56 protein-coding genes and 1 tRNA gene (2 of these 57 running past the window's edge) are annotated in these 55,908 nt (G+C 71.8%); 34 read left to right on the top strand and 23 right to left on the bottom strand.

The features are described 5' to 3' along the window. From lysS to mshA, 5 genes are all read left to right on the top strand, one after another. A protein-coding gene (gene lysS, locus BLU20_RS04610) for a lysine--tRNA ligase (protein ID WP_083371765.1) crosses the window boundary here: on the top strand, positions 1-958 show its 3' portion. Its footprint begins 581 nt before the window's first position; 958 of the gene's 1,539 nt are visible here — the last part of the coding sequence; its start codon lies off the left edge, out of view; it ends in the stop codon at positions 956-958. A 17-nt stretch (positions 959-975) separates the two neighbouring features. Beyond that, a complete protein-coding gene (locus BLU20_RS13905) occupies positions 976-1,152 on the top strand; it encodes a hypothetical protein (protein WP_172829014.1) in 177 nt (58 codons plus the stop codon). A gap of 87 nt (positions 1,153-1,239) precedes the next feature. Further along, entirely contained in the window at positions 1,240-1,572 is a 333-nt protein-coding gene (locus BLU20_RS04615; protein WP_029252900.1) for a histone-like nucleoid-structuring protein Lsr2, read from the top strand. A gap of 91 nt (positions 1,573-1,663) precedes the next feature. Next, positions 1,664-2,779: a lactonase family protein gene (locus BLU20_RS04620; protein WP_083371766.1), complete on the top strand. Its 1,116-nt coding sequence runs from the start codon at positions 1,664-1,666 to the stop codon at positions 2,777-2,779. Positions 2,780-2,789: 10 nt separating this feature from the next. Further along, positions 2,790-4,079 carry a D-inositol-3-phosphate glycosyltransferase gene (mshA, locus tag BLU20_RS04625; RefSeq protein WP_083371767.1) on the top strand — a complete coding sequence of 430 codons (1,290 nt, stop codon included), beginning with the start codon at positions 2,790-2,792 and terminating at the stop codon, positions 4,077-4,079. A 134-nt stretch (positions 4,080-4,213) separates the two neighbouring features. Here mshA and BLU20_RS04630 read toward each other — a convergent pair whose 3' ends face one another. Beyond that, positions 4,214-4,648, bottom strand: coding sequence for a nitroreductase family deazaflavin-dependent oxidoreductase (locus BLU20_RS04630; RefSeq protein ID WP_083371768.1), 435 nt, complete (start codon positions 4,646-4,648; stop codon positions 4,214-4,216). Positions 4,649-4,785: 137 nt separating this feature from the next. On the opposite strand from BLU20_RS04630, the gene BLU20_RS04635 reads away from it, so the two are divergent. Continuing rightward, positions 4,786-5,523, top strand: coding sequence for a phosphoglyceromutase (locus BLU20_RS04635; protein WP_083371769.1), 738 nt, complete (start codon positions 4,786-4,788; stop codon positions 5,521-5,523). A gap of 82 nt (positions 5,524-5,605) precedes the next feature. On the opposite strand, the gene phoU is transcribed toward BLU20_RS04635, so the two are convergent. Further along, positions 5,606-6,271, bottom strand: a complete 666-nt coding sequence (gene phoU, locus BLU20_RS04640; RefSeq protein WP_029252905.1) for a phosphate signaling complex protein PhoU — start codon at positions 6,269-6,271, stop codon at positions 5,606-5,608. Positions 6,272-6,485: 214 nt separating this feature from the next. Between phoU and BLU20_RS04645 the strand changes: the two genes are divergently transcribed. The 6 genes from BLU20_RS04645 to pstB all read left to right on the top strand — a co-directional run bounded on the left by BLU20_RS04645 (position 6,486) and on the right by pstB (position 12,564). Next, on the top strand, positions 6,486-7,673 hold the full coding sequence (locus tag BLU20_RS04645; RefSeq protein ID WP_083371770.1) for a sensor histidine kinase: 1,188 nt from the start codon (positions 6,486-6,488) through the stop codon (positions 7,671-7,673). Continuing rightward, the gene (locus BLU20_RS04650; RefSeq protein WP_083371771.1) at positions 7,670-8,374 is read left to right on the top strand and encodes a response regulator transcription factor; all 705 of its coding nucleotides are present in this window, start codon (positions 7,670-7,672) and stop codon (positions 8,372-8,374) included. The genes BLU20_RS04645 and BLU20_RS04650 overlap by 4 nt, the downstream gene beginning before the upstream one ends. Positions 8,375-8,545: 171 nt before the next feature. Continuing rightward, positions 8,546-9,673: a phosphate ABC transporter substrate-binding protein PstS gene (pstS, locus tag BLU20_RS04655; RefSeq protein WP_083371772.1), complete on the top strand. Its 1,128-nt coding sequence runs from the start codon at positions 8,546-8,548 to the stop codon at positions 9,671-9,673. 123 nt (positions 9,674-9,796) lie between these two features. After that, positions 9,797-10,795: a phosphate ABC transporter permease subunit PstC gene (pstC, locus tag BLU20_RS04660; protein ID WP_083371773.1), complete on the top strand. Its 999-nt coding sequence runs from the start codon at positions 9,797-9,799 to the stop codon at positions 10,793-10,795. 1 nt (position 10,796) lies between these two features. Continuing rightward, positions 10,797-11,756 carry a phosphate ABC transporter permease PstA gene (gene pstA, locus BLU20_RS04665; protein WP_029252910.1) on the top strand — a complete coding sequence of 320 codons (960 nt, stop codon included), beginning with the start codon at positions 10,797-10,799 and terminating at the stop codon, positions 11,754-11,756. A gap of 28 nt (positions 11,757-11,784) precedes the next feature. Beyond that, positions 11,785-12,564 (top strand): phosphate ABC transporter ATP-binding protein PstB, encoded by a 780-nt coding sequence (pstB, locus tag BLU20_RS04670; RefSeq protein WP_029252911.1) that lies wholly within the window; start codon positions 11,785-11,787, stop codon positions 12,562-12,564. A gap of 293 nt (positions 12,565-12,857) precedes the next feature. Here the strand turns inward: pstB and BLU20_RS04675 are convergent, their stop codons facing one another. Beyond that, positions 12,858-13,334, bottom strand: a complete 477-nt coding sequence (locus tag BLU20_RS04675) for a hypothetical protein (RefSeq protein WP_029252912.1) — start codon at positions 13,332-13,334, stop codon at positions 12,858-12,860. 231 nt (positions 13,335-13,565) lie between these two features. Here BLU20_RS04675 and BLU20_RS04680 point away from each other — a divergent pair, with 231 nt between their 5' ends. From BLU20_RS04680 to ispF, 3 genes are all read left to right on the top strand, one after another. Next, a complete protein-coding gene (locus tag BLU20_RS04680) occupies positions 13,566-14,048 on the top strand; it encodes a CarD family transcriptional regulator (RefSeq protein ID WP_029252913.1) in 483 nt (160 codons plus the stop codon). Positions 14,049-14,152: 104 nt separating this feature from the next. Beyond that, on the top strand, positions 14,153-14,881 hold the full coding sequence (gene ispD, locus BLU20_RS04685; protein ID WP_083371774.1) for a 2-C-methyl-D-erythritol 4-phosphate cytidylyltransferase: 729 nt from the start codon (positions 14,153-14,155) through the stop codon (positions 14,879-14,881). Continuing rightward, entirely contained in the window at positions 14,878-15,363 is a 486-nt protein-coding gene (gene ispF / locus BLU20_RS04690) for a 2-C-methyl-D-erythritol 2,4-cyclodiphosphate synthase (protein WP_083371775.1), read from the top strand. Before ispD ends, ispF begins: the two co-directional genes overlap by 4 nt. Here the strand turns inward: ispF and BLU20_RS04695 are convergent. Further along, complete coding sequence (locus BLU20_RS04695; protein ID WP_083371776.1) at positions 15,350-15,874, bottom strand: LpqN/LpqT family lipoprotein; 525 nt, start codon at positions 15,872-15,874, stop codon at positions 15,350-15,352. The two genes, ispF and BLU20_RS04695, sit on opposite strands and share 14 nt — an antisense overlap. 104 nt (positions 15,875-15,978) lie before the next feature. Between BLU20_RS04695 and BLU20_RS04700 the strand changes: the two genes are divergently transcribed. Next, a complete protein-coding gene (locus BLU20_RS04700) occupies positions 15,979-16,575 on the top strand; it encodes a TetR/AcrR family transcriptional regulator (protein ID WP_083371777.1) in 597 nt (198 codons plus the stop codon). A 123-nt stretch (positions 16,576-16,698) separates the two neighbouring features. On the opposite strand, the gene BLU20_RS04705 is transcribed toward BLU20_RS04700, so the two are convergent. Further along, positions 16,699-18,216 (bottom strand): D-arabinono-1,4-lactone oxidase, encoded by a 1,518-nt coding sequence (locus BLU20_RS04705; protein ID WP_083371778.1) that lies wholly within the window; start codon positions 18,214-18,216, stop codon positions 16,699-16,701. Positions 18,217-18,270: 54 nt separating this feature from the next. Between BLU20_RS04705 and BLU20_RS04710 the strand changes: the two genes are divergently transcribed. The 3 genes from BLU20_RS04710 to rlmB all read left to right on the top strand — a co-directional run bounded on the left by BLU20_RS04710 (position 18,271) and on the right by rlmB (position 21,969). Further along, positions 18,271-19,446 carry an alanine racemase gene (locus tag BLU20_RS04710; RefSeq protein WP_083371779.1) on the top strand — a complete coding sequence of 392 codons (1,176 nt, stop codon included), beginning with the start codon at positions 18,271-18,273 and terminating at the stop codon, positions 19,444-19,446. A gap of 88 nt (positions 19,447-19,534) precedes the next feature. Beyond that, positions 19,535-20,959 carry a cysteine--tRNA ligase gene (gene cysS / locus BLU20_RS04715; protein WP_083371780.1) on the top strand — a complete coding sequence of 475 codons (1,425 nt, stop codon included), beginning with the start codon at positions 19,535-19,537 and terminating at the stop codon, positions 20,957-20,959. Positions 20,960-21,000: 41 nt separating this feature from the next. Then, entirely contained in the window at positions 21,001-21,969 is a 969-nt protein-coding gene (gene rlmB, locus BLU20_RS04720; RefSeq protein WP_029252921.1) for a 23S rRNA (guanosine(2251)-2'-O)-methyltransferase RlmB, read from the top strand. Positions 21,970-21,972: 3 nt separating this feature from the next. On the opposite strand, the gene BLU20_RS04725 is transcribed toward rlmB, so the two are convergent. The 4 genes from BLU20_RS04725 to BLU20_RS04740 form a co-directional block, all read right to left on the bottom strand. Further along, positions 21,973-23,229 carry a DUF4032 domain-containing protein gene (locus BLU20_RS04725; protein ID WP_029252922.1) on the bottom strand — a complete coding sequence of 419 codons (1,257 nt, stop codon included), beginning with the start codon at positions 23,227-23,229 and terminating at the stop codon, positions 21,973-21,975. A 109-nt stretch (positions 23,230-23,338) separates the two neighbouring features. Further along, positions 23,339-24,460, bottom strand: coding sequence for an ABC transporter ATP-binding protein (locus BLU20_RS04730; protein ID WP_029252923.1), 1,122 nt, complete (start codon positions 24,458-24,460; stop codon positions 23,339-23,341). A 180-nt stretch (positions 24,461-24,640) separates the two neighbouring features. Then, on the bottom strand, positions 24,641-25,450 hold the full coding sequence (gene otsB, locus BLU20_RS04735; protein WP_083371781.1) for a trehalose-phosphatase: 810 nt from the start codon (positions 25,448-25,450) through the stop codon (positions 24,641-24,643). Further along, the gene (locus BLU20_RS04740) at positions 25,447-26,883 is read right to left on the bottom strand and encodes an alpha,alpha-trehalose-phosphate synthase (UDP-forming) (RefSeq protein ID WP_029252925.1); all 1,437 of its coding nucleotides are present in this window, start codon (positions 26,881-26,883) and stop codon (positions 25,447-25,449) included. The genes otsB and BLU20_RS04740 overlap by 4 nt, the downstream gene beginning before the upstream one ends. A 141-nt stretch (positions 26,884-27,024) precedes the next feature. On the opposite strand from BLU20_RS04740, the gene BLU20_RS04745 reads away from it, so the two are divergent. The 4 genes from BLU20_RS04745 to BLU20_RS04760 all read left to right on the top strand — a co-directional run bounded on the left by BLU20_RS04745 (position 27,025) and on the right by BLU20_RS04760 (position 30,240). Beyond that, positions 27,025-28,620, top strand: a complete 1,596-nt coding sequence (locus BLU20_RS04745; protein ID WP_029252926.1) for a serine/threonine-protein kinase — start codon at positions 27,025-27,027, stop codon at positions 28,618-28,620. Between the two features lie 43 nt (positions 28,621-28,663). After that, positions 28,664-29,197, top strand: a complete 534-nt coding sequence (locus tag BLU20_RS04750) for a hypothetical protein (RefSeq protein WP_083371782.1) — start codon at positions 28,664-28,666, stop codon at positions 29,195-29,197. Positions 29,198-29,233: 36 nt separating this feature from the next. Beyond that, positions 29,234-30,100 carry a DsbA family protein gene (locus BLU20_RS04755; RefSeq protein ID WP_083371783.1) on the top strand — a complete coding sequence of 289 codons (867 nt, stop codon included), beginning with the start codon at positions 29,234-29,236 and terminating at the stop codon, positions 30,098-30,100. A gap of 64 nt (positions 30,101-30,164) precedes the next feature. Continuing rightward, positions 30,165-30,240: transfer RNA gene (locus tag BLU20_RS04760), tRNA-Thr, on the top strand. A gap of 60 nt (positions 30,241-30,300) precedes the next feature. On the opposite strand, the gene BLU20_RS04765 is transcribed toward BLU20_RS04760, so the two are convergent. Both BLU20_RS04765 and BLU20_RS04770 read right to left on the bottom strand, forming a co-directional pair. Further along, a complete protein-coding gene (locus BLU20_RS04765; RefSeq protein ID WP_083371784.1) occupies positions 30,301-31,143 on the bottom strand; it encodes an SGNH/GDSL hydrolase family protein in 843 nt (280 codons plus the stop codon). A gap of 37 nt (positions 31,144-31,180) precedes the next feature. After that, positions 31,181-31,855, bottom strand: coding sequence for a uracil-DNA glycosylase (locus BLU20_RS04770; RefSeq protein ID WP_083372913.1), 675 nt, complete (start codon positions 31,853-31,855; stop codon positions 31,181-31,183). A gap of 137 nt (positions 31,856-31,992) precedes the next feature. Between BLU20_RS04770 and BLU20_RS04775 the strand changes: the two genes are divergently transcribed. The 3 genes from BLU20_RS04775 to BLU20_RS04785 are packed head-to-tail and all read left to right on the top strand — an operon-like array spanning position 31,993 to position 34,537. Then, a complete protein-coding gene (locus BLU20_RS04775; RefSeq protein ID WP_083371785.1) occupies positions 31,993-32,298 on the top strand; it encodes a DUF3263 domain-containing protein in 306 nt (101 codons plus the stop codon). Between the two features lie 45 nt (positions 32,299-32,343). Next, complete coding sequence (locus BLU20_RS04780) at positions 32,344-33,012, top strand: LytR C-terminal domain-containing protein (RefSeq protein ID WP_052366981.1); 669 nt, start codon at positions 32,344-32,346, stop codon at positions 33,010-33,012. Position 33,013: 1 nt separating this feature from the next. Next, the gene (locus tag BLU20_RS04785) at positions 33,014-34,537 is read left to right on the top strand and encodes a phytoene desaturase family protein (protein ID WP_083371786.1); all 1,524 of its coding nucleotides are present in this window, start codon (positions 33,014-33,016) and stop codon (positions 34,535-34,537) included. A gap of 10 nt (positions 34,538-34,547) precedes the next feature. On the opposite strand, the gene BLU20_RS04790 is transcribed toward BLU20_RS04785, so the two are convergent. Both BLU20_RS04790 and BLU20_RS04795 read right to left on the bottom strand, forming a co-directional pair. Beyond that, positions 34,548-35,534, bottom strand: coding sequence for an LCP family protein (locus BLU20_RS04790; protein ID WP_231959345.1), 987 nt, complete (start codon positions 35,532-35,534; stop codon positions 34,548-34,550). A gap of 5 nt (positions 35,535-35,539) precedes the next feature. Next, entirely contained in the window at positions 35,540-37,003 is a 1,464-nt protein-coding gene (locus BLU20_RS04795; RefSeq protein WP_157270310.1) for a glycoside hydrolase family 15 protein, read from the bottom strand. Positions 37,004-37,265: 262 nt separating this feature from the next. Here BLU20_RS04795 and groL point away from each other — a divergent pair, with 262 nt between their 5' ends. Next, the gene (gene groL, locus BLU20_RS04800) at positions 37,266-38,891 is read left to right on the top strand and encodes a chaperonin GroEL (protein WP_029252936.1); all 1,626 of its coding nucleotides are present in this window, start codon (positions 37,266-37,268) and stop codon (positions 38,889-38,891) included. 280 nt (positions 38,892-39,171) lie between these two features. On the opposite strand, the gene BLU20_RS04805 is transcribed toward groL, so the two are convergent. Then, positions 39,172-39,444 (bottom strand): DUF4031 domain-containing protein, encoded by a 273-nt coding sequence (locus BLU20_RS04805; RefSeq protein ID WP_083371788.1) that lies wholly within the window; start codon positions 39,442-39,444, stop codon positions 39,172-39,174. A gap of 106 nt (positions 39,445-39,550) precedes the next feature. On the opposite strand from BLU20_RS04805, the gene BLU20_RS04810 reads away from it, so the two are divergent. Next, positions 39,551-39,805 carry a response regulator transcription factor gene (locus BLU20_RS04810; RefSeq protein ID WP_331713072.1) on the top strand — a complete coding sequence of 85 codons (255 nt, stop codon included), beginning with the start codon at positions 39,551-39,553 and terminating at the stop codon, positions 39,803-39,805. Here BLU20_RS04810 and BLU20_RS04815 read toward each other — a convergent pair whose 3' ends face one another. From BLU20_RS04815 to BLU20_RS04825, 3 genes are all read right to left on the bottom strand, one after another. Then, a complete protein-coding gene (locus BLU20_RS04815; RefSeq protein WP_029252939.1) occupies positions 39,806-40,561 on the bottom strand; it encodes an HD domain-containing protein in 756 nt (251 codons plus the stop codon). A 68-nt stretch (positions 40,562-40,629) separates the two neighbouring features. Then, entirely contained in the window at positions 40,630-42,159 is a 1,530-nt protein-coding gene (locus tag BLU20_RS04820; protein ID WP_083371789.1) for a sensor histidine kinase, read from the bottom strand. 1 nt (position 42,160) lies between these two features. Then, a complete protein-coding gene (locus tag BLU20_RS04825) occupies positions 42,161-42,892 on the bottom strand; it encodes a response regulator transcription factor (RefSeq protein ID WP_029252941.1) in 732 nt (243 codons plus the stop codon). Between the two features lie 141 nt (positions 42,893-43,033). Here BLU20_RS04825 and BLU20_RS04830 point away from each other — a divergent pair, with 141 nt between their 5' ends. Then, positions 43,034-43,582, top strand: coding sequence for an HPP family protein (locus BLU20_RS04830; RefSeq protein WP_197675420.1), 549 nt, complete (start codon positions 43,034-43,036; stop codon positions 43,580-43,582). Positions 43,583-43,586: 4 nt separating this feature from the next. After that, the gene (locus tag BLU20_RS04835) at positions 43,587-44,126 is read left to right on the top strand and encodes a TetR/AcrR family transcriptional regulator (protein ID WP_172829016.1); all 540 of its coding nucleotides are present in this window, start codon (positions 43,587-43,589) and stop codon (positions 44,124-44,126) included. A gap of 41 nt (positions 44,127-44,167) precedes the next feature. On the opposite strand, the gene BLU20_RS04840 is transcribed toward BLU20_RS04835, so the two are convergent. Next, positions 44,168-44,770 (bottom strand): NYN domain-containing protein, encoded by a 603-nt coding sequence (locus tag BLU20_RS04840; RefSeq protein ID WP_052366983.1) that lies wholly within the window; start codon positions 44,768-44,770, stop codon positions 44,168-44,170. A gap of 62 nt (positions 44,771-44,832) precedes the next feature. On the opposite strand from BLU20_RS04840, the gene BLU20_RS04845 reads away from it, so the two are divergent. Next, on the top strand, positions 44,833-45,543 hold the full coding sequence (locus BLU20_RS04845) for a type 1 glutamine amidotransferase (protein WP_157270312.1): 711 nt from the start codon (positions 44,833-44,835) through the stop codon (positions 45,541-45,543). Positions 45,544-45,612: 69 nt separating this feature from the next. Here the strand turns inward: BLU20_RS04845 and BLU20_RS04850 are convergent, their stop codons facing one another. The 4 genes from BLU20_RS04850 to BLU20_RS04865 all read right to left on the bottom strand — a co-directional run bounded on the left by BLU20_RS04850 (position 45,613) and on the right by BLU20_RS04865 (position 51,492). Then, complete coding sequence (locus BLU20_RS04850) at positions 45,613-46,329, bottom strand: PspA/IM30 family protein (protein WP_029252944.1); 717 nt, start codon at positions 46,327-46,329, stop codon at positions 45,613-45,615. Positions 46,330-46,342: 13 nt separating this feature from the next. Beyond that, complete coding sequence (locus tag BLU20_RS04855) at positions 46,343-48,322, bottom strand: TPM domain-containing protein (protein WP_172829017.1); 1,980 nt, start codon at positions 48,320-48,322, stop codon at positions 46,343-46,345. A gap of 110 nt (positions 48,323-48,432) precedes the next feature. Beyond that, complete coding sequence (locus tag BLU20_RS04860; protein ID WP_029252945.1) at positions 48,433-49,203, bottom strand: polysaccharide lyase family 7 protein; 771 nt, start codon at positions 49,201-49,203, stop codon at positions 48,433-48,435. A 591-nt stretch (positions 49,204-49,794) separates the two neighbouring features. Further along, entirely contained in the window at positions 49,795-51,492 is a 1,698-nt protein-coding gene (locus BLU20_RS04865; RefSeq protein WP_083371794.1) for a DNA repair helicase XPB, read from the bottom strand. Between the two features lie 155 nt (positions 51,493-51,647). On the opposite strand from BLU20_RS04865, the gene BLU20_RS13695 reads away from it, so the two are divergent. Then, positions 51,648-52,541, top strand: a complete 894-nt coding sequence (locus tag BLU20_RS13695) for a DUF4333 domain-containing protein (RefSeq protein ID WP_157270316.1) — start codon at positions 51,648-51,650, stop codon at positions 52,539-52,541. A gap of 48 nt (positions 52,542-52,589) precedes the next feature. On the opposite strand, the gene BLU20_RS04875 is transcribed toward BLU20_RS13695, so the two are convergent. Continuing rightward, complete coding sequence (locus BLU20_RS04875; protein WP_083371796.1) at positions 52,590-54,944, bottom strand: helicase-associated domain-containing protein; 2,355 nt, start codon at positions 54,942-54,944, stop codon at positions 52,590-52,592. A 131-nt stretch (positions 54,945-55,075) separates the two neighbouring features. Here BLU20_RS04875 and BLU20_RS04880 point away from each other — a divergent pair, with 131 nt between their 5' ends. Together BLU20_RS04880 and BLU20_RS04885 are read left to right on the top strand one after the other, a co-directional pair. Beyond that, positions 55,076-55,459, top strand: a complete 384-nt coding sequence (locus tag BLU20_RS04880) for a cold-shock protein (RefSeq protein WP_029252950.1) — start codon at positions 55,076-55,078, stop codon at positions 55,457-55,459. 1 nt (position 55,460) lies between these two features. After that, a protein-coding gene (locus BLU20_RS04885) for a DUF3027 domain-containing protein (protein WP_231959300.1) crosses the window boundary here: on the top strand, positions 55,461-55,908 show its beginning. It continues 515 nt past the right edge of the window; 448 of the gene's 963 nt are visible here — the first part of the coding sequence; it begins with the start codon at positions 55,461-55,463; the stop codon falls past the right edge of the window.

Genomic DNA, 55,908 nt, shown 5'->3' on the forward strand with positions numbered 1-55,908 from the left:
TTCCGGCGTGATGCGCTCGCTGCGCGACAACTTTCACGGGCGCGAGTTCATCGAGGTCGAGACCCCGATGCTGCAGACGATCCACGGCGGTGCGGCGGCGCGGCCCTTCATGACGCACATGAACGCCTACGACATCGACCTGTATCTGCGCATCGCCCCGGAGCTCTTCCTCAAGCGCGCCGTCGTCGGCGGTGTCGAGCGGGTCTTCGAGATCAACCGCAACTTCCGCAACGAGGGTGCGGATTCCACGCATTCGCCGGAGTTTGCGATGGTCGAGGCGTATGAGGCCTATGGTGACTACAACACCATGGCCGAACTGACGAAGAACCTCGTGCAGAAGTCCGCCGAAGATGTGTTCGGGACCACAAAGGTCACGCTTCCCGGTGGTGAGGAATACGACCTCGGTGGTGACTGGGCCGACCTTTCGCTCTACCACTCCCTTTCCGAAGCCTTGGGCGAAGAAATTACGCCCGAGACCTCGGTGGACCACCTCATGCAGAAGATCGACCGTTTCGAGCTCTCGGTCGACCCGAAGTCGGCGAATCACGGAAAGCTGGTCGAAGAGCTCTGGGAGCACCTGGTCGGCGACCACCTCTACGCGCCGACGTTCGTCCGGGACTTCCCGGTCGAGACCTCCCCGCTCACGCGCGCGCACCGCAGCCGCGACGGCGTCGTCGAGAAGTGGGACCTCTACGTCCGCGGCTTCGAGCTCGGCACGGCGTACTCGGAGCTGGTCGACCCTGTCGTGCAGCGCGAGCGCTTCGAGGCGCAGGCGCTGCTTGCCGCCGCGGGCGACGCCGAGGCGATGCGCCTGGACGAGGACTTCCTCACGGCGATGGAGTACGCCATGCCACCGTCGGGCGGCATGGGGATGGGCATCGACCGCCTGCTGATGGCGCTGACCGGCTACGGCGTCCGGGAGACCATCCTCTTCCCGCTCGTCAAGCCGATCGCCTGAGCGCGTAGGATTGCGTCGTGGATTCCCTCTGGCCGGCACTCGCCGCACTCGTCCCGTCGATCGGCGTCGGGCTCCTCTTCTGGTTCGCAATGCGTGCCGTTATTCGCGCGGACCGCAATGAGCGGCTCGCGGTCGCGCGAATGGAAGCAGAAGAGGACGCGCGTGACGCAGCCGTCTCGAAAGATGCGAGCTGAATACCCCTTTCCATATTGACGGGAAAGCCGATCCGTGCGATTCTCGGGTTGAAATTGCACTTCAATCCTGACGTGAGGTAGGCACCCGTGGCCCAGAAGGTCCAAGTCATTTTGATCGACGACATCGATTCCGGTAATGCAGACGAGACCGTCACGTTCGCGCTTGACGGCGTCTCGTACGAGATCGACCTCAGCACGGAGCATGCGGCCGAGCTTCGTGACTCCTTCGCGCAGTGGATCGCCAACGGCCGAAAGGTCGGGGGCCGTACGGCAAAGCAGGGGCGCCGTTCTTCACGTCCTGCTGGACGCTCGTCCAACGCGACGCAGGTCCGTGAGTGGGCTCGCGAGAACGGCCACACGGTCAGCGACCGTGGGCGCATCTCGGCCGAGCTGCAGGAGGCGTACGACGCCGCGCACTGATCGCACCGACCACAGGCCCCGCACCCGTCACGGGTGCGGGGCCTGCGGCGTGCGGGCGCACGAGGGCGGCCCGCCTCGGTAGGGTCGGCAGATGACCTCTGAGACGACCCCGCGCATCCCGTCCGTCCCGTTGTGGGTCGGCACCGTCCCGTTGTGGATCGGCACGTTCCCTGCCGCAGGGCTGGGCACCGAGCCCGACCGGGGCGAGGGTGTCTGGCGTGTCGACGTCGACGCCGCCACGGGTGCGTTCACCGCTCCCGTCCAGGTGGTCACGGCGCCGTCGCCCTCGTTCCTCGCGCTCCACCCCTCCGGGCGGACGCTCTATGCCGCGTCCGAGACCGACACGGGAGTCGCGGTCGTCCTCGCCGTCGACGCCGCGCGGGAGTCGCTCGAGCCCGTCACCTCCGTCCCGACCGGTGGCCCCTCGCCGTGCCACGTCTCGGCGACGCCCGACACGGTCTGGCTGGCCAACTACGGTGGCGGCTCGGTCGCCCGCTTCCCGGTGGACGAGGACGGGCTCCCGCTCGCGACGTCGTCGGTCGACCAGCACGAGGGCAGCGGCCCGGACGCCGACCGGCAGGAGGGCCCACATGCGCACTTCGTGGCCCCGGTCAGGGACGAGGTGTGGTCCGCGGACCTCGGCACGGACCAGCTCGTGCGCTACACGCCCGACGGTGCCGTGATCGGTGCGGTGCAGATGCTCGCCGGGACGGGGCCACGTCACTTCGTCCACGTCCCCGGCGCGGTCCTCGTCGTCGGCGAGCTCGACCCGGCCGTGTTCGTCGTCTCCCTGGGTGACGAGGAGACCGCCGAGCCCACCGTCACGCACACCTACCCTTTGGGGTCGGCCACCTCGGAGCCCCGCCCGTACCCCTCGCACGTCGCACTGTCTCAGGACGGCTCGCGCCTGTACGTCGCGGTGCGCGGCGCCGACACGATCGTGGCCTACGCGGTCGAGACGTCCGGCACCGAGGTCTCGCTGCGTGCGCTCGCCGAGAGCCCGATCGGCGGGGCATGGCCGCGCCACTTCGCCGTCGTCGCCGGGCCGACGGCGGACGACGACGGCGACCTCGTCGTCGTCGCGCAGCAGAACGGCGACGAGCTGACCAGCCTGCGCGTCGACCGCGTCACCGGCCGGGCACGCGTCCTCGGCAGTGTGAGCCTTCCCGCCCCCGGATGCGTACTCGTCGACTCCGTCGAGGGCTGATACTGGTCGCATGGACCTTGCCGCACCCGGGCGCCCCGTGCGCGTCGCGATGATCTGCGTGCACACGTCCCCCCTGGACCGGCCCGGGAGCGGGGACGCGGGCGGTATGAACGTCTACGTGCTCGAGCTCGCCCGCGCGCTGGCTGCGCGCGGGGCCGCCGTCGAGATCTTCACCCGGGCCACCTCGTCGAGCCAGCCGCCGTGCGTCGAGGTCGAGCCCGGCGTCGTCGTGCGCCACGTCCCGGCCGGCCCGTTCGAGGGACTCGACAAGAACGACCTGCCCGGCCAGCTCTGCGCCTTCGCAGCCGGGCTCCTGCGCGCCGAGGCGGGGCGCGAACGCGGGTGGTACGACGTCGTGCACAGCCACTACTGGCTGTCCGGGGAGGTCGGATGGCTCGTCGCGGACCGGTGGGACGTCCCGCTGGTGCACACCATGCACACGATGGCCCGGGTCAAGAACGCCGCCCTCGCTCCCGGCGACGTGCCGGAGCCGGCCGGCCGCATCATCGGCGAGGAGCAGGTGACCGCCGAGGCCGACGCCCTGATCGCCTCGACGGCCGCCGAGGCCGACGACCTCGTGCGGGAGTACGACGCCGACCCGGCCCAGGTGCACGTGGTTCCGCCGGGAGTGGACCTGCAGACATTCGCCCCGGTCGGGCCGGGCCGCGAGGCTGTCCGGGCCCACCTCGGCGCGTGCGGTGCCGAGGTGGACGACGCGGGGCTCGTGGTCTTCGCCGGTCGCGTCCAGGCGCTCAAGGCGCCCGACGTCCTCGTCCGCGCGCTCGGCGTCATGCGGGCGGCGGGGGAGCCGGTCCCCGTCCTCGCCATCCTCGGCGGGGCGTCGGGACGTCCGACGGCGGTGCGAGAGCTCGAGGCGCTGGCCGCGGTCGAGGGGGTGGCCGACCGCGTCGTGGTGCTGCCGCCCGTGGACCGGGCCGAGCTCGCCACGTGGTTCCGTGCGGCCGACATCGTCGCCGTGCCGTCGCACAACGAGTCGTTCGGCCTCGTCGCCGCCGAGGCGTCGGCCTGTGGCACCCCCGTGGTCGCGGCGTCCGTCGGCGGGCTGCGGACGATCGTCGTCGACGACGTCTCCGGTGTCCTCGTCCCCGACCACGAACCCGTCACGTGGGCGGCCGAGATCGGCGCGCTGCTCGGTGACCCCGAGCGGCGGGCCCGTCTCGGGGCCGGAGCCGTGCAGGTCGCCCAGCAGTTCGGGTGGGACCGGACCGCGCAGGGCGTGCTCGACGCCTACTCCGCGGCCCTCGACGCGCGCGCCTCGTTCAAGCTCGTCCGGGGCTGACCCGCCGGTCGAGCGGCACCCCGTCGGTCGAGCCTGTCGAGACCGGGTGTGTCGTCTCGACGGGCTCGACGAGCGCTGCCTCCGCCGGTCGAGCGTCCCCGTCGGTCGAGCCTGTCGAGACCGGGTGTGTCGGGCTACACGGCCTCGAGCACGATCACGGGGATCTCGCGCTCGGTGCGCGTCTGGTACTCGGCGTAGTCGGGCCAGACCGCGACGGCGCGGTCCCACCACAGCGCCTTCTCCTCGCCCGTGACCTCGCGGGCGCGGTAGTCGCGCCGCTCGGCACCGTCCTGGAGTTCGACGAGGTCGTGGGCGCAGATGTTCCGGTACCAGACCGGATGCTTCGGCCCGCCGCCCTGGGAGGCGACGACGGCGTAGCTGCCGTCGTGCTCGACCCGCATCAGCGGCGTCTTGCGGAGTGCTCCCGAGCGGGCACCCAGGGTCCAGAGCACGATGATCGGCACGTCGCGCATCGTGTTGCCCTGTGTCCCGCCGGAAGACTCGAAGAACTCCACCTGGTTGCGGACGAACTCGTCGGGACTGGGGGAGTACGGTGCGTCCAGAGGCATGGCTCCAGTCAACGCTCCCGCGCTGCAGAACGCCAGCCATGCCTGCTCCGGCCGTGTCGAGGCCAAGAGTTGACCCTCGACGGACCGCCAGACGGGACGATCGTGTCATCGCCGTGACCGTAGGGCACGATAGACCCATGACTTACACACTCGTGCTTCTTCGCCACGGCGAGAGCGAATGGAACGCCAAGAACCTCTTCACGGGCTGGGTCGACGTCCCGCTGTCGGAGAAGGGCGTGGAGGAGGCGCGGCGCGGCGGCCAGCTGCTGACCGACGCCGGCGTCACGCCCGACGTGCTGCACACCTCGCTCCTGCGCCGCGCGATCATGACCGCGAACCTCGCGCTGGACGCGGCGGACCGGCACTGGATCCCGGTCAAGCGCAACTGGCGCCTGAACGAGCGCCACTACGGCGCGCTGCAGGGCAAGAACAAGAAGGAGACGCTCGACGAGTACGGCAACGAGCAGTTCATGCTGTGGCGCCGCTCGTACGACACCCCGCCGCCGGAGATCGAGCTGGGCTCGGAGTTCTCCCAGGACCAGGACCCGCGCTACGCGGACGCCCCGGTCGTGCGGACCGAGTGCCTCAAGGACGTCCTCGAGCGCGCACTCCCGTACTGGGAGGGTGAGATCATCCCGGACCTCAAGGCCGGCAAGACGGTGCTCGTCGCCGCGCACGGCAACTCCCTGCGCGCCATCATCAAGCACCTCGACGGCATCTCGGACGAGGACATCGCGGGCCTGAACGTGCCGACGGGCATCCCGCTCCTCTACGAGCTGGACGAGGACTTCACGCCCGTCACGCCGGGCGGGACCTACCTCGACCCCGAGGCGGCCAAGGACGCGATCGCGGCCGTGGCGAACCAGGGTCGCTGACCTCCCAAGCCGTACGACGACGGCGCCGCACCCTCGAAGGGTGCGGCGCCGTCGTCGTCGGTCCGGGCGGACCCGGCGTTCGCTAGTTGTCGTGGTGGCTGTGGGCCGCGCTCTCCAGCTCGCCGGTCACGAGGAACTCGATGCGGCGCGCGATCGACACCGCGTGATCGCCGAACCGCTCGTAGAAGCGGCTCAGGAGCGTCGCGTCAATGGTCTGCTGCGCGTCCTCGGTCCACCCCTCGTCCAGCATCGTGGTGAACGTCTGGCGGTGGAGCTGGTCGAGGATCGCGTCGTCGGCCTTGACCTGCGCGGCGAGCTCGAGGTCGCGGTTCTCGAGGAGGCCCTGGACACGCCGAGCCGCACGCGTGGCGGCCTCGTGCATCTCGCGCAGGGTCGGCTCGAGCACGGGGACGGCCCGGTCGGGGTAGCGGCCTCGGGCGATCTGCGCGATGTGCCGGGCGAGGTCGCCCATCCGCTCCAGCGTCGAGCTCATCCGCAGCGCGGTGACGACGATCCGGAGGTCCGTGGCGACCGGTGCCTGCTGGGCCAGGATGTAGAGGCAGCGCTCGTCGAGCGCGCGCTCGATCGTGTCGATCGCCAGGTCGTCGACGATCACCTCCTGCGCGAGCTGGTGGTCGGCGTCGATCAGGGCGCGGCCGGCGCGGTCGATCGCCTCGGCGACCAGCGCGCTCATCTCCTGCAGGTCGTCTCCGACCTGCTGCAGCTCCGCCTCAAAGATCTCCCGCATGGCTGCCCTCTCCTCGGGCACACTGGGGCCCGTCGTTCGGTGCGCCGAAGGGCGCACACGTGTGGTTCGTGAGTCTTCACCATTCCACGGGCACTCGCACCAGACCAGTCGATAGGGTGAACAACCCTCGACGGCCGCGTGAATAGTCGACGTCCTGGCGGCCTGGGTGCGCCGTTGCCGCTCCCGGCGCACCCCTGCCCCGTACGCTGGCGTCGTGGACGGAGCAATCGACGGGGCGACAGTGCTCGTGGCGGGCGTCATCGGCGTCGTGGTCGGTGTGGTCGCCGCTCTCGCGTTCCGATGGAGCGAGCGTGAGCACCGCCATGCGCCGCCGGAGCAGCCGCCCGAGCTGCAGGACGGGCTGGTCCGCGTGCTCGCGGTGCTGCGCTCTGCGGCGGTCGTCCTCGACACCGACGGCGACGTGCTGCGGGCGAGTCCGCCGGCGTACGCGCTCGGCGTGGTGCGCGACGACGTGATCGCGCACCCGGCCATCCGCGAGCTCATCGACGCGGTCCGGCGGGACGGGGTGATCCGGGACGAGGAGCTCGAGGTCGCCCGCGGGCCGGTCGGGCGCGGGACGGTTCTGCTCCAGGTGCGGGTGGCTGCGATCGGCCCCGACCACCTGCTCGTCCTCGCCGAGGACCGTACCGAGTCCGCACGCGTCGAGGCGATCCGTCGCGACTTCGTCGTCAACGTCTCCCACGAGCTCAAGACCCCTGTCGGGGCGCTGTCCCTGCTGGCCGAGACCGTGCAGGACGCCGCGGACGACCCGGTGGCCGTCCGACGCTTCGCCGGACGCATGCAGTCGGAGGCCACGCGCCTGTCCGCGCTCGTCCACGAGATCATCGAGCTCTCCCGCCTCCAGGTGGCCGGGGCGCTCCAGGAGGTCCGGGTGGTCCCGGTCGGCGACGTCGTCGGCGAGGCGATCGACCGCGCCCGCACCACGGCGGCGGCGAAGGGGATCACGATCACCGCCGGTGGGACGCAGGACGCGACCGTCTACGGCGACCACAACCTGCTCGTGACCGCGCTGCGCAACCTCGTCGACAACGCCGTCTCGTACTCGCCCGGCGGGACGCGGGTGGGGGTCGGCGTGAGCATCGCGGAGGGGGCAGGCCTGGTGGAGATCGCGGTCGTCGACCAGGGCATCGGGATCGCCCCGGACGCCCAGGACCGGGTGTTCGAGCGCTTCTACCGGGTGGACCCCGCGCGGTCGCGCGACACCGGGGGCACGGGCCTCGGGCTGAGCATCGTCAAGCACATCGCGGCCGACCACGGCGGCGAGGTCACCATGTGGTCCGAGCCGGGCCGCGGCTCGACCTTCACGCTGCGGATCCCCGTGGCACGCACGTCCGTCGCGGACAGCGACGGTTCGACCGACAACGAGGAGGTGGATGCGTGACGCGCATCCTGGTAGTTGAGGACGAGGAGTCGTACCGCGACCCGCTGACGTACCAGCTCACCCGGGAGGGGTACGACGTCGTCGCCGCGGCCGACGGGAACGAGGGCCTCGCCGCGTACGACGCGGGCGGGGCGGACATCGTCCTGCTCGACCTGATGCTGCCCGGCCTCAGCGGGATGGAGGTCTGCCGCGAGCTCCGTCAGCGCGGTGACGTCCCCGTCATCATGCTGACGGCCAAGGACTCCGAGATCGACAAGGTGGTCGGCCTCGAGCTCGGCGCCGACGACTACGTCACCAAGCCCTACTCGTTCCGCGAGCTGCTCGCCCGCGTCCGCGCCGTCCTGCGTCGCCGGGGGGCGGGGGACACGCCGGCGGCCGAGGAGTCCGAGAACGAGCTGCTTTCCGTCGGGCGCGTCCAGATGGACGTCGACCGGCACACCGTGACCGTGAACGGCGAGCTCGTCCCGTTCCCCCTGAAGGAGTTCGACCTGCTCGAGTACCTCCTGCGCCACGCCGGCCGGGTGCTGACCCGGGGGCAGCTGATCGACCGCGTCTGGGGGTCGGACTACGTGGGGGACACCAAGACGCTGGACGTGCACGTCAAGCGGGTCCGGGCGAAGATCGAGGAGGATCCTTCCTCACCGTGCTTCCTCCTGACGGTGCGTGGCCTGGGGTACAAGATCTCCGACGACGGTGCGTGATCCCGGACGGTGACGTGCGACGGGGTGGACGACACGGTGGCAAACGGTCCGTGAGCGTTCACCCCGTGTTCACCGCAGAAGTCCATCGCCTTCACCCGGGCTCCTTAACGTCGTCCTCGACACCGGCGATCTCGCCGGTGGCCACGACGTGGACAAGGATGGAACCAGGACGTGAAGCTCAGCCGATTCTCCCGCGCAGGTGCAGCCACTCTGGCCGCTGGCGCGCTCGCCGTCACGCTCACCGCATGTGGATCCGACGACCCCGTGGGTGAGGCGCAGGCCGCCGACGGGGACTCTGCGACCACCGAGACATCCGAACTTTCCGGCCAGCTGAACGGGGCCGGGGCCAGCTCGCAGGAAGCCGCGATGAACGCGTGGCGAGCCGGATTCCAGGGTGAGAACCCCGACGTCACCGTCAACTACGACCCGATCGGGTCCGGTGGTGGACGCACCAACTTCATCGAGGGCGGCACGGCCTTCGCCGGCTCCGACGCCGCGCTCGACGACGAGGAGCTCGTCGACGCACAGGCGCGCTGCCTCGACGGCGAGGTGATCGAGCTGCCGATGTACATCAGCCCCATCGCCGTGATCTTCAACGTCGAGGGCGTCGACCAGCTCAAGCTCGACCCGGCCACGATCGCCGGGATCTTCAACGACGAGATCACCTCGTGGGACGACCCCGCGATCGTCGACCAGAACCCGGACGTCGAGCTGCCGTCCGAGACGATCACGCCGGTCCACCGCTCCGACGAGTCGGGGACCACCGAGAACTTCACCGAGTACCTCGAGGCCGCGGGCGGCGACGCCTGGCCGCACGAGGCCTCCGGTGACTGGCCTACCGAGGGCGGCCAGTCGGCGCAGGGCACCTCCGGTGTCGTGCAGACGGTCCAGGGCGGCTCGGGGACGATCGGCTACGCCGACGCGTCTCAGGCCGGCAGCCTCGGCACGGCCGAGGTCAAGGTCGGCGAGGAGTACGTGCCGTACTCGCCCGAGGCCGCGGCCAAGATCGTGGACGCCTCGGAGCAGGTCGAGGGGCGCGGTCAGTACGACCACGCGCTCGAGCTGGCCCGCGACACGACCGAGTCGGGCGCCTACCCGATCGTCCTCGTCTCCTACCACCTCGCGTGCGCCACGTACGAGGACCAGGAGACGGCCGACCTCGTGAAGGCGTTCCTCGGCTACGTCGCGAGCGAGGAGGGCCAGGAGATCTCGTCCTCGGCCGCCGGATCCGCCCCGATCTCGGACAGCCTGCGCGCCGACGCCACCGAGGCGATCGACGCCATCAGCGCCCAGGGCTGACCCCCGCGCGGCCCCGGGCAGGGGTCGCGACCGCCGCCGGTGGCAGGACTGCAGTCGCGGTCCTCCCACCGGCAGCGGCATGATCAGAGCAGTGCACGACGGACGACCGCCCGACCCCACCGCATGGGAGCACACGTGAGTACCACCGCACCGCCGACCGACAAGGCACGGGGCCGCAAGGCGTCGGGCCACGCCGGTGACCGGGGCATGAACCGGATCTTCCGCCTCGTCTCGACGTGGTCGGGGGCCTTGATCCTCGCCACGCTCGCGGCCGTCGCGATCTTCCTCGTGCTGGAGGCGTGGCCCGCCATCAGCCTCGGGGGCGAGGAGCTGGGCGAGCAGATCAGCTGGTTCCCCGAGGACACGAGCATCATCACGTTCGTCGGGCCCCTGATTTTCGGGACGTTGCTCGCCGCGTTCCTGGCGCTGATTCTCGCGACGCCGCTCGCCGTCGGGGTCGCCCTGTTCATCTCCCACTACGCGCCGCGCCGGCTCGCCCAGGCCCTCGGATACCTCGTGGACCTGCTCGCCGCGATCCCGTCGGTCGTCTACGGGCTCTGGGGCATCCTCGCGTTCGCGCCGATCGTCTACCCCGTCTGGAACGGCATCGCCGAGACGCTCGGCTGGTTCCCGCTGTTCGAGGGCCCGGCCGCGGACCCGCCCCGGGTGATGGCGACCGTCGCCGTCGTGCTGGCGGTGATGATCCTGCCGATCATCACCGCGGTCTGCCGCGAGGTCTTCCTCCAGACGCCCAAGCTGCACGAGGAGGCCGCCCTGGCACTGGGCGCCACGCGCTGGGAGCTCGTCAAGACCGCGGTCCTGCCGTTCGCCCGCTCCGGCATCATCTCCGGCGCGATGCTCGGCCTCGGTCGAGCGCTCGGCGAGACGATGGCCGTCCTGATGATCCTCTCGCCCGGGTTCCTCTACTCGTTCGCGATCTTCCAGGCCGGTCAGCAGCAGACGATCGCCGCCAACATCGCGGCCCAGCAACCAGAGGCACCGCCGCTCGGCGTCAGTGCCCTGATCGCCACGGGTCTTGCCCTCTTCGTGATCACCATGGCCGTGAACATGGCCGCCCGCGCCGTCGTCGCACGGCGCAAGGACTTCTCGGGAGCCAACTGACATGACGACGACTCCTGACCTGACCGCCGAGCAGCGCACCGACGCGGTGCGCACGGCGCTCGCCCAGGCCGACCCCGGGCGGCACCGCAAGGACCGCGTGATGACCGTGATCATCTACGGCGCGTTCGTCCTCGCGATGATCCCGCTCGTCTCGCTGATCTGGACGGTGCTCGCCAACGGCCTCGAGCGCTTCGACTGGTACTTCCTCACCGTCTCGATGCGCGGGGTGTTCGGCGGGATGGACGCCGGCGGCATCTACCACGCGATCATCGGGACGGTCGAGATCACCCTCGGCGCCACCCTGATCTCGGTGCCGATCGGAATCCTGACCGCGATCTACCTCGTCGAGTACGGCGGTGGGATGCTGGCGAAGTGGGTGACCTTCTTCGTCGACGTGATGACGGGTATCCCGTCGATCGTGGCGGGGCTCTTCGCGCTCTCGCTCTTCGCCTTCTTCTTCGGGCCGGGCATCCGGCTCGGCATCATGGGATCCGTGGCCCTCGCCGTCCTGATGATCCCCGTCGTGGTGCGGTCGACCGAGGAGATGCTCAAGCTCGTCCCCAACGAGCTGCGCGAGGCCTCGTACGCGCTGGGCGTGCCGAAGTGGCTGACGATCGTCAAGGTGGTGCTCCGCACCTCCGTGGCGGGCATCGTGACCGGCGTGATGCTCGCCATCGCCCGGGTGATCGGCGAGACGGCACCGCTGCTCCTCACGGTCGGCGTCATCGACTCGATCAACTACAACCTGTTCGAGGGTCGGATGATGACCCTGCCGGTCTACGTCTACCGGCAGTACTCCCAGGGCTACGTGCCCTGCAACGACCCGTCGGCGGTCTGCATCGAGGACATCAACTTCCAGCGTGCCTGGGCCGCGGCCCTGGCGCTAATCCTGATCGTGATGATCCTGAACCTGCTCGCCCGCCTGATCTCCCGTTACTTCGCGCCCAAGCTGCGCGGCTGACCGTACGCAACCAAAGGATCAACTGACGATGGCACAGCGCATCGACGTGAAGGACCTCGACATCTACTACGGCGACTTTCTCGCCGTCGAAGGTGTCACCATGACGATCGAGCCGCGGTCCGTGACCGCGTTCATCGGTCCCTCGGGCTGTGGGAAGTCGACGTTCCTGCGGACGCTCAACCGGATGCACGAGGTCATCCCCGGGACCCGTGTCGAGGGCTCGGTCGAGATGGAGGGCGTGGACCTCTACGGGCCCGGGGTCGACCCGGTGGCCGTACGTCGTCAGATCGGGATGGTGTTCCAGCGCCCCAACCCGTTCCCGACGATGTCGATCGAGGAGAACGTGCTCGCGGGCGTCAAGCTCGTGAACAAGCGGATCTCGAAGTCGGACGCCGCCGACCTGGTCGAGAGCTCGCTGCGCGGCTCGAACCTCTGGGAGGAGGTCAAGGACCGCCTCGACAAGCCCGGTGCAGGACTCTCGGGCGGTCAGCAGCAGCGGCTGTGCATCGCCCGTGCGATCGCCATCAAGCCGCAGGTGCTCCTGATGGACGAGCCGTGCTCCGCGCTCGACCCGATCTCGACCCTCGCCATCGAGGACCTGATCGCCGAGCTCAAGCAGGACTACACGATCGTGATCGTCACGCACAACATGCAGCAGGCGGCGCGTGTGAGCGACCGGACGGCGTTCTTCAACATCGCGGGCACGGGCAAGCCGGGCAAGCTGATCGAGATGGACGACACGTCCACGATGTTCTCCTCCCCGACCGAGAAGGCCACCGAGGACTACATCTCGGGCCGCTTCGGCTGATCGGAGCCGAGTCGCCCGCCGGGCACTCCGCGGTCCCGGCGCGACGCCCTCTCCTCACGACCCTGCCGAGGTCGACCCGCACACGCGAGGTCGACCTCGGCAGGGTCGACGTCGCGTGCACGGGTCGACCTCGCGAAGGATCGCGAGGGTTTTGGCGGCGTGCGACGTCGCGCAGGCGGGCAGGGGGAGCGAGCGCGGTCGCTCCAGGACGCAGACAGGGCTGCCCCGCGACGACGCGCGGAGCAGCCCTGTGACGAGGTGAGGACGGCGGCACCGGCGGGCGCCGTCGTCGATCAGGAGGCGGGGACGTCGTCCGCGTACTCCTCGAACGTGTCGTCGAGGACGGGGATCGAGACCTCGGTCTCGTTCGACCCGTCCGAGAAGGTGACCGGCAGCAGTCCGCCGGGCTCGGTGCTCACGGCGTCGAGCTCGACGGTCTCGCCGTCCTCGGTGCCGAGGTAGACGGTCTGGCCGGCGGGGACCTCGACCGTGGCGCTCGCGCCGACGGCGTCGAGCTCGACGCTCGCGTCGGTCGTGCCGTCGTTGGTGAACGCGCCGTGCACGCTTCCCGGTGCGCCCTCGCCGTGGCTGAGCACCATCAGGTTGACCCCGTGCACGTCCTCGGAGACGTCGACCGCGAAGCCGTCGGACGGCTGGTAGTCGAGGTTGGTGGTGACGGGTGCGCAGCCGCCGAGGACGACGGCTCCGGCCACGAGGGGCAGGGCCAGGGCCAGGCCACGGGGGGAGCGGCGCTGCGGGGTGCGGGTCACGAGATCTCCTGGTTGTGCGATGTCGGGTCGTGCGAAGACGGTGCACATTCTGAGGTGGTGGCGTGACCGTATTCAGGGGAAGCCTAGCCGTAGCCGCGCGCGGGCGACACCTCCGCCGGGAACGTGAGATATCCGGGCAAGCCGCCTGCCTGCGATTTCACGCAGTTTCGGCTCCAGATCGCGAGATTCCTGCGTGGTAGACTTGAATGCCGCGAAAGGGGACACTAACTGATGACGTTCGAAGTAGGCGAGACCGTTGTCTACCCGCACCACGGAGCTGCTCTGATCGAAGAGGTCAAGGAGCGCACCATCCGCGGAGAGTCAAAAATCTATCTCAAGCTACGTGTCGCCCAGGGCGACCTGACCATCGAGGTCCCTGCTGAGAACGTCGACCTGGTCGGTGTTCGGGACGTCGTGGACCGGGAAGGCCTGGACGAGGTGTTCGAGGTGCTACGTGCCCCGTACACCGAAGAGCCGACCAACTGGTCGCGCCGGTACAAGGCGAACCTCGAGAAGCTTGCCTCGGGGGACGTGATCAAGGTGGCAGAGGTCGTGCGCGACCTCTCGCGTCGTGACGCGGACCGCGGCCTGTCGGCCGGCGAGAAGCGCATGCTGGCCAAGGCTCGGCAGATCCTCGTCTCGGAGCTCGCGCTCGCGGAGAAGACCGAGGAAGACAAGGCAGAGGCGATCCTCGACGAGGTTCTTGCTTCCTGACCGGTTGAATCTCCGTACGTCGACGTACGCACGACGGCGACCCCTCGGCTCCGGCTGACGGGTCGCCGTCGTGCGTGGTGGCTGCGTCGGATACCGTTTCATCCGTGACCACCCTCGCGATCCTCACGGCGGCCGGCTCGGGGAGCCGGCTCGGCCGCAGCATCCCCAAAGCCCTCGTCCACCTGGGCGGCACCCCGCTCGTCGTGCACGCCGCCCGCAGCCTCGACCGCTCGGGGGCGGTCGACGCGATCGTCGTGACGGCTCCGGCGGACTACACCGAGCAGATCAGCCGGCTGCTCGACGGCGACCCGCAGGTCGACGTCCCGGTGACCGTCGTCGCGGGCGGCAGCACCCGTCAGGCTTCGGTGGCGGCAGGGCTCGCGGCCGCGGGGGAGGCGTCCGTCGTCCTCGTGCACGACGCGGCTCGTCCGCTGGCACCGGCACGGCTGGTCCGCCGGGTAGTGGACGCGGTGCAGGCCGGGCACGGTGCGGTCGTTCCCGGCATGCCGCTGGTGGACACCGTCAAGCGGGTGGCGGCGCCGCCGTTGCAGGGCTCCGGCCCCCGCGCCGAGTCGGTGCAGGACACCGTCGAGCGCAGCGGCCTGCGGGCCGTGCAGACGCCGCAAGGCTTTTCCCACGACCTGCTGACCCGAGCGCATGCGCACGGAGCCGCCAGGGCCGAAGACCAGGACATGGCCGCGAGCGACGACGCGGGGCTCGTCGAGTCCCTGGGCGAGGCCGTCGTCGTGGTGCGAGGCGACGAGCGCGCGATGAAGATCACGACGGCGCGCGACCTCGAGATCGCCGACCTTCTGCTGGCGGAGGACGAGTGAGCGGCATCCCGCGCATCGGCGTCGCGACGGACATCCACGCGTACGCCCCGGCCTGGGAGGACCGTGAGATGTGGCTTGCGGGCCTGCACTGGCCGGGAGAGACCGGACTCGCCGGTCATTCCGACGCGGACGTCGTCGCCCACGCGGCGGCGGACGCCCTCTTCAACGCCGCGGGTCTGGGTGACCTGGGCTCCAACTTCGGGACGAGCGACCCGGCCTGGTCGGGGGCGAGCGGCGTCCGGCTTCTCGGCGAGGCGACCGCGCGCGTGCGCGCTGCCGGATTCGAGATCGGCAACGTCTCGGTGCAGGTGATCGGCAACCGGCCCAAGATCGGCACGCGGCGCGACGAGGCCCAGCAGGTGCTCTCCGACGCCGTGGGGGCGCCCGTGACGGTGTCGGCCACCACCTCGGACGGCCTCGGCCTCACGGGACGCGGCGAGGGAGTCGCGGCGATCGCCTGCGCGCTGGTCAGCGCAGGCTGATCTGCTCGGCCACGGCTCGAGCCTCGGCCGCGCCCTCGGAGTCGCCTGCAGCTGTCGTGATGGTCACCCACGCGGCCTCGTCCTCGCCGATCCCTGCCACGACGACGTCCTCGACGACGTCGACGCCGCGGGTCTCGTGCTCACCGGAGACGCGGTAGGCGTCGAACCCCCCGAGGGTGTCGGCGCCCTCGTCGACCACCCGCCACTCCCGCAGGTGCTCGGTGCCGTACAGGGACGTCTGGCCGGCCGCCTCGTCGAGACTCTGCCCCTCCAGCGGGCCGGGAACGATCACGACCGTCGGCCGCACCCCGTCCACCTCGGTGGGGGACGAGAGGTAGTAGACGCCGTCGACGCTCGAGCTCGTCCACGACGACGGCGCTGAGACGGTCAGCCCGTCCGAGCCGGGGACGTCGTAGGTTCGTGTGCCCGGTGTCTCGACCGGGGCGGAGCAACCCGCCAGGAGGGTCGCAGCCACGCTCGCGATGACGAGTGCACGGGGCACGTGGCGCATGGTTGGTCCCTCCCGAGGCGCGGCGAGTTCCGCAGGACCATTGTGCACGGTCGCCCGGAGGGCGGCGGCATGCTTGAATCGCTGGGCCGAGGAATGGAGTACGGATGAGCAGGATGCCCGTCGAGGAGCGCCGCGCGCAGCTGATCGACGCCGGTCTGCGGATCGCCGCGCGTGACGGCGTCGAGGCCGTCACCATCCGTGGGGTCGCCGCCGAGGCGGGGGCCTCGCTCGGCGTGGTGCACTACTGCTTCGCGGACAAGGACGACCTGCTCGTCGCGATGGGGCTGAGCATGGCCCTCGTGTCCTCGGACCCGGTGCGGGACGCGCTGCTCGCCGCCCCGGACATCTACGCGCTGGCCCACGCGGGCGCGGACGGCCTTCTCGAGGGTCTCCTGGCCCGCCGCCACATGCGCCTGCTGACCTTCGAGTTCGCGACGACGGGGGCCCGCAACCGTGCGCTGCGTCCCGTGGCGCAGACCCATCTCGACCAGACGTGGACGATGACGTACGACATCCTCGACCGCATCCGCGAGATCGCCGGTGTCACCTACGACATCCCGCTCGACCGGCTGGCGCGCAACGTCGCCGCCTGGATCGACGGCGTCGAGCTCTCCTGGCTGGTCGAGCAGGACGACGACGCCGCCCGGGTCGCCTTCCACGACATCGCGGACTACGTGGTCTCGCTCGCCGTCAAGAAGTAGCCCTCGTCGGCCGGGTTCAGCCGCCGTCGGTCGAGCCTGTCGAGACCTGGCTTCGACGAGCTCAGCCACCGGATGTCGAGCTCAGCCGCCGGTCGAGCCTGTCGAGACCGGGCTTCGACGGGCTCAGCCACCGTCGGCCGGGTTCAGCCGCCGTCGGTCGAGCCTGTCGAGACCGGGCTTCGACGGGCTCAGCCACCGTCGGTCGGGCTCAGCCGCCGGTCGAGCCTGTCGAGACCGGGCTTCGACGGGCTCAGCCGCCGGATGACGAGCTCGGCCACCGTCGGTCGAGCCTGTCGAGACCTGGTCCCGCGCACCGAAGACCCGGTCGGTGTACGGGTTGGCGAAGACGCCGTCAGGGTCGCGCCGGGCCCGTACTGCACGGAAGTCGTCGAACCGCGGATACACCCGAGCGAGGTCCGCGGCGTCGCGGGTGTGCATCTTGCCCCAGTGCGGCCGGGCGCCGTCGACGGCGGTGAAGATCTCCTCGACGGCCCGGAAGTATCGCTCGTGGGGCATACGTGCGTACTGGTGCACGGCGACGTAGGCGGTGTCCCGCCCGTACGCGGTCGACAGCCACACGTCGTCGGGCGCCGCGAACCGCACCTCGACGGGAAACGGCACGGGCTCGCCCGTCCGGCGCAGCCAGGCGTCGATCTCGCGCAGCACGTCCGCGACGGCGGCACGTGGCATCGCGTACTCCATCTCCCGGAAGTGGACGCGGCGAGGAGAGACGAAGACACGGTGCGACGGCGCGACGGTCGTTGACGCGGACATCGCCCGGGTGATGATCGAGTTCACCGTTCCGGTGGAGGAGGGCACCGCGGCGGCGATCCGGTTGAGTGTGCCGAGTGCCGCGTTCTCCAGGAGCTCGCGCTCGACCCACCGGCTCGCCCGGGCCCGCAGCGTGCGACTGCGGTCCGGCTGCGGCGTCTCGAGGCGGTCGTTGCGCTTAACTAGCGCGGTCGTCGTCCCGGGGAACCAGAAGAACTCGAGGTGGTCGTGGGCGTCCACCTGGGCGCCCCCGGCGTCGAGGTCCGCGAGCTGGTCGGCGAGCGCGGCGGGCGCCTCGTGAGCGCACAGCTGGAAGGCGGGGACGACGTCGAGCGTGACCTGGGAGAGGACGCCCGTCTGGCCGAGCCCGAGCCGGCTGGCCTCGAAGAGCTCGGTCTCGTGATCCGCGTCGGCGTCGGTCACGGAGCCGTCGGTGCCGACGACGCGGACGCCCGAGACGAGCGTCGCCATGCCGCCGAGCCGTGCGCCGGTGCCGTGGGTCCCGGTGGAGATGGCGCCGGCCACCGACTGCTCGGCGATGTCGCCGAGGTTCGGCATCGCGAGCCCGAGCACGTCCAGCGCGGCGTTGAGCCGGTGCAGGCGGATCCCGGCGTCCACGGTGACGCGGGTGCTGCCGTCGGGCCCGGGAGCCACGCCGCGGACCTGCTGCATCTCGTCGAGGCTCAGCATGAGGCCGTCGGTGACCGCAGCCCCCGTGAACGAGTGCCCTGCACCGACCGCCCGGACACGTAGGCCGTCGGCCGCGGCCGACGCCACCAGCTCGGCCAGCTCCGCCTCGTCGCGCGGCGTCGCGCGACGGGCCGGGGAGGCCGACTCGGTGCGCGCCCAGTTCTCCCATGAACTCGTCATGCCCAGATCCTGCCACGTGATTCGGGTCACTCCGACCGCGTAGGGTGCAGGGCTATGGATGCTGCACGTCGCCTCGGCGACCGCTTCGACGCCGCCACCGCACATCTGCCCGCACCCCTCGCCGTCGTGGATCTCGACCGATTCGACGCGAACGCCCGCCAGCTCGTCGCGCGCTCTGCCGGTGTGCCCGTGCGCGTCGCGTCCAAGTCGGTGCGGGTCCGTGCACTGATCGCCCGCGCCCTCGCGCACGACGGGTTCGCGGGCGTGATGGCCTACTCGGTCCGGGAGGCCCTCTGGCTCGTCGAGCACGGTGCTGACGACGTGCTTGTCGCGTACCCGAGCGTCGACCGTGCCGCGCTCGCGGAGGTGGCGGCGACGCACGCGGCGCTCGCGGCCGTCACGGTGATGGTCGACGACGCGGCCCACGTCGACCTGCTGCGTGCGCTCGGGGCGCCGGTCCGGGTCTGCCTGGACGTGGACGCGTCGCTGCGGATCGGGAGGGGGCGCGCCGTCGTGCATCTCGGGACGCGCCGTTCCCCGCTCCGGACCGCCGACCAGGTCGCGGGACTCGCCGCAGACGCGCACGGCGCCGGGCTCGACGTCCGGGGGGTGATGTTCTACGAGGCCCAGGTGGCCGGACTGCCGGACTCGAGCGCCGCCGTCCGGCTGGTCAAGCGGGCGTCGGTCAGCGACCTCGTACGGCGCCGGCGCCGGATCGTCGACGCCGTGGCTGCGGCGGTCGGGCACCCGCTCGCCCTTGTCAACGCGGGGGGCACGGGGTCGCTCGAGACGTCGTCGGCCGACCCGGTCGTCACCGAGGTCACGGCCGGGTCCGGGCTCTTCGTCCCGACGCTCTTCGACGACTACCGCGCCTTCGACCCACGCCCGGCCGCGTTCTTCGGCCACGACGTCGTACGGACGCCCGCACCCGGCTGGGCGACGGTGTTCGGCGGCGGCTACGCGGCGTCGGGCGCCGCGGGTCCGTCCCGGCTGCCCCGGCCCGTCGAACCGGGGTGGCGGCTGACCTCCGCCGAGGGCGCGGGCGAGGTGCAGACGCCACTGCGCGCGCGGGAGAGCGGGCGCCTCCTCGAGATCGGCGACCGGGTCTGGTTCCGCAACGCGAAGGCGGGTGAGCCCCTGGAGCGGTTCACCGAGGTCCACCTCGTGCGGGGGGACGAGACCGTCGAGACGGTCCCCACGTACCGGGGCGAGGGACAGGTCTTCGGGTAGTCGCCTCGGCGGGTGAGTCCGAGGCCCGGCGCGGCCCGGACCGGGGCGCGTTCGGCCTGCGGGCGCCCCGAACGGTAACCTGAGTCGTGTGAGTCTTCGCCTGTACGACACCGCCGCGCGGCAGCTGCGCGACTTCGTCCCCCGAGTGCAGGGCGAAGCCGGCATCTACTACTGCGGTGCCACCGTCCAGGCATCCCCGCACATCGGACATCTGCGACCCGCCGTCGCGTTCGACGTGCTCCGTCGCTGGCTCGAGCGCAGCGGGTACGCGGTCACGATGATCCGGAACGTCACGGACATCAACGACAAGATCTTCGCCAAGGCCGACGACGCCGGGGTCCCCTGGTGGGCCTGGGCCGCCCGGCACGAGCAGCAGTTCACCGAGGCCTACGACGCCCTCGGCGTCGCACGCCCCACGTACGAGCCGCACGCGACGGCGCACATCACCGATATGACCGCGCTGATCGACCAACTCCTCGCCACCGGGCACGCGTACACCACCGGCGAGGGCGACGTCTGGTTCGACGTGCGCTCGTTCGACGACTACGGCGCGCTGACGAACCAGCGCCTGGAGGACGTCACGCCCGAGCCCGAGGACGACGCCGAGGCCGCCAAGCGCGACCCCCGCGACTTCGCCCTGTGGAAGGCCGCCAAGCCGGGTGAGCCCGCGACAGCCTCGTGGCCCGCACCCTTCGGGCGCGGACGGCCGGGGTGGCACCTGGAGTGCTCCGCGATGGCCACCCGCTACCTCGGCCCGGAGTTCGACATCCACGGCGGCGGGCTGGACCTGCGGTTCCCGCACCACGAGAACGAGCGCGCGCAGTCCCTCGCCGTCGGCGACCCCTTCGCGCGCTACTGGCTCCACAGCGCCTGGATCACGCAGTCCGGCGTCAAGATGAGCAAGTCGCTGGGCAACGGCCTGCTCGCCGCCCAGGTGCTCGCCGAGACCCGGCCCGTCGTGCTCCGCTACGCCATCGTGGCCGTCCAGTACCGCTCCATGCTCGAGTGGTCCCCGGACACCATCGCCGAGGCCGAGACGACGTGGGACCGGCTCGCCGGCTTCGTCGAGCGCGCCACCGAGCGCGTCGGCGACGTGCCGAGGGACGAGATCGTCGCCGCGAATCTCCCGACGGGGTTCGTCGACGCGATGGACGACGACCTCAACGTCCCGGCCGCCCTCGCCGTCGTCCACGAGCACCTGCGGGGCGGGAACTCGGCGCTCGCGGAGAACGCCCCGGCCGAGACCGTGCGTCGCCTCCTGGTCGCCGTCCGTGCGATGCTGGACGCACTCGGGCTCGACCCGCACGACCCGCAGTGGGCCGAGGTGGGAGGCTCCTCCTACGCACAGGTGCTCGACGCGCTCGTCACCGCCGAGCTCGACGCCCGCGCGGCGGCCCGCGCCGACCGCGACTTCGCCACCTCGGACGCGATCCGCGACCGCCTGGCCGCGGCCGGCGTCGTCGTCCAGGACTCCGCCGAGGGCGCGCGCTGGACCCTTGAACGTCGCGGCTGACCCCGCGTACTCCTTCCCCCACCACCGAACGGTCGATCATCATGGCAGGCAACTCCCAGCGTCGCGGCGCTACTCGCAAGAACTCCAAGAAGCAGTCGACCCCGGGCACGGGCGGGTACGGTCGCAAGGCGCTGCAGGGCAAGGGCCCGACGCCGAAGGCCGAGGAGCGCACCTACCACCCGGCGTACAAGCGCAAGGTGGCCGCCGAGAAGGCCGAGGCCGCGCAGCCCAAGTCGCACGCGTCCCGCACGCGGCGCAGCGGCTCCGCCGAGGAGGTCATCGCCGGGCGTAACTCCGTGCTCGAGGCGCTGCGCGCGGACGTCCCCGTCGAGGTGCTGTTCGTCTTCCACCGCCTGGAGAACGACGACCGCACCAAGGAGATCCTCGACATCGCGATGGGTCGCGGCCACGAGATCCGCGAGGCCAGCAAGACGGACCTCGACCGCATCACCGACGGGGCCATCCACCAGGGCGTCGCCCTGCAGGTGCCGCCGTACGACTACAAGGACGTCGACGACCTGCTCGACATCGCCGCCGCCCAGGGCGAGCGTCCGTTGATCGTCGCGCTCGACGGCGTCACGGACCCGCGCAACGTCGGTGCGACGCTGCGGTCGGCCGGAGCGTTCGGCGCCCACGGCATCCTCGTGCCCGAGCGCCGCGCCGCCGGCGTGACCGCGTCGGCCTGGAAGGTCTCGGCCGGGGCGGCCGCCCGCGTGCCCGTGGCCCGCGCGACCAACCTCGTCCGTGCCCTGGAGGAGCTGAAGAAGGCAGGCTGCTTCATCGTCGGGCTCGACGGCGGCGGCGAGGTCACCATCGGTGACATGGCGTTCGCGACCGACCCGGTGGTCCTCGTCGCGGGCTCCGAGGGCAAGGGACTCTCGCGTCTCGTGCGGTCGACCTGCGACGTCGTGGCGTCGATCCCGATCAGCGCCGACACCGAGTCGCTCAACGCCGCGACGGCCACCGGGATCGCCCTCTACGAGGTGGCGCGCCGCCGCAGCGAGGGCTGAGCCCTACAGGTCGTCCGGGTCGGGGACGCCCGCCGCGCGCTCGTCGGGCGTCACCCCGAGCAGCGCCTGCTCGTCCGGGCGGTCGCGCAGGACGTTCTCGACGTACGACCGGGTCGCCTCCGCCAGCGGGACGTCCGCGCCGCGCTGCTCCGCCACGAACCAGCGGTGGTCGAGGATCTCGTGGAAGAGCTGGGCAGGTTCCAGCTTGCCGCGGAGCTCGCGGGGGACCGCCTCGACGGTCGGCTCGAAGGCGGTGCGCAGCCAGTCGTGCGCCACGAACTCCTCGCTGTCGTTCTGGCGCTCGTGCGCCGCGGTGAAGCTGTCCAGGTCGTTGAGCAGGCGGCGCGCCTGGCCCTCCTGGACGTCGAGACCGGTCAGGCGCATCAGGCGGCGGGCGTGGTGCCCCGCGTCGACCACCTTCGGCTGGATGCGGACGCTCACGCCGTCGATGTCCGTGGTGATCTCCAGCTCTCCGACGTCGAAGCCCAGCTCGTTCAGCTTCTCGATGCGGGCGGCCACCCGCCACCGCTCGTCCATGCCGAAGCTCTCGGCGCCCGTGAGGGTCTCCCAGAGTCCCTCGTAGCGCTCGACGAGCGTGTTGCCGATCGCGACCAGGTCGACGTCCTCGTCGATCAGCTCGCCCGCCGCGAGGTCCATGAGCTCGCCGATGATGTTGGTGCGGGCGAGGTCGAGGTCGTAGGCGCGCTGCCCGGGGCTCAGCGCCCGGTGCAGGTCGCCGGTCTCCGCGTCCACGAGGTAGGCGGCGTAGGCCTCGGCGTCACGCCGGAACAGGGTGTTCGACAGCGAGACGTCGCCCCAGTAGAAGCCGATGAGGTGAAGCCGGACGAGGAGCACCGCGAGCGCGTCGATGAGGCGGTCGGCGGTGTCCGGGCGCAGGGCGCGGGAAAAGAGGGCCCGGTACGGCAGGGAGAACTGCAGGTGCTCGGTGACGAGCACGGCCTCCAGCCGTTCGCCGTTCTCGTCCTGGCGGCCGGTGATGACCCCGACGGGCACGACGCTCGGCACATCGAGCCGGCGCAGCTGCCGCAGCAGCTCGTACTCCCGGTAGGCGACGCTCTCGCCGATCTCCTTGATCGCGATCACGCGGCCCGAGAGCTTGACGAACCGGACGACGTGCCGCGAGATGCCGCGCGGGAACGCCGCCAGGACCTCGTCGGGCCAGTCGACCAGCGGCAGGTGCCACGGGAGGTCGAGGATCGCGGGGTCGGGGGCGGTCGCGGTGATCTGCAGGTTCTGCACCCCTGCAGCCTACTCACCCACCCTGCGGGCCCGGAGGGGAGGCCCGGACGCAGCACGGGGCGGGACCGTCGCGGTCCCGCCCCGTGCGTGTGTCAGTCGTGCGTCGGCGTCAGAGACGCTCGCCCGTCGACGGCGAGAAGACGTGCTGCTCGCCCTCGCGGATCGAGACGTACAGACGGTCGCCCTTCATGGGGACCTTGCGCGGGTCGACGCGGACGATGACCTGTCCGGTGCCGGCACCCGAGGTGACCTGGGCGTCGAGCGCCTTCGGGCCGACGAGGCGGCCGTAGACGAACGCGTCCGAGCCGAGCTCCTCGACGAGGTCGACCTCGACGGGGAACGACCCGGGCCCGGCCTGGTCGACGACCGAGAGCGCCTCGGGGCGGAAGCCGATCGTGACCTTGCCCTTGTCGGCGTCGGTGAGCTTCGAGACGGCCTCGGCGGCGATCGGGACGCGAGCCTCGCCGACCTGGGCGTAGCCGTCCGCGACGTCGAACGTGGCGAGGTTCATCGCGGGCGAGCCGATGAAGCCGGCCACGAAGATGTTCGCGGGCGTGTCGTACATCTCGCGCGGCGTGCCGACCTGCTGCAGGAGACCGTCCTTGAGGACCGCGATGCGGTCGCCCATGGTGAGGGCCTCGGTCTGGTCGTGCGTGACGTAGACGGTCGTGACGCCGAGGCGACGCTGCAGCGACGCGATCTGCGTACGGGTCGAGACACGGAGCTTGGCGTCGAGGTTCGACAGCGGCTCGTCCATGAGGAAGACCTGCGGCTGACGGACGATCGCACGGCCCATGGCGACACGCTGACGCTGACCACCGGAGAGGGCCTTGGGCTTGCGGTCCAGGTACTCGGTGAGGTCGAGGATCTCGGCGGCCTCTTCGACGCGCTTGCGGATCTCCTGCTTGGGCGTGCCCGCGATCTTCAGCGCGAAGCCCATGTTGTCGGCGACCGACATGTGCGGGTACAGCGCGTAGTTCTGGAACACCATCGCGATGTCGCGGTCCTTTGGCTGGACGTCCGTGACGTCGCGGTCGCCGATGTAGATGTTGCCCGCGTTGACGTCCTCGAGGCCGGCGAGCATGCGCAGCGACGTGGACTTTCCACAACCCGACGGGCCGACGAGGACGAGGAACTCGCCGTCCTCGATGTGCAGGTTGAGCTGGTCGACAGCGGGGCGCTCCGTGCCGGGGTAGACCCGGGTCGCGTGGTCGAAAGTTACGGTAGCCATGGCTGGTACATCCCTCCACCGGCAGGTACGTGCCGGACGATCCGTTGTGGTGGTGTGCCGTTGCGTCGCAGTGCGTCAGCGGTGACACGGTCGCGGCCGTCGTGGACGCGACGTGAAGACAGCCTACCTGCCCCCGCGGTGTGCTGGGTCACACGACTCCGGTCGATCGGGTGGGGATGCTCACACGCTCAGGTGCGTCGCGAGCCGGCCGAGCAGGTCGGCGACCGCCTGTGGCGAGGAGACGCGGAACGACGCCGCCGTCTCACCGTCGCCGACCTTGATCGCGAGGTCCACGGCGCCGGGGCGGGAGAACGCTCGCTCGTCGGTGGTGTCGTCCCCGGCGTACAGCACCCGGACGTTGGCGGGTCCGACGTCGCACGCCTCGGCCAGCCGCGCGCGCAGCGCCTCGAGCCCCTCGCCCTTGGAGGTCTCGACGACCGAGGTCTCCACGACGTCCTTGCCGTGCATCGGGGAGAGCCCCAGCGACTCGGCGACGGCGTCGGCCCGGCGGTCCGCGTCCTCGGCGTCGCCGCGCGTCGCCCGGCGCGTGTGCAGGACCGCAGCCGTGGGCTTGGTCTCGACGTGGGCGCCGTCGTACTCCGCGGCGATCTCCTCGAACCCGGCGATCAGGGAGCGGCGGGTCTCGGCGTCGTCCGGCGCGAGGTCGAACGGGACGGTGACGAGCCCGTCGGGGCCGACCTCCCCGGTCTCGGCCCCGTGACTGCCCACGAGCCACGTGCCGAGCGGCGGGTCGGCGAGCGCGGCCAGGTCGGCCAGGTGCCGCCCCGAGACGAGCGCGAGCTGCACGTGCGGGGCGAGCGGCGCCATCCGGGTCAGGGCGTCGCGGGCACCGGGCAGCATCCGCGACGCGCTCGGGTCGTCGACGAGGGGGGCGAGGCAGCCGTCGAAGTCGAGGGCCACCAGGACGGGTCGGTGCGCGGCAAGGTCCGCGAGCGCTCCCTCGAGCGCCGCGGGGTCGGTCTTCGTCACACGTGGTCCTGTCGCGAGGGCATGGCGGTGAGCACGCCGAGGAACGAGTCCGACCACTTGGTGACGTCGTCCGCCAGCACCCGCTTGCGCAGCTTGCGCATCCGACGACGCTGCTCGCGCTCGTCCATGTTCGCGGCGGCGACGATCGTGTCCTTCATGCCGTCGATGTTGTGCGGGTTGACGAGCAGCGCACCGGGCGCGAGCTCGTCCGCGGCCCCGGTGAACTCCGAGAGCACGAGGACGCCGCGGTCGTCGGAGCGCGCCGCCACGTACTCCTTGGCGACGAGGTTCATGCCGTCGCGCAGCGAGGTCACGAGCATGACGTCGGCGGCGAGGTAGAGCGCCGCCATCTCCTCGGGCGGGTAGGAGTGGTGCAGGTAGTGGATCGCCGAGTGGCCGATCTCGCCGTACTCGCCGTTGATGCGTCCGACGAGCCCCTCGACGTGCTCGCGCAGCTCCTGGTAGGCGCCGACGTTCTCGCGGCTGGGGCTCGCGACCTGGATGAGGGTGGCGCCCTGCACGTCGATCCGGCCGTCCTGCAGGATCTCGCCGTAGGCCTTGATCCGGTGCCGGATGCCCTTGGTGTAGTCGAGGCGGTCGACGCCGAGCATGACGACCTCGGGGTCGCCGAGGTCGGCACGGATCTCCTTGGCGCGCGCCTGGACCTCCGGGGTCCGCGCGAGCTCGTCGAAGTGGGCGGAGTCGATCGAGATCGGGAACGACGCGGCGCGGACGTGGCGGCCGGGCCGGCCGTCGGCGTCGGGCATCGTGATGATCGGACCGCGGGTCGGCCGGTCGGTCAGCCGCCGGACGGCGCGGATGAAGTTCGAGGCGTCACCGGCCCGCTGGAACCCGATCAGGTCGGCGCCGAGCAGACCCTCGAGCACCTGCGCGCGCCACGGGAGCTGCTGGAACAGCTCGAGCGGGGGGAAGGGGATGTGGTCGAAGAACCCGATCCGCAGGTCCGGCCGCTGCTCACGGAGCATCTTGGGGACCAGCTGGAGCTGGTAGTCGTGGACCCACACGACGGCGCCCTGCGCGGCCTGGGCGGCCGCGGCGTCGGCGAAGCGCTGGTTCACGCGGCGGTAGGCGTCCCACCACTGCCGGTGGTAGGCCGGGGGTGCGATCACGTCGTGGTAGAGCGGCCACAGCGTGTCGTTGGAGAAACCCTCGTAGTACTTCTCGATCTCCTCGGCCGAGAGGGTGACGGGCACCAGGTGCATCCCGTCGCCCTCGAACGGCGGGACCTCGAAGTCCGGTCCTCCGGACCAGCCGACCCATGCGCCGTCGGCCGCCTGCATGACGGGCTCGAGGGCCGTGACGAGGCCACCGGGTGACCGCTTCCAGTTGATCGATCCGTCGTCCGTGAGCTCGATGTCCACGGGGAGCCTGTTGGCCACCACTACGAGGTCGAATCCGCCGTCCTGTGCCAAGAAATACTCCCGAGGGTTTCCGCAGCGCCGCCGATGTGGAGGCAAGGGTAGGGTACCGCGCGAGCCAGTTCCCGGCCCGTTCTCGCGGGACGGACGTGTCGGTGCGCGTGCGGTGCGCGTCAGCCTCGGTACGGTGACGCCATGGACAGCACGGGCGGGATCGCCGCCGGCACGGAGCTCGGTGGCTACCGGGTGGAGTCGCGCCTCGGTGCGGGCGCGATGGGCAGCGTGTATCGCGCGACCGACGGCGGTGGCCGCAGCGTCGCGCTGAAGGTCCTGCACTCCCACGTCGACGCCGACACGAGCGCCCAGGGACGTGAGCGTCTGCGCCGGGAGGCGGCGGCGCTGCGCCGCCTCGACCACCCGGCGGTGGCCGCCATCCTCGACGTCGAGCTCGAGGGCGCGGACGCGTTCATCGTCACCGAGCTCGTCGAGGGAATCAGCCTCGAGGACGAGATCCGCGACGGCGGTCCGCTGGGACCCGACGACCTCCTGGCGCTCGCCGAGGAGCTGGCCGAGGCCCTGCGTGCCGTGCACGCCGCGGGCGTCGTGCACCGCGACCTGAAGCCGTCTAACGTCCTCGTCACGGACGAGGGCCCCGTACTGATCGACTTCGGGATCGCCCACGGGCTCGACGACGCACGGATGACCTCGTCTGGGCTCGTCATGGGGACGCCGGGATACCTCGCGCCGGAGCTCTTGTCTGGGTCCGAGCCCGGGACGGAGTCGGACTGGTGGGGCTGGGCGGCGCTGCTCGCCTACGCCGCCACCGGGCGGGCGCCCTTCGGCGTGCGTCCCGTCGAGGCCGTCCTCGCCCGCGCCCGGACCGGGGACGCCGATCTCGAGGGGCTCGGTGCCCACACCTACGGCGCCCTGCACGCGGCCCTGCGGCCCGAGCCCTCTCAGCGGATGCGCCCCGACCAGGTGATCACGGCCCTGTCCCGTGCGGCCGACGACGGCGATCGCACCCCCGCGGAGTCCGCCACCCAGGTGGTGGGCGGCGTCGTGCCTCTCGGGGCGGTGGACGCGAACGACGGCCGGACCCGCGCCGTCGGGGTCGACCCGGTGGGCGTCGTGCAGAGCGAGCCCGAGGTGCCCGGCTACGTGCGCCCGCAGCACCGGCGTCGGCCGTGGGCCGCCGGCATCGCCGGGGTCGCCCTGGTCCTGTACGCGGGCAGCGCCCCCGGGGTCGCCTTCGTGGTGCTGGCGGTGCTCGTCGTCGTGCTGCGGCTGTTCGGGGTGTTCGGCGACGCGCTGCACTCGCGTCGAGAGCGGCGCGGGGTCTCGCGGAGCGACGGCGCGATGGTGGCGCTCGCGAGCCCGTACCTGCTGCTGCGCACCGTGGTCGGCGCGCTCGGCGGGCTGCTCGTCGGTGGCTGTGCCGCCGTGCTGATCGTCGCCGCGTCGTGGTGGCTGCTGGAGCCGGGTCGGCTGCAGGTCTCCATCGACCAGTCCACCGAGTCGCTTTCCGTCGGGGGCCGCAACGAGGACTGGGTGTACGTCGTCGTCCTCTGCCTCGCGATGACCGTCGCGGTCCTCTTCGCGTGGTTCGGGCCGGCGTCACGGCTGACCCGGGTGGGTTCGCGCACGGTGATGGCCGCCGTCGCGTCCGGGACCGTGGGCACCGTGATCGTCCTGGTGGTCGTACTGGCCGCCGCCGTGGCAGCCGCGGTCCTGCTCGCCTCGGGGTCGCCCGTCGAGTGGTGGCCGCTGTCCGAGGCACCGACCCTCTCGTAGTACCGACGCTGTCTTCGACGTCGTTGGCCGCTACGCTGGGCGCGTGCACCCTGGTCACCGCGGAGCGACGCGCCCGACGCCGTACGGCGGCGGGCTGCTGACCGGTGTGGTGCTGGCCGTCCTCGGGGTGGTCACGGGCCTGGCGACGCTCGCCTCGGTCCACGGCTACGCCGTCGTGCACCGGTGCGTCGACATCGGCGCCACGGGCGCTGCCTGGGGGATGCGCCTCGCGCTCGTCCGGGACTCCGCCGCGTGCCCCGCGGGGGAGGTGGCCGTGGGCGGGACCACCGACGCCGCGGTCCACGTCGTCGGGGCGCTCGCCGTCTCTGTGCTCGTCGCCCACGTGGCCGCGCTGTGCGTGGCCGTCGGTGCCGGTGCTGCCGTGGCCCGCGCGGTCACGCGGTTCCGTGCCGCTGCCCGGCGTCGCCTCGTCGCGCTGGTCCGCACGGCGGGAGCCGTGCCGGCCGACGACAGGGCGGACGTCCCGGTGCTCGGACGCCGGAGCGCCGCGGTCGCACGCGCCGTGCACGGTGCCGCCGTCACGTGGCGCGGCCCGCCGGCCCTGTCCGTGCCGTAGCGACCCCCCCAGCATCCGCATCTCCCGAGGAGCCCCATGTCTCAGCAGAACCTGTCCAAGGCAGAACGTCGCAAGCAGGCCGTCGCCGACGCCGAGAAGGCGCGCGCCGCCCAGGCAGCGAAGGACCGCCGCACCCGCATCATCACCCTGAGCCTGCTCGCCGTCGGCGTGATCGCGCTCGGTCTCGTCATCTGGTTCATCCTGGCGCAGGGCAGCAAGCCCGCGCTCGAGCGAACCGACGGCCCGGCCGCGGCGACCGAGGACGGCGGCATCCCGATCGGCGCCGACGGCTCCGCCGGGACCACCAACGACGGTGCCGTCGAGGTCGCCGTCTACCTCGACTTCATGTGCCCCATCTGCGGCCAGTTCGAGTCGCTCAACGGCCCGACGCTGGACGAGCTCCGTGAGTCCGGCGAGGTCACCGAGGTCATGTACCCCGTCTCGATCCTGGACCGCATGTCCTCGGGCAGCCAGTTCTCCACCCGTGCGGCCGCGGCGGCGTACTACGTCGCCGACCAGGCGCCGGAGCAGATGTCGGCGTTCTTCGACACCATGTTCGCCAACCAGCCCGAGGAGAACTCCTCCGGGCTGACCGACGCGCAGATCGCCCAGATCGCCGAGCAGGCCGGCGTGCCGGCGGACGTCGCGCAGGACATCGAGCGCGGCGAGGCGATGGACACGTACGGCGACTACGTCACCGCGGTGACCGAGACGGCGGCCGGCGACGACGAGCTCGCGAACGAGAACGGCGGCTTCGGCACCCCGACGATCGCGATCGACGGCGAGCGCTGGGACGGTGCCTGGAGCACCGACGGCGAGCTCGAGAAGGCCGTCGACGCGGCGGCCGGCACCTCGGGCGAGAGTGACGCCGAGGAGCCTGCCGAGGGCGATTCCACCGAGTGACGCATCGCCCGGTAGGCTGTCCGGCGTCCCGCAGGGGACCGTCGTCCGGCCTGCCGGGCGCCACGCCGCCTTAGCTCAGCTGGTAGAGCGCTCGCCTTGTAAGCGAAAGGTCGTCGGTTCGAACCCGACAGGCGGCTCCACCACGACGGCCTCGCACCCACCCGGGTGCGAGGCCGTCGTCGTGCGGCTGTCGACCCGTGTCAGTCGCGGTCCTCGGCGTTGATCTCCCCGCCGCGCAGCACGGGGGAGAGCTCCGGCTGCTTGGCGGTGCGGGTGTCGCCCGAGGAGACCCGGCGGACGCGGCGCTGGATCCACGGCACCAGGTGCGTGCGGGCCCACTCGGCGTTCTCGCGGGCCCGCCGGACGGCGGGCGTCGGGGCCTGCGCCTCGAGCGGGGTGTCCCAGTCGGACGCCTCGGGGGCGAGGCCGAGACCGACGAGGGCGGCGTCGCGCACGCGGGTGTGGCCCTCGGGGGTCAGGTGGAGGCGGTCCTCCGACCACATGCGCCAGTCCTGCAGCGACCGCATCCCCCACAGGTCGAGGACGTGGCAGCCGTGGCGCTGGGCGATCGACCAGATCATCGAGTTGTACACGCCGACCCGGGAGCGGGTCACGGCCACCATGCCGGCCTTCGCGTCGAACCCGGTGGCCAGGAGCACGTCGATCCCGGCCTCGCGCAGCCGCACGACGCCGTGCTCGAGGTCGCGGGCGAGCCGGTCGATGTCGGCGCGGGGGCGCAGGATGTCGTTGCCGCCCCCGACCATGCTGACGAGGTCGGGCCGCATCTCGATCGCGCGCGGCACCTGGTCGACGAGGATCGAGCGCAGGAGCTTGCCGCGGATCGCGGTGTTGGCGTACCGCAGCGGCTCGGCGCCGGCGGCGACGCGGCGGTCGTTGAGGACGAGGGCGAGTCGGTCGGCCCACCCGCGCTGGTGGTCCGGGTCCGTCGGGTACGGGTCCCACAACCCCTCGGAGAACGAGTCGCCGATGGCGACGTACGAGGACCAGCGGGGGACGTCGTCGTGCGTATTCACGCAGCCCATTGTGCACCCGCTGTCGACCCCCGACCGGGTGCGGGGGCTAGACGGGCAGCGTCCAGTCGACCGGGTCCGCGCCCTGCGCAGCCAGCAGCTCGTTGACGCGCGAGAAGGGGCGGGACCCGAAGAACCCGCGGCGCGCCGACAGCGGGCTCGGGTGTGCGCTCTCCACGACGGGGGTCTCGCCGAGCAGAGGTCGCAGCGCCTGGGCCTGCCGGCCCCAGAGCACCGCCACCAGCGGGGCGTCGCGGGCAACGAGCGCACGGATCGCCTGGTCGGTCACCTCTTCCCAGCCGATCCCGCGGTGCGAGGCTGCGTCGCCCGGTCGGACGGTCAGGACGCGGTTGAGCAGCAGCACGCCCTGGTCGGCCCACGACGTCAGGTCGCCGTGCCCCCGGACGGGCGCCCCGACGTCGTCGTGCAGCTCGGTGAAGAGGTTCTGCAGGGAGCGGGGGACCGGGCGGACGCCGCGCGCCACGGAGAACGACAGGCCTGTCGCGTGCCCGGGGGTCGGGTACGGGTCCTGCCCGACGACGAGCACGCGCACGTCGGCCATCGGCCGGGCGAACGCCCGCAGGATGTTCTCGGGTGCGGGGAGGTAGGTGTGCCCGTCGGCGACCTCGGCGCGCAGGCGCTCGCCCACGGCGTGCAGCGCGGGCTCCACCGGGGCGAGGGCCTCGGCCCAGTCCGGGGCGACGACGTCGCGCACCGCGGGCAGGTCCGCGTGCGGCGGGCTCGTGGGGGGAAGGTCGAAGAGCGGCACGTCGACGACCGTACCCGGACCAGATGACGGTACGTCGGCGAGGGAAACGACAAGCGTGTGATTCGTCGCCTAGGCTGGCCGCAGGAGGTGCCATGAGCGAGCAGATCTGCGAGCAGCAGGACAGCGGGACGACGGACGAGGCGACGGGTGGCCTGGACACCCGCAGCCGCGAGATCCTCGACTTCGAGCGTCAGTGGTGGAAGTACGCCGGGGCCAAGGAGCAGGCCGTCCGCGACCTCTTCGACATGACCGCGACGCGCTACTACCAGGTCCTCAACGCGATCATCGACACGCCCGAGGCGCTCGAGCACGATCCGATGCTCGTCAAGCGTCTGCGGCGGATGCGATCGACCCGACACCGGGCCCGCGAGGCACGGCGCCTCGGGACCGGATCGTGACCAGGCCGTTTATTCTCCCGGCCGGTTCCGGCTACCCTTCCCCTCGTGACCTCTTCTCGATACCCGTACGAGCCTGACGAGTTCGACGCGCCGGCACCGGCCGGCGCTCCCGTCGGCGTACACAGGGCACCCCGGTCCGCATGGTCGCGGACGTGGCCGTTCCTGACGGTCATCGTCCTGGCCGGAGCGCTCGGCGTTGGCGCGGTCGCGTACGTCTCGATGGACGACGACCCCGCACCGGTCGCGTCGTCGGAGGACTCCGCCGCCGGCACCGACGAGGGTGCCGAGGCGAGCGAGACGCCGTCCGACGAGGCGACGGACGCCGCGACGGAGGAGCCGACCGAGGAGCCCACCGAGACCGAGGAGCCGACCGAGGAGCCCACGGAGGAGACAGACGACGTCGACTCCCTGCTCGCCGCGGCCGACCTGTCGGCCTACGTGCGTGTCCTCAACGAGAACGGGCCCGCCGGGGAGGCCGCCGCCGGACAGGCCGCGCTGACCGCCGCAGGGTTCACCGACGTCGCCGCCGCCAACTACCCCGACCCCGGGACGGGCCTGACCGCCAACACCGTCTGGTACATCGAGGGCCGTGCGGAGACCGCCCAGGCCGTCGCCGCGGTGCTGGGTATCCCGGCCGAGCAGGCCTCCGAGGTCGCGCTCCGTGACGGCGAGGTCATCGTCGTGGTCGAGGAAGACCTGCCGAACGCCGGCTGACATGCACGACGTCGTCGTCGTCGGGTCCGGGCCCAACGGGCTCGCCGCAGCGGTGACGACCGCCCGTGCCGGGCTCGACGTCCTCGTCCTCGAGGCGCAGCCCACCGTCGGTGGCGGCGCCCGGACCCTGCGCGACGACCACGGGCTCCTGCACGACGTCTGCTCGGCCGTGCACCCGCTCGCCTGGGCCTCGCCGTTCTTCCGCGAGTTCGACCTCGCGGCCCGGGGCGTCGAGCTGCTCGTCCCCGACGTCTCGTACGCCCACCCGCTTCCCGACGGCGCGGCAGCGCTCGCGTACCGGGACCTCGCCACGACCGCGGCGTCGTTGGGGCAGGACGGCGACCGGTGGGCCGCGACGTTCGGTCCTCTCGCCCGGGACTGGGAGGCGCTCGTCGGCGCACTGCTGGGACGCTCGGTCCGGCCGACCCCCGCCGCACTGCGGGGTGCGGCGCTCGCGGCGCGGTACGCGCTCGGTCCGGTCGGGGCGCGGGGCGTGCGTTCCGGGCCGACGGACCCGTTCCGGGCGCCGGAGGCTCAGGCGCTCTTCGCCGGGGTCGCGGCGCACACGTCCACGCGGCTGCCCGGGTTGGCCGCCGGTGGCACGGGCGCGCTGCTCGGGGCCCTCGCGCACGCCCCCGGAGGCTGGCCCGTGCCGCGCAGTGGCAGTCAGGCGATCGTCGACGCGCTCGTCGCGGACCTCACCGCGCACGGCGGGCGGGTCGAGGTGGACCGGCCGGTGCGGTCGCGTCGTGACCTGCCCCCGGCGCGGGGGTACGTCCTCGACACTTCGCCCGAGGCGGCGCGGGAGATCCTCGGCGGCACTCGTGACGTGGCCGATCCTGGAGAGCGGGCTTCCGGGGTATCGGTTGCCGGTGCCGGGGCCCGAGGGCGGGGTCTGGTCCGAGGGTGGGGCGCAGGCGCAGGCGCACGGATGTCCGCGGCCGCCCGCGTCGACCTCGTGCTGGACGGTCCCGTCCCGTGGGAGGCGCCCGACGTCGGGCGTGCGGGCACCGTGCACCTCGGTGGGCATCGCGCCGAAATCGTGCGCGCGGAGGCCGAGGTCGCCGCCGGTCGCCATGCCGTCCGGCCCGTCGTCCTCGTGAGCGACCCTGCCGTGGTCGACCCGACCCGCGAGGTCGCCGGGCTGCGTCCCCTCTGGACCTACGCGCACGTCCCGCTCGGCTCGGACCGCGACGTCACCGACGACGTCCTCGCCCAGCTCGAACGCTTCGCACCCGGCGTCCGCGACCGGGTCGTCGACACCCGGTGCACGCCCGCGGCACGGATGGCGGAGCACGACGCCAACCTGGTCGGCGGCAACATCTCCGGCGGTCCCGTGACCGTGCCACGGGTGCTGCTCGGCCCCCGTCTGCGCAGGTCGCCCTGGGACACGGGGCACGCCGACGCGGTTCTCGGCTCGGCGTCGACACCGCCGGGCCCGGGTGTCCACGGCATGGGTGGCTGGTTCGCCGCACGGCGCCTGCTCCGCGGTCTGGGGCTCTCGACGCCGTCGCTCGCCCCCTGACCGCGCCCGGCTACGGGGCGTAGTCGGTGCCGTACCGCTCCACGTAGGCATCGAGGGAGTCGCTGCGGATCGCGGCGCCCAGGTCGGCGGTCTGCGCCTCGTCGACGAGGTTCACCGACGCCCCGTTCTTGGTGCCGAACCCGGTGATCGGCACCATCAGACCGACCACGTCGTCGCGGCCGAGCTCCTCCGAGAGCTCCGCCAGGGCCGTGAAGTCCGCCAGGTCGAGGTCGCCCGTGACCTTGACGTTCCCGAGCAGGACGGGCATCAGCTCGGCAAGGTCCTCCGGGTCCTGGGCCTGCTCGGCGATCTCGGCCAGCATCCCCGTCACCGCCGCACGCTGGCGCTCGGTGCGGTCCAGGTCCCCCAGGGGCAGGCGCTTGCGCTCGCGGGTGTAGATCAGCCCGTCGGTGTTCTCGAGCTCGATCATGCCCTCGTCGAACACGACCTCTCGCCCCGTGCTTTTGACGGTCACCGAGGTGGCGTACTTGTTGTCCACCTCGAAGCCGTCGAGCGCCCGCGTCAGCGCGATGAATCCCGCGAAGTTGGTCTGCATCGTGTAGTCGACGTCGACGCCGCCGAGCAGCTCGGAGACCGTCTCCGTGAGCGTCGGGGTGCCGCCGCGCGAGAACGCCGAGTTGATCTTCCCCTCGCCGAGACCGGGGATCGGCACCCACATGTCCCTGGTGAACGAGATCAGGTAGAGGTTCTCGCGGTCCTCGGGGACGTGGGCGAGCATGATCGTGTCGGCGTTGCCGGTCAGGCTCTCCGGGTCGCGGGAGTCGTTGCCGATCAGTAGGACGTCGACGTCCCCGTCGGGCAGCGGGTCCTCGGGGCCGGTCGGCGTCGGGGTCGGGGTCTCGGTCGGTTTCGGGCTCGCCGTGGCCGTGGGCGTCGGGGAGGACGTCGGCGACGGGGCGGACTCCTGCGAGGCACCGCTCGTGCAGCCGGTCAGGAGCAGGGCGGCGACCGCGCAGGTCGCGGCGGCGCTCGACATGCGGTTCACGGGGATACCTCGGTCTCGTCGACGGGCGCGTCGGTGTCCGACACCTCCGGTGGTGCGGGTGCGCTCCGGTCCAGGGTATCGAGGGCGATCAGCACGTTGGCCGCGCTCCACGCCAGCGGCGCGACGGCCGCGGGCGAGCCGTCGGCGAGGACCTTCTCCGGGATCGCCCCGGAGTCCGTGCGGTGGCTGTCGATCCAGTCGAGCCAGCTGAGCGCGACGTGCCGGTCGTCCATCGTGGCCGCCGTCAACGCGTACAGGGAGGTCTGGGGCGTCCAGGAGATGCCGTCGTTCTTCCACCCGCCGCCGGGTGCCAGGCCGCCGGCGGGGCGCCGCATCTCGTCCACCGACGCGACCCAGGCCTCGGTGGCGCCCTCGAGAGGTGTCGGCTGGAACGGCGGCAGGACGAACGCCGTCGCGGCGTCCCGCGCCCCGCCCGTGATCTCGCGCGGGTAGCCCGCGGCGCCGAACGTCTGCTCGATCGAGTTCCGCGTCTCGTCCGCCGCCGTGCGCAGGGAGCGCGAGCGCTCACCGTCGCCGTCGTCCGCGTAGATCGCGGCGGCCGCCTCGAGACCGGCGAGCACGGGGCCCGCCGTCCCGAGCGTGAGCTCGTCGGCCTCGACCTCCCAGTAGTCGCTCGACGCCGGCGGGAGGGACGACGGGACGTCGACCAGGCTGAGGAGGTAGGTCGACGACGCGTCGACGAGCGGGTCCAAACGGCTCCGCAGGGCAGCGCGGTCGTCGACGGGGGCGGCCGCGAGGACCTCGTCGGTGGCCCAGAGCATCCATCCGGGGCCGTCCGACTGCTCGCCCCGGTCGTCGGGCGGTCCGGAGCCGTCGGGGAGATAGCGTGCCTGGAACGACCCGTCGTCCTCCTGGACCCCCTGAAGAAACGCGAGGACGTCCGCGGCGTCGTCGACGTGGCCGGTGCGCGCGAGGGCCACGGCGACGAACGCGCCGTCGCGTGGCCAGGTGTACCACCACGGCGGCGACGGCGCGGCGACGGACGCCCCGTTGTCGAGCACGAGCGCGTGCAGGTCCAGGAGCGCGTCGGTGCCCAGGTCCTCGAGGTCTGCCGACGCGCCGGGGATCGTCCCCGCGGCGAGCCAGGCGCGCGACTTCTCGGCCGTCTGCTCGGCACCCGCGGCGTCCGCGAGTGCCGATGCCGGCGACCCGCCGCCGACGGGCTTGATCGCGGTGGTGACGTCGCCGTCCGGGTCGAGGTCGTCGTCGTCCAGCGTCGCGGGGTCCAGGACGCGACTGCCCTCGAGGTAGGTCGCGTCGAATCCCGCGGGCAGGCGGTAGACCGTGCCGTCAGGCCCGAGCGCGACGCCGTCCTCGTAGAGGTCGACGTGGGCGATCGTCTCCCGCGTCAGGGCATACGTGCCGGTGGCGGCGAGGCCGAGCAGCACGACGACGATCGCGGCGACGGTGGCCCGTCCTCGGGCACTGCGGGGTCTCACGCGCCGATCCTACGGGCAGGGCGTCGTCGCGTCGGGGCGCGATCCACAGGGCCGGGTACGCCGTCGGCGCAACACACGTCCACCGTCTTGCACTCGCGCCTCACGAGTGCCAATAATGTGGTTAGCACTCTCTGTAGGAGAGTGACAGTCTCGGGTCGACAGGCGAGGTCCGTGCGGCGGCGTGAAGGGAACGTCGTCGAGCGTGGCCGTCCGTCGCGGGCGCCGGCCGACCTCCACGTACCAGCGGAGGAACATAACTCTCATGGCAAAGATCATCGCGTTCGACGAGGTTGCTCGTCGAAGCATGGAGCGCGGGCTCAACCAGCTCGCGGATACGGTCAAGGTCACGCTCGGCCCCAAGGGTCGCAACGTCGTCCTGGACAAGAAGTGGGGCGCCCCCACGATCACCAACGACGGTGTCAGCATCGCCAAGGAGATCGAGCTCGAGGACCCGTACGAGCGCATCGGCGCCGAGCTCGTCAAGGAGGTCGCCAAGAAGACGGACGACGTCGCCGGTGACGGAACCACCACCGCGACCGTCCTCGCCCAGGCACTCGTGCGCGAGGGCCTGCGCAACGTCGCCGCCGGGTCCAACCCGATCGCGCTCAAGCGCGGCATCGAGAAGGCCGTCGAGGCCGTCACCGCCGAGCTGCTGAACGCCGCCAAGGACATCGAGACGACCGAGGAGATCGCCGCCACCGCCGCCATCTCCGCCGGCGACCCCGAGATCGGCGCGCTCATCGCGCAGGCGATCGACAAGGTCGGCAAGGAAGGCGTCATCACCGTCGAGGAGTCCAACTCCTTCGGGCTCGAGCTCGAGCTCACCGAGGGCATGCGCTTCGACAAGGGCTTCCTCGCCCGCTACTTCGAGACCGACGCCGAGCGCCAGGAAGCCGTGCTCGAGGACCCGTACGTCCTGATCGTCGAGTCCAAGATCGCCAACGTCAAGGACCTGCTGCCGCTGCTCGACCAGGTCATGAAGGCCGGTCGCTCGCTGCTCATCATCGCCGAGGACGTCGAGGGCGAGGCTCTTGCGACCCTCGTGCTCAACAAGATCCGCGGCACCTTCAAGTCCGTCGCCGTCAAGGCTCCGGGCTTCGGCGACCGCCGCAAGGCCATGCTGCAGGACATCGCGATCCTCACCGGTGGTCAGGTCATCTCCGAGACGGTCGGCCTCAAGCTCGAGACCGCCACGCTCGACCTGCTCGGCCAGGCACGCAAGGTCGTCGTCACCAAGGACGAGACCACGATCGTCGAGGGTTCCGGCGACGCCGACCTCATCGGCGGCCGCGTGAACCAGATCCGCTCCGAGATCGAGAAGTCGGACTCCGACTACGACCGCGAGAAGCTGCAGGAGCGCCTCGCCAAGCTGGCCGGCGGCGTCGCCGTCATCAAGGCCGGTGCCGCGACCGAGGTCGAGCTCAAGGAGCGCAAGCACCGCATCGAGGACGCCGTGCGCAACGCCAAGGCTGCCGTCGAGGAGGGCATCGTCGCCGGTGGTGGCGTCGCCCTCATCCAGGCCGGCGAGGCCGCGTTCGCGACCCTCTCGCTCGAGGGTGACGAGTCGACCGGTGCGCAGATCGTGCGCCGCTCGATCGACGCTCCGCTGAAGCAGATCGCCGAGAACGCCGGCCTCGAGGGTGGCGTCGTCGCGGAGAAGGTCCGCAACCTCACCCCGGGTCACGGCCTCAACGCCGCGACCGGCGAGTACGAGGACCTCCTGGCTGCCGGCGTCAACGACCCGGTCAAGGTCACGCGCTCCGCACTGCAGAACGCCGCCTCCATCGCGGCGCTCTTCCTCACCACCGAGGCTGTCGTCGCCGACAAGCCGGAGCCGGCCGGTGCCGCTCCTGCAGGCGACCCGGGCATGGGCGGCATGGACTTCTGATCCACGCCTGACCCGGTGACGGGCGGCCCTCCGGGGTCGGCCGGAACCACCTCGCACGACAGGCCGTCGGCCGGGACATCCCGGTCGGCGGCCTGTCGTCGTTCCCGGCCCCCGCGGCGGCCGCCTGGGTCGGTGCGGGTCTCCTGGGTCGGTGCGGACCCCTGGGTCGGTGTGGGGTCGTCGCGGGTCGGATGCCGCGGATGCCGGTTCGCCGAGCGGCACGTTGTGGTCCTCACGACGGCGGTGTGGGAGCCAGAAGGTGCCGCTCGGCGAGGACCTTCTACGGGCCCGGCCGGTCCGCCCCGCGCACGCGCAGCCCCGACGCGGCCAGCCGACGCACCATCTCGCGCCGACCCACGGGCACGGCGCCGAGACCGACGTAGTGGTCGTAGCGCTCGGCGGGGTAGTCGTAGTGGTCCAGGTCGAACGCGCGCGGCGGCAGCCCGGCGCGCACGGCGAAGTCGTGGAGCTCGTCGACGGAGGTGTCGCTGATCAGGTGTCCCCACAGGCGCCCGTGGGCCGGCCAGCGCGGGGAGTCGATCAGCACGGACATCTGTCCAGAATACTTTGCACGTTTCGCGTCATAGTCCGCAGACTGCCTCGTCTCATCCACAACGGCGACCGTACCGAGGCGGTTGCCGCGAGTGGAGGGGATGACGATGACGATGACGATCGACGAGACGCGACAGGCCACGGAGCTGCCGCGCCCGGAGCGGGTCGGCAGCCTGAGTCGCCGTGAGACGGCAGTGCTGTGCGAGCTGGTCCAGGGGTTCACGCTGGAGCAGATCGCCCGGCGGCTCTTCGTCTCGCGCAACACGGTGAAGACGCAGGTCGCGAGCCTGTACCGCAAGCTGGGCGTGACGACGCGCGCAGAGGCGATCGAGCGCGGCGGGGAGCTGTTGCGCCGCTCCTGACTAGTTCGGGGCCTCGGGGGAATCGGTCGCGTCGCCAGTGCCCGCCTCGACCCCGGCGGCGACGAGCCTGCGCTCCTCCTTCTGCAACCGCTGCAGCTCGGCGGAGACGTTCTGCCGCGCCGGCTCCTCCCACGCGGCGCCGAGCGGCGAGCAGAACAGCGAGCGCCGTCCGAGCAGCTTGCCGAGGATCGCGATGCGGGCGCGGACGTAGTCGATCCGGGGGATGTGCGCGTACTCGTCGCGCACGCACTGCAGGTACTCCTTGTACCGCTGCGGCTCGGACGCGAGGACCGCGAGGTCGGCGTCGCAGAGCACGGCGCAGTCGAAGTCGGTCGCGTCGGGGGCGTGCCGCACGAGCGCGTTGACGAGGTGGGCCACGCGCCGGGTGCTGGCCTCGGGGACGCCGAGCGCGGTGAGCTGTTCGATGGCCATGAGGGCGCTGGCGGACTCGTCCTCGCCGCCCTTCTGGGCGTAGGCGACCTTGTCGGCGGCGTTGAAGACGGCCCCGTGGTACCAGGCGGCGAGGCGCACCAGGTCGGGGTCGTGGGTCTCCTGGGAGAGCTCGTCGACGCGGCTGAGGACGTCGCCGAGGTGGCGCTGGTTGTGGAAGTGCCGGGCGGGGTCGAGCCAGCGGGAGAGGAGCTCGTCGCCGACGGCCCGGATCTCCTCACGGGAGGCCGTCGCCCCGGCGGCCTGTGCGCTGCGGGTCCAGCTGGTGAGCAACCACTGCGGTGCGTCCGTGGTGTCGGCGCCCATATCTGCCTTCTTCGACGGGGTGTCAGGTCCGTGGCGCGGAAGAGCCACGGTGCGCCATCGTAGCCCCGTCAGGGCAGTGTGACGACGACCGTGAGTCCGCCGCCCGGGGTGGAGCCGACGCGGACGGTTCCGCGGTGCGCCGCGACGATGGCGGCGACGATGGCCATCCCGAGCCCGGAGCCGCCGGATTCTCGGGTTCGTGAGGCGTCGGCGCGGTAGAAGCGTTCGAAGATCCGGTCGGCCTGCGCGGGGTCGACCCCAGGGCCGTGGTCACGGACCTCGAGGACGGCCCGGCCGTCGTCGGACCGCCCGAGGGCGATCTCGCAGGGTGTCGTCGCGGGGGTGTGGCGGGCGACGTTGCCGATGAGGTTGATGACGACCTGGCGGAGGCGATCCTCGTCCCCGGTCACGACCAGGTCCGACGGCGGTGCGGAGCCGTCGAGCGCGCAGACGGTCACGGCACGGTCGGGGTTGAGGGCGTGGAGGTCCTGCGCGGCGTCCTGGGCGAGCCGGACGACGTCGACCGGGTCCTGGCGCAGGGCGCGACCCTCGTCGAGGCGCGCGAGGGCGAGCAGGTCGGCGACGAGGGCACCCATGCGGGTGGCGGAGTCCTCGATCCGGGCGATGGTGTCGTCGATCTGATCGGGCTCGGTGAGGGCACCCATGCCGTAGAGCTCGGCGTACCCGCGGATGGCGGCGACGGGGGTGCGGAGCTCGTGCGAGGCGTCGGAGACGAACTGCCGCATCCGCTGCTCGGACGCCTCTCGCTCGGCGAACGCGACCTCGACGTGGGTGAGCATCACGTTGAGGGAGTTGGCGAGCGAGCCGACCTCGGTGTTCTCGGGGGCGGGGCGCACGCGGCGGCTGAGGTCGCCGGCGGCGATCCCGGCGGCCGTCTCCTCGATCTCGCGCAGCGGCCGCATGGAGCGGCGCACGGCGATGGCGGCGATGAGGCCGCCGATAGCGGCGATGACGACGGCGCTGACGGTCAGGGTGCGGACCAGGAACGTCACGGTCTGGTCGATCTCCGCGAGGGGGAGTCCGATGAACGCCCCGCCGACGGTGGCGCCGGTGGAGTCCACGAGGGGGAGGGTGATGACCCGCCACTCGGTGCCGACGGTGGGGGCGATGGGGCCGGCGGCCCGCGAGTCGACGGTGAAGGGCTCGAGCGCGGCGTCGTCGATCTCCTGCGTGGACATCTCGGGGATGTCGGGCACGCCGTACTCGATGGCGGTGGCGGTCTGCACCAGCGGCGCGGAGTCGACCGAGCCGGTGCGGCGCAGCACGTAGTAGTCGGACGGCAGGACGCCCGTGGCCTGGACGAGCTGGTCGGACGTGAGGCCGTCGAACCGTTCGCCGGTCTCCTGCAGGGACTCGTCGATCTCGTTGACGAGGTACTGGCTGACCACGGTCGACGTCGTCAGGGCCGCGATCCCGAGCCCGGCGGCCAGCAGCAGGATCGTGACCGTCACCAGGCGCGCACGCAGGGTGATGCGCTGCCACCACGACCAGCGCGTGGGGACAGGCTTCCCGAGGACGGGAGGGACGACGTCGTCCGCCGTGCCGGGGGACGGCGGTGGCGGTGGTGGGAGGGTCACGTCAGCGCGCGGGTTTGCGCAGCAGGTACCCGACGCCGCGCTTGGTCTGGATCAGCGGCTCGACGGTGACAGGCTCGCCCGACCCGTCGGGGCCCTCGACCGTGACGGCGTCGATCTTGCGCCGCAGGTAGGAGATGTAGGACTCGACGATGTTGGCGTCGCCGCCCCAGTCGTACTGCCAGACGTGGTCGAGGATCTGGGCCTTGGACAGGACGCGGCCGGCGTTCATCATCAGGTAGCGCAGCAGCTTGAACTCGGTGGGGGAGAGGTCGACGGGTTGGCCGGCGCGGCGGACCTCGTAGGAGTCCTCGTCGAGCTCGAGGTCCCCGACGCGCAGGACGGCGTCCTCGGCGGGTTCGGCCTGGGTGCGGCGCAGCACGGCTCGGATGCGGGCCACGACCTCCTCGAGGCTGAACGGCTTGGTGACGTAGTCGTCGCCGCCGACCGTGAGCCCGGCGATCTTGTCCTGGGTCTCGTCGCGGGCCGTGAGGAACAGCACGGGTGTGTGCTGGCCCTTCTCGCGCATGCGGCGGGTGACGGTGAACCCGTCCATGTCGGGGAGCATGACGTCGAGGACCACCAGGTCGGGCTGGGTGTCGCGGATCAGCTCGAGCGCCCCGGCGCCGTTCTCGGCGGCGAACACCTCGAAGCCGGCGAACCGCAGCGACGTGGCCAGGAGCTCGCGAATGTTCGGTTCGTCGTCGACGACGACGAGGCGTGCCTCGAATGACATGCCCCCATCGTCGTCGAAAAGTCTGGGAGCCGCCTGAGCAGGTGCTGTTGACGGCAGCTCGCCGCGAACACTGTCTGTACTGATCGGTACAACGTGTGTATGGTTTTGACTGATCAGTACAACACTCGAGAAAGGGCCACCGTGCTCCCCGACCTCCTCGCCCGCCGCCAACCCCACCCCGGACTTCGGCGCGTCGCGCTCGCGGGGTCCGGTGCTGCGACGGCGATCGCCGTCCTCGGCCTCCTGGGCAGCCTCGGACCCGTGGCGTTGCTTGCCGCGCCGTTCGGGGCGACCTGCGTGCTCGTGTTCGCTCTCCCCGCGGCCCCGCTCTCGCAGCCAGCCAACGTCGTCGGAGGACACCTCGTCACGACGGCCTGCGGTCTCGCCGTGCTCACGCTCGCGCCGGTCACCTGGTGGAGCACGGCGATCGCCGTCGGGGCCGGCGTCTCGGCGATGGTCGCACTCCGTCTCACGCACCCGCCCGCCGGTGCCAACCCGGTCATCGTGATGAGTGCCGCCGTGGGATGGGAGTTCCTCGTGGCGCCGGTGCTCGTCGGATCGGTCCTCCTCGTGCTCGTCGCCGTCGTGTTTCATCGCGCGACGAGCACCGCCTACCCTGTGCGGGGGCGGCAGGCACCTGCGACGCTCGTAGATCCCGCTCCCGCGATCCCGGGCGACATCGAGGAGTAGCACCGTGGCCGACCGCACAGCAGTCGTGGCTCAGCTCGCCGAGCTCTTTCGCGAGCAGGGGTTTGCGGCAACCTCGTTGCCCGACATCTCGAACGCCACCGGGCTCGGCCGGGGCAGCCTCTACCACCTGTTTCCCGGGGGAAAGGCCGCGATGCTCGGTGCGGTCGTCGAGGACGTCACCGGCTGGTTCGAGCGGGAGATCTTCACGCCGCTCGAGGCCGGGGACGCGGACGTCGACGCGATGCTCGACGCGGTCGTGGAGTACTTCGACGGCGGTCGGCGGCTCTGTCTGATCGGCCGGGTCGGCCTGGAGCCCGGACTTGAGCCTCTGCGCGCCGCGCTCGACGCCTACTTCGAGCGGTGGGAGGGCTCGCTCGGTGCGGCGCTCGAGACGGTCGGCCGGGAGCCGTCGGACGCCGCGGACATGGCAGAACGCGTCGTCGTCGAGATCCAGGGCGCGCTCGTCGTGGCGCACGCGCGCGACGACGCCGCCGTGTTCGGACGGACCGTCGACCGCCTCCGCGGGGTGCTCGCGGAGGCATGAGCGCGGGCCCTCCCGGGCCGGAGGGCCCGGGAGGATGCCGACTACAGGTAGAACGTCGGGTCGAACTCTCCGATGGGGATGATCCGCACGCGCGGCAGCGGAACCTGGAACGCGCCGATGTCGCCCTCGAGGTCGAAGAACTCCAGGCCGCGGTCGGCCAGCGCCGCGAACTGGGAGTTCACGAACTCGCGGAAGCACACCACGCCCACGCGGCGGTCGCCGGCGACGAGGCTCTCGACCTGCGGGAGGAAGTCGCCGTCGTGGCTGGCGAGCAGCACGTCGGCGTCGCGGGGCACGATCGCGTCGAGCGTGCGCTGGATGGCGACGTCGACGACCTTCTCGTTGCCCTCGGCGGCGACGGGGATCGGCTTGTAGCCCATGGCCAGCAGGGCCTGCACGAACGGCATCGGCATCTGCCCGGACGTGGCGTTGAGGTAGAAGAGCGGCGTAACGGGCTGGTCCCACAGCTGCGCGGCGAACTGCGCGATGCGGTCCCAGCGGGGGCGCTCCTCCGGTGCGGGGCGCCGGTTGAGCACGCTCATCCCCAGCGTGGCGTCGATGTTCTCCCCGTCCACGAGGAGATACGTGCGCCGGATCGTGGGGTCCTGCGGATTCGGGGTCAGGATCGTGCGAGGCTCGGACATACCGTCAGCCTATCGGCGGACGCGACTTCTGGTGGCCGCGGGCTGGGAGTACCGTGACGGTCGTGAACACTTCCATCACAGTCATTCAGCAGGACGCCGCCTTCGGGCCGGGCGCCGCGTCTGATCTTCTTGTCGGCGCGCGGCTCGTGCGCGTGTACGACGGCGACCCGGTTCCGTCGGTCGACGACGTCGCCGGCGGCCTCGTGGTCCTCGGCGGCGGGGTCGGTGTGCACGAGCAGGACGCCGCCGCGTGGCTGGCCCCCGTGCGCGACCTGATGGCCGGCGCGCTCGCCGCCGAGGCTCCCGTGCTGGCGATCGGCCTCGGCGCGCAGCTGCTGGCGCAGGCCGGCGGCGGCCATGTCCAGGTGGACGCCCCTCCGGGACTCGAGTGCGGCCCGGTGCAGCTGTTCTGGCGTCGTGGCGCGCTCGAGGACCCGGTGCTTGCCGCCGTCGTCAGCGAGACCGAGCGCACGATGCTCGCCGTCGCCTGCCACCGCGACGCCGTGGCCGAGCTCCCGCCGACGGCGCAGTGGCTCGCCTCCTCGGAGCTCTACCCGTTCCAGGCGTTCCGGATCGGCTCGGGCCTCGGGCTCCAGTTCCAGCCGGAGGCGACCGCCGAGCTGGTCGAGCGCTGGACGGCCGACCTCGACGAGGACGAGCGCGAGGCCCAGCGTGCGGCGTTCGCCGAGTCCCGTGAGGGCATCGAGCAGCACGGCGTCGCGATCCTGACCGCGTTCGTCGAGTCCGTCGCGCGCGACACCATGCCCGCCTGACGGACGCTCCGACACCACGACGCCTGCCGCACCTCTCGGGTGCGGCAGGCGTCGTCGTCTGCGGGAGGGTCAGCCGTTGTTCTTGAGCGCGGCGAGCCGTGCCTCGACCTCCAGGTCGGTTGCGGAGACCTCGAGCTCCTCGAACTGGGCGTCGAGGGACGACGCCGCGATCTCTGCCTGGCCCATGGCCTGTGCCTCGGTGCGGCGCACCTTCTCCTCGAACCGGCCGAGCTCGCTCGTGGGGTCGAGCACGTCGATCGAGGAGATCGCGCCCTGGACCTGTTGCTGCGCCTCGGCGGTGCGCTGACGCGCGATGAGCTGGTCGCGCTTGGACTTGAGCTCGCCGAGCTTCTGGCGCATCGTCTCGAGCCCGGTCTTGAGCTTGGCCACCGTCTCGCGCTGCGACGCGATCATCGGCTCCGCGGCCTTCACGTCGCCCTCGGCCGCGATCTGGCGCTCCAGGGCGACGCGCGCGAGGCGGTCGAACTTGTCGGCGTTGGCGGTGTCGCCCTCCGTGCGGTGGCGCTCGGCCCGTTGCGACGCCGCGAGCGCCTTGGCGCCCCACTCGGTGGCCGCGGTCTGGTCCTCCTCGAGGTCCCGCTCGGCGAGGCGCAGGTTGCCGATGGTCTGGGCCACCGCCTCCTCGGCCTCCGCGATGCTGTTGGTGTAGTCCCGGACCATCTGGTCCAGCATCTTCTCGGGGTCCTCGGCGCTGTCGATGAGCGCGTTGATGTTTGCCTTGGTCAGCTGGGCGATGCGCCCGAAGATGCTCTGCTTGCGTGCCATCGTGTCCTCCGTCTTAGAACCGTCCGCCGCGGCCGCTGCGACCGCCGCCTCCTGAGAAGCCTCCGCCAGATCCGCCGCGGCCACCACCGAAGCCGCCGCCGAATCCTCCGCCGAACCCGCCGGGGGGTCCGCCGCGTCGGCCGCGCCCTCCACCGCGCAGCACCTGGTCGATGAGGATGCCGCCCAGCACCATGCCGCCGAGCGAGGGGTCGTTGCGGCGCGAGGGCCCGCTGTGCTGCTGCTGCCAGTCCGTGGTCTGCGCGCGGGAGATCTCCTCGGCGCGCTGCACCTCGGTCTCGGCGCGCTGGGCGACCGCCAGCGCCTCGGCGGGCTGTGCGGCGGCGAGGGCGCGGGCCTCCGCGAGCAGGCGCTGCGCCTCGGCGAGGTGCGTGCGTGCCTCGGGGCCGACGGCACCGCGGCGGGTCGCGATGTAGTCGCCCGTCGCGCGGATCCGGGAGTCCAGGCGTCCGAAGGTGTCGGTGAGCAGGGCGCGGGCGCGGACGTCGCGCTCGGCCTGGGCGCGGTGCGGGGCGAGGGCGTCGTCGAGGGCGGCCTCGGCCGCGGTGAGCTCGGCGAGGGTGGTCAGGGGGTCGCGGGTGTCGGCGGAGGCCTTGAGGGCCTCGCGGGCGGTCGCGGCCGGGCGCTGCACGGTGGGGTCGTCCGGGGCGAGCCGGTCGGCGTCCGCGACGTCGGCGGTCAGGGAGCCGACCGCGCGGGTGAGGTTGCGCTGCGCGGAGGCGAGGGCCTCGCCCGCGCCGTCGACGGCGTCGAGCAGGGTGCGGGCCTGGTCCACGGCGGCCTCGGCGGCGCGCAGGTGCGGCACGGTCTTGGCACGCGTGGCGGTGCGGGCGCTCGCGACGGACTGCCGGGCCGCGGTGACGAGGGACGCCGCCTGGTCAGGGTTGTCCGCCACGGAGGTCAGGGCCTCGGCCGGGTAGGTCTGGCCGAGCTGGGCGAGTGTCGCGCGCGCGTCGGCGATCCGGGCCTCCAGCCCGCCGGCGCGGACCTCGACGGCGTCGAGCAGCTCGGGCGCACGACGGCGCAGGTCCCGCAGCTCGTCGAACTTGCGGGTGTAGGTGGCGAGGGAGGCACCGGCCGCCGCGCACAGGTCCAGCACCTCGACCGATGCCGCGCGGCCGTGCTCCGGGGTGGTGCGCTGGGCGTCGAACGCCTGCGTGAGCTGCCCTCGCGCCGCCTCGACGGCCTCGCGGAACTCGAGCGCGGCTGCCTCGCCGAACTCTGCCTCGGCGAACCCGACCTCTTGCGCGGAGCTCGTGACGGCGTCGTCCAGGGTCACGAGAGCTGCCGCGGCGCGCCGCGCGAGCTCGGCGTCGTCCATCCCCTCGAACGGGTCGACCTGCTTCGGGTTCTTGCGCGCGGGTGCGTCGGACTTCTTGGCGCCGCGCAGGGACCGGTAGAGGGATCGCCCGAGCGTGACGACGAAGATGACGGCGAACCCGCCGATCAGGAGGACGAAGAGCCAGGTGGAGAAGCTGTCGTCCGAGCCGCCTGCGCTGCCGTCGACGGTGTCGGCCGCCGCGTATGCCGCGCCAGCCCAGTCGTCGTCGCGCAGCTCGGTGCGGACCGCGGTGTCGAGGTCCTCGACGTCGCTGCTGCTCAGGCCTGAGGCGGAGTCCACCGAGACCCCGTACCGCCGGTCGTCGACCGCGACCGCGATCAGCACGTCGGCGGCCCCGAGGCCGGACTCCGTGGCGGTCGAGTCGGCCCACTGCTCGCCGTCCATCCCGTCGAACGTGGAGACGTAGGTGATCCAGAGCTGCAGGCCCGTGTCGTCGTACACCGCGTCGAAGCGCTCGTTGATCGCGTCCGCGTCGTCGCCCAGCACGTCGGCGCTGTCGGTGACGGGCGACTCGAGGTTGCTGGGGTCCTCCGCGAGGGCTGGGCCTGCCGTGGCGACGAGGGCGAGCGCCGCGAGTGCTGTGACGATCAGACGTGCGAGGACGGATGGCACTGCGGCCCTGCGGGTGATCACCCCCGAATCCTCGCGCAGTGGGAGCGCGTGCGCCATCGCGGCTCGCCGCTGCGGGTCGACGGACACGGGCGTGCCCGGCCCCGGGGTACCGGGACCGGGCACGCGGGCCGTCAGGAGTGGGTGACGTCGAGCTTGTAGAGGGACGTCTGCCCGTAGTTGGACGTGCTGCACGGCGAGGAGTTGCCGCAGTTGGCCTGGGTGTAGGCGCCGGCCTTGAAGTAGTTGCCGGAGGAGGTGTGCGCGATCGTCGTCTGCAGCACCCCGTTGTAGTACACCTTGATCTGGCCGTTCTTGACGACGAACTTGCCCTCGAAGACCGTGTTCAGCTTGTAGTTGCTGGTCACGAGCTTGTGGTGGGTGTCGTTGCCCTTGGTGATGTAGAGGCTCGTGCCCTCGAGGCGGAAGACCGTGACGTCGTCGTCGCCGTCGTGGATCTGGGCCCCGACCAGGTGCGGCTTGTCCTCGGGCAGGTGGTTGAACGCCTCGCGGAAAACCATGGTGTGGGTGCCGGAGGTCGCGGACCACGACGCCTTCTCCGTGCCGTCCTCGGTCATCTCGCGCAGCTCGGAGCGGGGGTAGCCGGAGCCGGACGTCGTGACGCCGTTGACGGCGGCACGGAACTGGATGCCCGTGCACTTGGAGTTGACCTGGAACCAGGGGGCCACCGAGAAGTCGGAGAGGTCGGGCTGCTCGATCTCGGTCGGGGAGGTCCCGGAGCCGGTGGGCAGCGTGACCTTCCAGTCGGTGAGGTCGATCTGCTGCGCGGGGTAGTCGCAGGGTGCGGCGGCGGTCGCCGCACCGGAGGTGGCGATGCTGCCGCCGACGAGGAACGTAGCGGCCAGGAGTGCGGCCGAGAGCTTCCGTGCTCGGATGGATGTCATCGTTCTTCCCTTCGAGTTGCCTGGCGCGGGCCGGCATCGTTGCTCGGTCCGCGTGCGTTGCTGGTGGTCAGCCGCCCCGGGGCCTGGCCCCGACGTGGCCGCGTCGGGGTGGGTGGCGGTGCTGACCGGCGGTGCGCGGACGGCAGGAAGAGAGCGATCGGCCCCCTGCCTGCGTGGGTCGCGCCACGCGTGATGTCGGCCGTCCTGACGGCGGTGGATCGTTCGGAGCTCCACGGCGGGTGCGTCGGTGCGCCCGCCGGTTCGTTCAGGTCGCCGCTCCCTACGGCTGTCGATGACGGTCAGGACGGTCTGGTGCTTCTCGGTGCATCGATACACCGTGATGCAATCGTGACGTTAAGCCTGTCTCCGAAGGGATGTCAAGAGGTCGGTTCGGCGAGAATCGTTGCAACGTCAACGTTTTGATGAACATCAACGATTCGGCACGGCTTTGCCGGTGGGGCTCACTCCCGAGCTGTTCGGGTGTTCTGCCAGGTCACTTCTGCATCGATGCACTAACATTTTGGCAACGTCAAACGGTCTGTTGGCGCAACACTTCGGTTGTGTCGAACTGAACTGAGGGCTCGTCGACGCCTAGAGCGAGCGGCCGGTGGCGGCGCCGAGATCCTCCGCGTCCACGATCCGGTAGGCGTAGCCCTGCTCGGCGAGGAACCGCTGGCGGTGCGCCGCGAAGTCCTGGTCGACGGTGTCCCGCGCGACGACGGTGTAGAAGTGCGCGGTGCGGCCGTCGGCCTTCGGGCGCATGATGCGTCCGAGGCGCTGCGCCTCCTCCTGCCGGGACCCGAACGACCCGGAGACCTGGATCGCGACCGACGCCTCGGGCAGGTCGATCGAGAAGTTCGCGACCTTCGAGACCACGAGCCGGTTGATCTCACCGGTCCGGAACGCCTGGAACAGCCTCTGGCGCTCGGCGACGGGGGTCTGCCCGGTGATGAGGTCGGCGTCCAGGTGCCCGGACAGCTCCTCGAGCTGCTCGATGTACTGGCCGATCACCAGCACCTGGTCGTCGGGGTGGCGGGCGACGATCTGCTCCACGACGCGGTTCTTGCCGGACGCGCACGCCGCGAGCCGGTAGCGCTCCTCCGGCTCCGCGATCGCGTACGCCATCCGGTCGGAGTCGGGCAGCGTGAGCCGCACCTCCACGCAGTCGGCCGGGGCGATGTACCCCTGGGCCTCGATGTCCTTCCAGGGTGCGTCGTACCGCTTGGGGCCGATCAGCGAGAACACCTCGTCCTCGCGGCCGTCCTCGCGCACCAGGGTGGCCGTCAGGCCGAGCCGGCGGCGGGCCTGCAGGTTCGCCGTCATGCGGAAGATCGGGGCGGGCAGCAGGTGCACCTCGTCGTAGATCACGAGGCCCCAGTCGCGGGCGTCCAGGAGCTCCAGGTGCGTGTAGATGCCCTTGCGGCGGGTCGTGAGCACCTGGTACGTCGCGATCGTGACCGGCTTGACCTCCTTGCGAGCGCCCGAGTACTCGCCGATCTCGTCCTCGGTCAGGTCGGTGCGGCGCAGCAGCTCGTCGCGCCACTGGCGCGCGCTGACGGTGTTGGTCACCAGGATCAGCGTCGTCGTCCCCGACTTCGCCATCGCGCCGGCGCCGACGATCGTCTTGCCCGCACCGCAGGGGAGCACGACGACGCCCGAGCCGCCGTGGAAGAACCCGTCCACGGCCTGGGCCTGGTACGGGCGCATCTGCCACGGGGACGACGTCTGCGAGCCGTCGGGCTCCGTCGTCGTGATCTGGGTGCTGAGCGCGATCGCGTGCTTCTCGCCGTCGACGTACCCGGCGAGGTCCTCGCACGGCCAGCCGAGCTTGACCAGCACCTGCTTGAGGTTCCCGCGCTCCGAGGCGTGCACGACGACGGTCGTGTCGTCGAGCTTCTCGCCCACCAGGCCCGCGGTCTTCTTGGACCGCAGCACCTCCGTCAGCACCGCCTTGTCGAGGGCGTGCAGCACGAGGCCGTGGGCCGGGTCGGTGAGCATCTGCAGCCGGCCGTAGCGCGACATCGTCTCCGCGACGTCGATCAGCAGGGCGTGCGGCACCGGGTAGCGGCTGTACCGCTCCAGGGCGTCGATGACCTGCTCGGCGTCGTGCCCCGCGGCGCGCGCGTTCCACAGGCCCAGCGGCGTCAGCCGGTACGTGTGGACGTGCTCGGGGGCGCGTTCCAGCTCCGCGAACGGCGCGATCGCGCGGCGGGCCTCGCCCGCGAGCTCGTGGTCGACCTCGAGGAGGACTGTCTTGTCGGACTGGACGATGAGGGGGCCGTCAGGCATGGGCACCTTTCGATTCGCGTGCGCGGGCGGCCCGGGGTGCCGGTGCCGACCTTCTAGTGTCTCAACGGATCTGCGGTGCTGCTATTCCGCGGCCGAGCGTCTGGTAGGTGGACACCGCAATCATTCCATTTCGCTCGATACGTACGATCTCCGTCGTGAACGCAATGCTGACGAAGATCCCTCAGCCGTACTGTCCTCGCTGCCAGCAGGAGAAGTTCGAGACCGTCTCGCCGTGCCCACGGTGCGGGATGGGGATGCTGTCGCCGGGTACACCGGTGCCCGGGATGAGTCCCCGCTTCAATCCGCCGCCCGGGTGGCCACGGCCACCCGCGGAGTGGAAACCACCCGTCGGCTGGCTACCGGACACCTCATGGCCTCCAGCGCCACACGGCTGGAGCTTCTGGGTGTTCGAGCCCGTTGCACCAGGCGGAGGTTCGGGCTCCCGCGGCGAGAAGATCCCCGCGTCGCCTGAGCGAGAAGCCGATCGCATTCCGTTGAACAACATCGCCGCATGGCTGCTCGCGTGCAGCCCGATCGCCTACATTCTGACGGATGTTCTGCTGCTTCAGTCTGGCGTATCGGTCGCCGACGGCTGGTCATACTTCGTCCTCGGGGCCACCGGATTCGTTCTTCTCGCACTGTGGGACGTCCGGTACGTCCAGGCAGCCGGGTACGAATTTCCGAGATCGACGGCGATCCTCGCTGTCTTTGGCGTGCCGTTCTACCTCGTGCGGCGGGTTGCGGTCACAGGCGGCACCTGGTGGCAGCCGGTGACCTGGGGAATTCTGTTCTTGGCCTACTGGGGCTCCGCCAACGTCGTGGGCTTCCTCGGGGGAGTCGAACTCGATTCCGACTGGCTGGAGACGGTCATCGACGAGAACTACTCGAACTCAGGAGTCTCATCGACGACCGAATGCCCGAACCCTGCGATCGCCCCGGTCGGGGGCTCTGTGACATGTCAGTCGACGTTCGACGACGAGTCGTGGACGGACGTGCTCGTCACGATCGAGGCCGTTGACGGAACTGTCAGTTGGCAGGAGATCGGCTAGACACTGATCCAGTGCTGCGCTTTATCGGTCCGTCCGGGCGGTGATCGGTTAATCGCTGCGGCTCGTGCCGCGCACCGACGCCACCCGGTGGACGGCCACGGTGATCTCTGCCTCGCGGGCCAGGTCGATCGCGCGCAGGCGCCCGCCGTCGAGACGCTGGGGCTTGAGCCGTCGCGTTTCCGGGACGCCGCGGTTGCCGATCAGCTCGACGTCCACCTCGGCGCGGTCGGCGATGGCCTCGTGCAGGAGGGCGACGACGTCCCCTGGCGGCTGACTCCCGGCGACCACGCCGTTGTGGACATCAACGCCGCCGTTGGTGTGCACAACCGCGTGCTCGGCGCCGGGGGTGGTGGCCGCGGCGTCGTCCGGCCGGGCCTGCGCCCGCGCCAGCAGCCGCGCCGCAACCCGCCGCGCCCGTTCCGCACGCTGCGCCGGGGTCTCGTCCCCGGTCTCGTTCAGGCGCGGGTCGGGGCGGACGGGCCGGGGCCGCCGTCCGGGCGGCAACCACGCGGGCCGCACGCTCGTCCGCGTCCGCCGCTTGCTCTCGGCGAGGTGCACGATCGAGCCGTCCGCGGACTCGACCACCGGCGAGCGCCCCGCGGCCCGCAGGGCGGCGTGGACCTCGGGCCCGGGGGCGGAGGCGACCAGCACGGTCGGTGCGAGCAGCCGCAGGCCCAGGTGTCCCAGCGTCGGGTCCTCGGCCAGGGCGGCGAGCGCACCGACGTCGTCGGACCGGACGTACGACGATGCGCTGCCGACACGCATGCTGCCGTGGCGCCGGGCCTCGTCCCGCACCAGGTACTCGAGCGGCTGCGGCACGGGGACGGGGGAGTGCGCCGCGAGCGCGGCCAGCAGCTCGTCGGCGGACCGGTCGTCCAGAGCGCGCGCGATCGACGACCCGGAGAAGCGGACCGTCGTGGCCGACCCGCGCGACTCGACGTCGGAGGTCGCGTCCAGGAGCGCTGCGAGCGTCGACGTCGGCGTCCCCGGCACGATCCCGGTGAGGTCTCCCTGCAGGAGGACCTCGTCCACCGGCTCGGGCAGCACGGCGCGGAGCGCCTGGGCGAGCGGGGCGGGCAGGCCCTCGGGAGAGGTCTCGTCGTCCAGGAGCGGTAGGGCGGCCGGCGAGAAGGCCCCCGCGCCGGTCACGCCGAGCAGCGCAGCCTCGCGAAGGATCCCGCGCACGGCCTGGTCGGGCGGGACGGTGCGCGGGCGGTACCAGCGCAGGACGTCGAGCACCGCCTCGGGCGTCGGACGGCGCCCGGGCATCTCGTGCAGCGCGGACAGCACCCGCGCGCGCAGTGCGGGCACCCACGTGCGCTGCAGGTCCGGGTCGAGGACTGAGCGCAGCGCCCCGCGGGCGTCCCGGGTGCCCACCAGCCACCCGGTGCGCGGGCTCGACCGCCACGCCGAGACCAGCGCGGCCCACCGCTCGGGGGTCTCCAGGTCCAGCCAGTCCTCGACGAGCGTCGACGGCGCCAGCACGTCGTCGTCGGCCGCGATCAGGCCCGCCGCGAGCGCCACCTCCAGGACCAGGGCCGCGTCCGTCTCGTCGATCTCGAGCGTGCCCGCGACCCGGCGCAGCTCACGCACCCCGAGGCCGCCCGAGCGCAGCAGCTCCGGGGGCTCCGTCGACCACACGTCGATCGCGGTCGAGACCCAGCGCACGGCCTCGGTCGCCGCCCGGCCGGACTCGGCCTCCACGGACCGTTCGTCGACCGTCGGGGCCGCCGTCTCGGGCGGCGCCGGCGGGGCCAGCAGCACCTCGCGGTGCACGTGCCCGCCACGCAGCGCCAGCCCCACCGCGCGCGGCAGCACCACGTGCTCCTCGGCGTCGACCAGCAGATCCCGCTCGACCAGCCACCGCGCGGCCTCCGCACCCGGCCCCGTCGCCGGACGCACCCCGATCGGCGGCCCCCACGTCAGCGCGTCGAGGATCTCCCGCGCGCCCGCGGGCGCGTCAGACAGCAGGTCGTCCAGGTTCGCGACGGCGCTCGCGGACCCGTGGGCGTGCGGCCCCAGGCCGGCGGGGTACGGCCCGAGCACGTCCGCGAGGCCGGGGGCGGGGCGCAGCAGCCCGGCGTCGTCGTGCCAGACGAGCATCCGGTCGGCGAGTTCCGCGACCAGTCCCGGCCCGACGTGGTCGCGCGCGTCCAGCCCCGCACCGACGTCCGGCTCCGACCCCGGGTCCAGGGCGACGACCGTCTCGAGGGTGGCGAGCTGCGCCGTCGTGAGCCCGCCGAGCGCGACCTCCAGGGACGGCCTGCCCGTGGCGCGGGCGCCGAGGGAGCGCAGGGACGACGGCGCGGGCGCGGCCAGGTCGGGACGCGCGGCCAGGAGGGTGGCGAGCGCGTCGGCGTCGAGAGCGGCAACCGCGCGGCCGTACGTCGGGAAGGTGGACATCCGCTCCAGGCTACGCGCGTGCGGGGTCCGTGGCAGGAGACCTGCGCGTACGCGCGGGCAGAATGCGACGACCACGCCGCACGACCGGTAGCCTGATGCCAGGTATCCGCTCGGACGAGATAGAGGTTCACGTGCCCACCGGCAAGGTTAAGTGGTTCGACACTGAACGCGGTTTCGGATTCATCGCCGACGACGCAGGCGGCGAGGTCTTTCTGCATGCCTCCGCGCTGCCCGCGAACGCGCAGGAGCCCCGTCAGGGCACACGCGTCGAGTTCGGTGTCGCCGACGGTCGGCGCGGCCCGTCCGCGCTCGACGTCCGGCTGCTCGAGCCCGTCAAGTCCGTCGCGAAGGCCAAGCGCCGTTCCCCCGAGGAGATGGCCCTGATCGTGGAGGACCTGATGAAGCAGCTCGAGACCCTCGGCAACGGCCTGCGCCGTGGCCGCTACCCCGACGACGCCCGCACCGCCAAGACCGCCGCGATCCTGCGTGCGGTCGCCGACGGTCTCGAGGCCTGACGTGCCAGCCGCCGTGATCGAACGCCTCGCGCCGGACGAGCGCGCCACCGGGGTCTCGGCCCGCGCCGCACGCGACGCCGTGCTCACCGCGGCCGTCGACGAGGCACGCGCCGCGGCGGTGGAGGTCGCCGACGTCCCGACCGACGTCGGCGAGCACCTGGGCACCTCCGCCCAGGCGGACCGCCTCATCTCCCACCACTTCGCCTGCACCATGCGCGGGTACCGCGGGTGGCACTGGATCGTGACCCTCGCCCGCGTGCCGCGCGGCAAGGTCGCCACCGTGTGCGAGGTGGACCTGCTCCCGAGCGACGAGTCCGTGCTCGCGCCCGAGTGGCTGCCCTGGGACCAGCGCCTGGAGCCCGGCGACATCGGGCCCGGCGACGTGCTGCCGTTCCGCGCCGACGACCCGCGCCTCGAGCCCGGGTTCGAGAAGACCGGCGACCCCGAGA

This window comes from Paraoerskovia marina (assembly GCF_900105445.1).
Lineage (GTDB): Bacteria > Actinomycetota > Actinomycetes > Actinomycetales > Cellulomonadaceae > Paraoerskovia > Paraoerskovia marina.

Excerpts from the sequence above, each read along its gene's own strand:
- BLU20_RS04620 (WP_083371766.1), top strand. The coding sequence starts at position 1,664 with ATGACCTCTGAGACGACCCCGCGCATCCCGTCCGTCCCGTTGTGGGTC.
- mshA (WP_083371767.1), top strand. The coding sequence starts at position 2,790 with ATGGACCTTGCCGCACCCGGGCGCCCCGTGCGCGTCGCGATGATCTGC.
- BLU20_RS04630 (WP_083371768.1), bottom strand. The coding sequence starts at position 4,648 with ATGCCTCTGGACGCACCGTACTCCCCCAGTCCCGACGAGTTCGTCCGC.
- BLU20_RS04635 (WP_083371769.1), top strand. The coding sequence starts at position 4,786 with ATGACTTACACACTCGTGCTTCTTCGCCACGGCGAGAGCGAATGGAAC.
- phoU (WP_029252905.1), bottom strand. The coding sequence starts at position 6,271 with ATGCGGGAGATCTTTGAGGCGGAGCTGCAGCAGGTCGGAGACGACCTG.
- pstC (WP_083371773.1), top strand. The coding sequence starts at position 9,797 with ATGGGAGCACACGTGAGTACCACCGCACCGCCGACCGACAAGGCACGG.
- pstA (WP_029252910.1), top strand. The coding sequence starts at position 10,797 with ATGACGACGACTCCTGACCTGACCGCCGAGCAGCGCACCGACGCGGTG.
- pstB (WP_029252911.1), top strand. The coding sequence starts at position 11,785 with ATGGCACAGCGCATCGACGTGAAGGACCTCGACATCTACTACGGCGAC.
- BLU20_RS04680 (WP_029252913.1), top strand. The coding sequence starts at position 13,566 with ATGACGTTCGAAGTAGGCGAGACCGTTGTCTACCCGCACCACGGAGCT.
- BLU20_RS04695 (WP_083371776.1), bottom strand. The coding sequence starts at position 15,874 with ATGCGCCACGTGCCCCGTGCACTCGTCATCGCGAGCGTGGCTGCGACC.
- BLU20_RS04700 (WP_083371777.1), top strand. The coding sequence starts at position 15,979 with ATGAGCAGGATGCCCGTCGAGGAGCGCCGCGCGCAGCTGATCGACGCC.
- BLU20_RS04705 (WP_083371778.1), bottom strand. The coding sequence starts at position 18,216 with ATGACGAGTTCATGGGAGAACTGGGCGCGCACCGAGTCGGCCTCCCCG.
- BLU20_RS04710 (WP_083371779.1), top strand. The coding sequence starts at position 18,271 with ATGGATGCTGCACGTCGCCTCGGCGACCGCTTCGACGCCGCCACCGCA.
- rlmB (WP_029252921.1), top strand. The coding sequence starts at position 21,001 with ATGGCAGGCAACTCCCAGCGTCGCGGCGCTACTCGCAAGAACTCCAAG.
- BLU20_RS04730 (WP_029252923.1), bottom strand. The coding sequence starts at position 24,460 with ATGGCTACCGTAACTTTCGACCACGCGACCCGGGTCTACCCCGGCACG.
- BLU20_RS04745 (WP_029252926.1), top strand. The coding sequence starts at position 27,025 with ATGGACAGCACGGGCGGGATCGCCGCCGGCACGGAGCTCGGTGGCTAC.
- BLU20_RS04755 (WP_083371783.1), top strand. The coding sequence starts at position 29,234 with ATGTCTCAGCAGAACCTGTCCAAGGCAGAACGTCGCAAGCAGGCCGTC.
- BLU20_RS04765 (WP_083371784.1), bottom strand. The coding sequence starts at position 31,143 with ATGGGCTGCGTGAATACGCACGACGACGTCCCCCGCTGGTCCTCGTAC.
- BLU20_RS04775 (WP_083371785.1), top strand. The coding sequence starts at position 31,993 with ATGAGCGAGCAGATCTGCGAGCAGCAGGACAGCGGGACGACGGACGAG.
- BLU20_RS04785 (WP_083371786.1), top strand. The coding sequence starts at position 33,014 with ATGCACGACGTCGTCGTCGTCGGGTCCGGGCCCAACGGGCTCGCCGCA.
- BLU20_RS04790 (WP_231959345.1), bottom strand. The coding sequence starts at position 35,534 with ATGTCGAGCGCCGCCGCGACCTGCGCGGTCGCCGCCCTGCTCCTGACC.
- groL (WP_029252936.1), top strand. The coding sequence starts at position 37,266 with ATGGCAAAGATCATCGCGTTCGACGAGGTTGCTCGTCGAAGCATGGAG.
- BLU20_RS04805 (WP_083371788.1), bottom strand. The coding sequence starts at position 39,444 with ATGTCCGTGCTGATCGACTCCCCGCGCTGGCCGGCCCACGGGCGCCTG.
- BLU20_RS04810 (WP_331713072.1), top strand. The coding sequence starts at position 39,551 with ATGACGATGACGATCGACGAGACGCGACAGGCCACGGAGCTGCCGCGC.
- BLU20_RS04815 (WP_029252939.1), bottom strand. The coding sequence starts at position 40,561 with ATGGGCGCCGACACCACGGACGCACCGCAGTGGTTGCTCACCAGCTGG.
- BLU20_RS04825 (WP_029252941.1), bottom strand. The coding sequence starts at position 42,892 with ATGTCATTCGAGGCACGCCTCGTCGTCGTCGACGACGAACCGAACATT.
- BLU20_RS04840 (WP_052366983.1), bottom strand. The coding sequence starts at position 44,770 with ATGTCCGAGCCTCGCACGATCCTGACCCCGAATCCGCAGGACCCCACG.
- BLU20_RS04850 (WP_029252944.1), bottom strand. The coding sequence starts at position 46,329 with ATGGCACGCAAGCAGAGCATCTTCGGGCGCATCGCCCAGCTGACCAAG.
- BLU20_RS04860 (WP_029252945.1), bottom strand. The coding sequence starts at position 49,203 with ATGACATCCATCCGAGCACGGAAGCTCTCGGCCGCACTCCTGGCCGCT.
- BLU20_RS04865 (WP_083371794.1), bottom strand. The coding sequence starts at position 51,492 with ATGCCTGACGGCCCCCTCATCGTCCAGTCCGACAAGACAGTCCTCCTC.
- BLU20_RS04875 (WP_083371796.1), bottom strand. The coding sequence starts at position 54,944 with ATGTCCACCTTCCCGACGTACGGCCGCGCGGTTGCCGCTCTCGACGCC.